This window comes from Anabaena sp. WA102, assembly GCF_001277295.1.
GTDB classification, from domain to species: domain Bacteria; phylum Cyanobacteriota; class Cyanobacteriia; order Cyanobacteriales; family Nostocaceae; genus Dolichospermum; species Dolichospermum heterosporum.
The window spans coordinates 3,946,030-4,003,700 of record NZ_CP011456.1 but is presented as its reverse complement, the minus strand read 5'-3'; the positions used below and the strand labels follow the sequence as shown (position 1 = coordinate 4,003,700).

Below are 57,671 nucleotides of genomic sequence, written 5' to 3'. Positions count from 1 at the left end.
ATTTACTACCAGATGTCTCATCCATTTATGATTACTCTAGTTTAGAGTGTAAATAAATATAGAGGCAATATAGCGAAATATTACGTAATATATTGTTCTTGCAAATATTCTCACAATCCCCCCATCCTTGAGAGTTAAAATTCAGGAATGTACATAAGAAGTTTTATTTTATCTCAATTCATTACATGACTACATTTAGCCAACCGCTTGCAAAGAAGGACTTAAAACTATTATGCCTCAATGCCCTTGTTGTTCCGATTCACTCTTACACCATATTCGTGGTACTGAATCTTATTGGTTTTGCCGCAGTTGTTGGCAAGAAATGCCTGTATTAACCCAACGTCATACCGCTGAAGTCCCAAGACCCATTTTAGCAAAGTTAACTAAAAAAATCGCCCCCCCAGAATATCGTCTTGGTTCTTATTGTTTAATTCAACCAAATTCTTTTCAATCAAGATTAGAGGGAAAATTCTCTCGCTAAAGCTGGAATATAATTTATTTATTACCAAATAAAATTTCAAGAATGATTGTAGCTTGCTTCCCGAAGGGTACGCAGATGAACGCAGATGAATTAATGGATTTATTAGTTTTTACAATATCTATGTTCTACTGTTATTTATTACCAAATCTGACTTAAATCTAAAACAAATCCGGGTAATAAATTCTCACCAGTTAATGTTTGGGGATTGTCTAATTCTTCAACTACACAATTGGGACGATAAATAAATACTTTCCGTTGTTTTCTATCAATTAACCATCTTAATTGTGTACCATTATCTATATATTCTTGCATCTTTTCTTGCAGAATCTTTAAATTATCAGTTTCTGAACGCAATTCAATAATAAACTCAGGACAAATAGGAGCAAATTTTTTCCTTTGTTCTGCTGGTATTGCTTCCCATTTTGTGCGGTTTATCCAAGCTGCGTCAGGAGAACGCACTGCACCATTAGGTAAGGTAAAACCACCACTAGAACCAAATCCTACTCCTGTACCATTTTGCTTTGTCCAAACACCTAATTCACCGATTAAATTAAAATTACGTCCACCTGTTTCTGAATCTGTAGGAGACATAAGAGACTTCCAAATAAAAAAATGTCCCAAAACTAACGCAAAAACCCTCCCTATTTCTTCTCTCTCTGTGTTCTCTGTGCCTCTGTGGTTCGTTTGTTCATTTATTTATTGGGATAATTTATTTCCTGGAAGTCCCTAATTAATAAATCTCCAAGATGGTTACGTTCGATTCTCAAATCACGGTTTAACTGACAGAAATCAAAAAATTGATCATCATTCATGATGATATTGGGTTGCATTTTTAAAACCATTGGTAAGAAAAACATTGTTGCGTATCGTATAAGGGTTTAGCAATGCTAAACCCCTACATGATTTTAAAATTCTCCAGCTAATGCGGGAATACAACGTTCACACAGTAAAGGATGTTCTGCTGATTCACCCACATGGGGAGAATAGTTCCAACAGCGATCGCATTTGTGATAAGATTTCCCTTCATCCTCATAGTCTGCGGCATTAACTACCCCAATATCCCAATTATCTTCACCTTGAACTCGCAGGGTTTTCAATCCTTTTAATGTCTCAGGAGTATCTAATAATTGGACTTCAGAAGTGAGGAATAAATATCTTAATTCATCAATTCCATTCCCGCTAACATTTAAAGGTTCAATAGCAGCGCGTAATTTTTCATCACTAAGATAAATCAATGCAATAGCTTCTAAAGAAGAACCAATTAACTTTTCTGTCCGCGCTTGTTCTAAAACCTTATTTACATCACCACGAATTCGTCGCAGTGTTTTCCAAAATTCCGCTAATTCGGGATTATCCCATTTATCATCCACTTGCACCCAACCAGCTTGGAAAACTGATTTATATTGGGTTTCGTAGGGGATAAATTGCCAGATATCTTCCGCAGTATGACATAGAACAGGGGCGATCGCTCTGGCTAAATTCTCCAAAGCAACTTGCAACACCGTTTGACAACTACGACGACGGAAAGCATCAGCAGAACTGATATATAATCTATCCTTCGCAACGTCTAAATAAAAGTTCGACAAATCCACAACGCAGAAATTCTGCACAGTTTGGAAAAAGCGGAAAAACTGGAAACTATCAAAAGCGTCCGTCACCTCATTAAACACCTCACGAATGCGGTGTAACATATACTTATCCAAATCTGGCAAATCATCAAAAGCTACAGCATCTTTGAGAGGATCAAAATCATGCAAACTACCCAATAAAAACCGTGCTGTGTTGCGAATCTTATTTCTGACATCCGCTAATTGCTTGATGATGTTACCACCCAACCGCACATCACCAGAATAATCAACCGAAGAAACCCACAACCGCAAAACATCCGCACCATAAGCAGGTTGTTGTTTTTGGTTAGTCCCACCTTGAATCATCAACTGAGGGTCTACCACATTCCCCACCGATTTGCTCATTTTTCGTCCATTTTCATCCAAGACGAAACCATGAGTTAACACAGTTTTATAAGGTGCAATGCCATTAACCGCCACACTGGTTAACAAAGAAGATTGAAACCAACCCCGATGTTGGTCAGAACCTTCCAAATACATATCAGCAGGATAGCATAACTCCGGTCTTTGCTTGGCCACAGCCGCCCAAGATGAACCAGAATCAAACCAGACATCCATTGTATCTGTACCCCGGCGGTAACTCTTGCCATTATTGCAGTATTGTTCCGGTAACAACTCCTCAACCGACAACTCCCACCAAGCATCAGAACCCTTTTCGGCAATAATAGCTTGAACGTGGTTAATCGTGTCCGCATTCAGCAAAACTTCCCCAGTTGCTTCATCATAAAACACCGGAATCGGCACGCCCCAAGAACGCTGACGAGAAATACACCAATCGGATCTTTCTGCTATCATCGGCGTGATGCGGTTCTCACCTTGTGCCGGAATCCACCGCACAGATGAAATAGCCTTTAAAGCCTCATCCCGAAAACCAGCCACAGAAGCAAACCATTGTTCAGTAGCGCGGAAAATCGTCGGTTTCTTCGTTCTCCAATCATAAGGATACTTGTGAGGATAAGCCTCCTCCTTCAACAGAGAACCAGCCTCGCTTAAAGCGTCAATAATCGCTTGATTCCCCTCACCCAAAACATTCAAGCCAGAAAACTTACCAGCCTCATCCGTAAAATTCCCACTATCATCAACAGGGGCAAGAATCGGCAAACCGTAACGCTGACCAACAATATAGTCCTCTTGACCATGACCAGGAGCAGTATGCACCAAGCCAGTCCCCGACTCAGTAGTGATATAATCACCACCAACCACCACCGGACTTTCACGGTCAAACAAAGGATGACGGTAAATAGTCCCTTCCAAATCCTGACCAGAGAATTTAGCCTTTACAGTCAACTCACAATCTAAAACCTCTCCCAACCGTTCCACCAACTCAGCCGCAACAATCAGATATCTGCATTCCCTTTGCGCCTTTGCGCCTTTGCGTGAGACCTCCACAACCACATATTCCAACGCAGCATTCACAGCCACAGCCAAATTACCGGGGATAGTCCAGGGTGTAGTAGTCCACACAGCCACGCCCAAATCAGGCAAGAAGCCATCCAAACTAGCCTTTAACCCTTCAGCAACCTTCACCACCGAAAAAGCGGCGTAAATACTGCGAGAAACGTGACCTTCAGGATATTCTAACTCAGCTTCTGCTAAAGCTGTTTTAGAACTAGGACTCCAATGCACAGGCTTTAGACCGCGATAAATATAACCTTTGAGGAACATTTCCCCAAAAACGCCAATTTGCGCGGCTTCGTATTCTGGTTTGAGGGTTAAATAAGGATTTTCCCAATCACCCCAAATCCCATAGCGTTTAAAGCTTTCCCGTTGTTCGTCCACCGTCTTCAGTGCGAACTCTTTCGCTTTTTGACGCAATTGCAAAGGAGTGAGATTTTGCCGTTCTGCCTGTTTCATATTTTGCAGAACTTTCAACTCAATGGGCAATCCGTGACAATCCCAGCCAGGAACGTAGCGAATTTTACGACCTTGGAGCAAATGGTAGCGGTTAATAATATCTTTGAGAATCTTATTTAAAGCATGACCAATATGCAACTGGCCGTTAGCATAGGGAGGACCATCGTGCAGTATAAATAATTCACCGGGGTTGTTTTCAGCCAGTTGAGAATAAATGTGGTTTTCTTCCCAGAATTTTTGGATTTCGGGTTCGCGCTTGATTGCGTTTGCCCGCATATCGAAGTTAGTCTTGGGTAAGTTGACGGTATCTTTGTATTTTCCAGTTTCGGTCACAATCTCATGCCTAAATGTAGGTGTGCAGGTTATCCGATCAATTATAAGTCGTCGGTTGGGTTGAGAAAACCCAACAACGCTTATTGGTATTTTGGAGTTAATGTTGGGTTTCACTTTATTCAACCCAACCTACAGGACTGAACAAGTATAATGAGGTACTTTTTATTATAAATTAAATATATTATTACTCCTATCACCACAATGAAAAACAACGTAGCATTACAGAAAACTGATCAAGGCTGGAAATTTATTGATGAGTCTGAATTAGAAACCTTTGTTTGGGAGAATTTAGAAGAAATATTTCAACTAAAACCCTTAACACGCCAATTATATATAAAAGGAGAGATTTGTGATATTGTGGCAATTAGCAAAAATAATCAACTGACTATTATTGAATTAAAAAATACAGAAGATCGTTATGTTATTAATCAACTCACACGCTATTATGAAAATTTCTTAACGGGTGACAAGGCGGTTGAAGATGAGATGTGGCAATAATTTGAGAAAATAAGGGAGTAAAAAAATAGGGACAAAGAAGCCCCCGAAGCAAAAAATGTTACCACAATCATATCAAACAATTTTCCGAAAGCATTTGAGTGAACAGCAGTATTTGACACTAGAGATATTGTTGTTATTAATACAGGCTCATCGCCAAGTAAAACTGTCAAAATTGGCCAGCTTGTTTCCCCAACCAATTAAATATGAAAGCAGGAAACGTAATCTACAAAGATTTTTAGGAATAGGTAAACTCTGCGTAAAATTATTATGGTTTCCATTGATAAAATATTGGATTAGACAATCGTTAACACCAAAACAACTGAATCGAGAACAGCGCCGTTATTTTCATAAAAAACAGTATCAAAAATATGGTTATTGGATGGTAGCACTGGATAGAACACAGTGGAAGGGGCGAAATATATTTATGGTGACATTGGTATGGGGTACTCATGCCCTACCACTATATTGGGAAACATTAAATCATGTCGGAAATAGTAATTTACAAACACAGAAAAGATTAATAAAGACAGCAATAAAGTTGTTAAAAAAATGTCGAATTGTGGTGTTAGCAGACAGAGAATTTCATAGTCCAAAACTGGCTAAATGGCTTGATGAGCAAGGAGTTTACTTCGCTTTACGCCAGAAGAAAAACCTTTATTTTCAAGAAAAACCTGAACAAGAATATCAAGTTCTTAAAAATCAAGGATTTAAGCCAGGAATGTCGAGATTTTATGAAAAAGTTAAATGTGGTAAAGGGGATGAATTAGGCTTATTTAATATCGCTGTTTATTGGAAGAGAAAATATCGGAACTCTGGACCAAAAGAACCTTGGTATATCTTGACGAATCTACCAACTCTCCAACAAACTTTATGCCTCTATAGATGTCGATGGGGAATTGAGCAATTCTTTAAGGATTGTAAAACTGGTGGTTATAATTTAGAGGATACTAAAGTAAATGAAACTCGCTTTTTAGCTTTAGTATTATTGATTGTCATTGCTTATAGTTTAGCCACTATGCACGGTCAACGGATGAAAAAATTAGGTATAGAGACTTATGCCGGACGTATTCAACAACATCAGGACAAGTACCCACGTCAAAGTGATTTTAGCTTTGCTCTCTACGGACAACTATGGATTTATGGTATGGAATTATGGGCTGATTTAGCTCTGAATTTAATCAATCTCAAGCCTCATAAACGCCTCTTTTTTCAACGGGGCTTTCAGGCTCTATCCCTTATGAAACAAGCTCTTTAGCCGCCTTGTCACCCGTTAAGACTGTAACCACACTGATACAAATGAAAATGTGTCCAGAACTGGATAATCTTTTTTGGGCAATGGTTTCAATATTGTTTTGACCACTTCTGGAAAATTCTTTAAGCGCATAATTTGATAATTCTTTATCTAGATTTTTTTAGATTGTATCAAATTATGGTACTTTTTTTTAATCTTTTCCTAACATTCAACACTTCTGTCTTACTTTAAAATAGAAACTACTTACAATTGCCACAAATTATGATCAACCCCCAAATTTTAGAAGCTATTAAACAAATGCCTAATGTCGAAAGACTAGAGATAATAGAATTTGCCTTAAAACTCATGCGTGAAGAAATGCAAAATCCTCAAAAACTGAGCTTAACTGCTGCTGCGGAAATGATGCGTTCTTATTATGAAACAGAAAGCAGTTTAACAGAATTTGTTGATACTTATAATGAAGATTTTTATGAGTACCAAGATTATGCGTAGAGGTGAAATCTGGCTGTATAATGCTGATCCCACAGTAGGGGATGAAATTAGCAAAACCCGACCTTGTATCATTGTTAATAATGATGATATAGGTACTTTACGCTTAAAGGTTATTGTACCTATTACCGGATGGAACGAAGTTTTTGCACAAGTACCTTGGATGATACGTATTGAAACAACAGCAGAGAATAATTTAAGCAAATTATCCACAGCAGATACTTTTCAAATTCGTTCAGTTTCTCAACAACGACTAATTAAAAAAGTGGGAATAGTTGCGGAAGAAATTATGCAGGAAATTAGTAATGCTTTAGCTATTGTTTTGAATATTAAATGACTAAAAATACACCCAATTTACTAGACGTAGTAGCACTCACAATTGATTTACCTGAATATAATTTATTGCGTGGTCAAGTTGGTACAATAGTTGAATTATTAGCTGATGGTGCTGCGTTTGAAGTAGAATTTAGCGATTCCCTTCGGGATAGCTTCGCTTCACGCAATGGACAAACTTATGAATCTATTGGTTTACGTCCAGAGCAAATAATGGTGTTACATTTTTAGGATAAGGGAGGTGTTATCCAATTTTCATATTCTAAATTAGGGATATTTTGAAAGTGCTTAATATTGGCAGTGATTAAAACGCATTTATGATGAATTGCTGATGCTCCAGTCAGTAAGTCGAGGGGAGTAATTAATAAACCTCTCTGACGTAAATCTTGATAAATAATACTGGCAACATTAGCTGTATCTATATCAAGGGGTAAAATCTCGCTGCTATTGGCAAGAATTTCAAATTGCTGCAAAAGATTTCTAGCATCTTTATACAGCAATCCACTTTTGATTTCGTAATAGGTAAGAACAGAAAAAGTTAGATAACTATGAAATTGTTGATATTCACGGAATTTTTTGACAACTTGTGTTTCACCTCGCAGAAAATATGAGAGGATATTAGTATCTAGTAAAGCTTTTTTCACAGTTCAATTTGCCTTTTCAAGTCTAGTAATCTTTGTTCTGCAATCTCATGTTCGAGGTTTTGTAAAAGTATAGTTTCTTCAGCATTCGCAATACCAGCAAATTGCATAAAATCTATAGTTTTTGGATGCAGTAGTTGTTGACGCTGTGCTAATTGTTGGAAAATCAGTTGAGCAATTTCATTCTGTTCATCTTCAGGTAGCCGGGAGACGACAGCATAAGCTTGTTGTAAGAGATTAGTCATAGTTTTTTGTCGCCATTATCAAAAATTTTGGTAAGTTGATAAAACTAGATTAATTTTATCACAAACATTTTATCTTTCATAAGAAAACTTTATTTTTTGTAAATTTATTTTAAATAAAATTGTGTTTTGTACTACATAACCACCTGTTAATGAACGAAGAAAAAATACCTTTGGAGATTCTGTTAAAGTCACATTTCCACCTAAGCCGTAAGTTGCAAACTTTCTTTTTTTAATGCTAATTTTCGTGGAGATTGACCCCATTTTTTCTGATGTTCTTGCCAAGCTTCTGGCATTTCATCCCATATTCTACCATCTAATAACTTACCTCCAGCTTTAGAAGTTCTACCACCGATTTGCTTAAAGAAAAATGCAACCTCTGCTTTTTGGCATTGGTCACGAATGTCTTCAGCCCATTCAATATTCATTGGACGATGTTTTTGACCAGATTCTCCACCAACAATGACCCAATCAATATTTGTGAGGTCAAGATTTAATGAACCTAACAATGGTTCACAGGAAAGAAAACGCACATTTGCAGGAACTTGACGAAGTAAATCAATACGAGAAACATAACTTTGATTTTCCACTGATACACCTAACCAGATATTTTTATGAAAGTCTAGATGTGGTGCTAATTCAACTAATCTTTCAGGTCTTTTTGTTAATATTTGATATATGTGATGAGGCGTAGCATGAATCACTTTAAAGACCTTTTGAATAAAATCTAAAGGTACTTCTTCATGAAAAAGATCACTCATTGAATTAACAAAAATTCTACTAGGAGTACGCCATTTTAAAGGTTCTGTCAATCTTTCTGGATGTAGAGTTAAATCAAATCCATTTTTAAAATTATTAGGAAAGCGTTTAGTAATAGCTTCTGCGTAGCAATGCACACAACCTGGACTAACTTTGTTACAACCAGTTGTGGGATTCCAAGTTTTATCTGTCCACTCAATACCTGTGTTTATACTAGACATGATGATTTAACCTCAGTCAGTTATGAATTTTGTAAGTTATCTGGATTTGATGTTTTTAATTCGTATGTACTATAATATAACAGATTTTATGAGTATCGAAAATAATTTTCTCCTAACTTACAATTTTTTATTTTTGCAGGTTTACAATATATAAAGTCATCCACAATAGACTTATGACACTAACCCTCAGCTTACCACCAGAATTAGAACAGTATTTAATACAAGAAGCACAACAGCAAGGACTTTCTGTGGAAACATACACATTGGAACTTATCCAAAAATCTATTTTCCAATTAGAGAAAAATTCATCTCTTGAAGAAACACCCACAGAAATTGTCATTGAAGGTATTCATCAGGGAATAAAAGAAGCATTAAGTGGACAAACTATACCCCTTTCACAAATGTGGGAAGGAATAGATGCAGAATAATAATGAACCACTACTAATTGAAATTGCTCTTACTCCTCGTTTTCAAAGGGATTTAAGAGAACTGGCTAAACGCTATCGTTCAATTCGTAGTGATGTTCAACCTTTAATTGATCAACTACAAGCAGGTGAAATTCCTGGAGATAGAATTGCGGGAATTAAATATCAAGTTTTCAAAGTTCGTATTAAAAATAGTAACATTCAAAAAGGAAAAAGTGGAGGATATAGGGTGATTTATTATCTGAAAAATGCTCAAGGAATTATACTCACTACAATTTATTCTAAATCTGATCTGACAGATGTGAGTAATGAAATAATTGAACAAGCAATAGCTCAATATGAAGAAGGAAAGACAATTCTAGATGACTAAAAGTATGCCCCAATTACTAGACGTAGTAGCACTCACAGTTGATTTACCTGAATATAACTTGTTACGTGGTCAAGTTGGTACAATAGTTGAATTATTAGCCGATGGTGCTGCGTTTGAAGTAGAATTTAGCGATTCCCTTCGGGATAGCTTCGCTTCACGCAATGGACAAACATATCAATCTGTTAGTTTACGTCCAGAGCAAATAATGGTTTTACATTTTGAGCCAAAATCCCCTAATTTAGTACCGGAAATGGTTACAGCGTAAGTAATTGTGGGTTGGGTTTAACTTTGTTCTACCCAACCTTCCGGACTTTGTTCCCATTCCTCTTGACGACGCTTAATAACTGAATGACCAAAAATAGAGTTGAATTGTTTGAAGATTGCTTGAACTGTTGTAGTCATGGCTTGAAACCTTTTTAAACTTAATTAATTTGGTGGTTGTGATTATTAAAATGTTATTGTTTAGTAATAGATTAGGTTGAGAAAACCCGACACTACTCATCAGTAGTATACCATAAATGTTGGGTTTCATTTCATTCAATCCAACCTACTCGTTGCCAATATCATCATCAAAAATAATTTCCTCACCCGCACCCCACATCATGTCATACATACCTTGACGCACAGCGCGATAAAAACTTGAATATTCCCAATCTTTTGGTGCTGTTACCAAATCATGTTTCACCGGATTATAATGAATATATTCAACATGATATTGAAAATCTATTTCATCTCTAATTAAATGTTCCCAAAACCGATATTGCCATATAGCCCGTTGTTTTTTCTTTTTTCTAGATACGGATATTTCTTCTGGTGAAATAGTTTCACATTTACGACTAAAATAACTTTTAATTAACCGCCAACGGGTAGAAAAATCATGATAATTTTCTGGTAAAGTCCAAATACAGTGGACATGATCAGGTAAAATAACAACAGCATCTATAATAAATGGATGTTTCTGTATTACATAACCAAAAGCATATCTTAATAAAGAAACATTTTTTGGTAAACATAATATTTTTCGTCTTTTCTCTGTCACCACTGTAAAAAAGTATGTTCCTCCTGCCACTTTAGCGCGGCGATATTCCATACTATAAATATCCTGTGATTAAAGTTGTGTTTTATAATCTTGATTTTACCCCGTAGGTTGGGTTGACGTAAGGAAACCCAACATTAATTATAATAAGTAATGGGACAGAATTAATTGCACAACTTATTTTTCTGTCACTTGTCACCTGTTCCCTCTCTCAACAAGTGAATTTAATTTTGTCCGACTACTTATTCTGGTGGGTGGTTTTGGGTAAGTTGACGGTATCTTTGTATTTTCCAGTTTCGGTCACAGTTTCAATGTAGGTGTGCAGGTTATCCGATCAATTATAGGAGATGGTATGATTGATTGTAGGGTGCGGTGAGCGATCGCTTGTTGCTGAACTGAGGAAAGATTAGTCAGTAACCCAGCCCTAAATGGACTGGGCCTGTAAGAGAAATCAAGCAAGCCGTACTGACCAGGCCACCCTGAGCGGGCTTGCCCTGAGCGAAGTCGAAGGGAGTCGAAGGGTAGCCGTTATTTGAGTCACGACACCCACCGAATGCGTTCGCGCCAGCCTGCCGTAGGCATAGCTAGTTCCCTGCGCTGTCATTTGCAACTAAACAGTTTTAAGGTCAGTGAAACAGTGTTGCAAGTCTAAAAAGCTCTTATAACAGGTCGTTCGCGCAGCGTGCCGTAGGCATCAGCTAACATTACCCCAGAAATGGGAGGCTATGAGTGAGCAAAACATTATGCGTACAGAGTTGGGAAATTTGAATCGGTAATTGTCCCGTTGAAGTGAATTACAAAAGCACCCCAAATTTCCCAACTCCAAGGCGGTAATGAAAAAATATTCAAAGCGGTTAAAACCTGAGTTTCCCAGTTACCGAGTATTCTTATGGTGAAACTCGAGTCCTTTCTGCTCTAGGATCTTTTATTCCCGTAAAGTGGTGCAGAAACTTACTGGTAATCTCTTTGCTGTCTACACTGGGTATAACAGATGTTTTGGTTTTGCACTTCTTCTTAAATCCCGTTGACATTACTTAGATACAGTGGTTAGATGGGTTATCTCTTAAACTACCTTGAGTTGTGTCAATTGAACATCCTCCCACATATCGAGTAAATCCCTTTGTCAATAGGGGTTGAGATGCGCTAACCCTGCTGCGCCCCTACCTCCTAATTCCTAAATTCTTCCATAAGATGGTGTTTGAAAAGTCATGATTGCTGTATCAAATATTTTACCCCTCCCTAACCCTCCCCTTATAAAGGGGAGGGAACTAGATTTTTATTGTTACTGATGATTGTTGGGTTAATCCTGAAATTGATAAAACCTTATAAAGGGGAGGGAACTAGATTTTTATTGTTACCCCCCTTTAGGAGAACGGGGGGTAACAATGTGATGAAAATTACGGGATACCACTTTTCAAACATTCTCCAAGACCATCTTTGTCAATTTTGCAAGCTGCGTAAGTCCTAAATTATTTAAAAAAATGGCAAAATGTGATAGTTCTATGATTCTAGTTGACAAGTACAGCCGAAATTCCCCCATACAACCTTGCTGTTAAATCCCACCGCCCATGAAAACAGTATTACTTGATGATCGTCAAAATTCCTTAGTGCAATGGGTAAGCCAAGCAACGGGTATAAATACTTTCGGGGTAAAAGTCCGATTGCTAGGTAATGACCTACATATTCTCTGTGAAAACGCTGAATGTCCACAACGCTGGCAAACCTTATCGGAGTTATTGCAGGCACTACAGCAAACTGATGTAGATACCCTCACCAATGACGAACAACCGTCAATATACCAAGTATTAATTTATGGTCGAAAAAAAGGGGAACACCGTCCTGAATGGTGCCATCGGGTATATTTAAATCAACTGGAACGACATTTAGAACAGGCACTATTGGCACAGACAGAAACGCCTATAAGCCCTGGAGGCTCGCTGATTATCTCTAATGAAAGTTTGGCACGTCAAGGGGATGGGGATGCCATTGCTCGCTATTTGAGCGAACATCTCAGCCATTTAGGTATAGCAATACAGGTAAAAATTAAACCCTCTGCGGCGAAAAATAACTCTCAGATTGTCGCTAATCGTCTTTGGGTATTTTGTCAGTCTAGCTATAGCCCTGATTCATCATTATTGGCAGAAACGGTAGCCCAAAAGCTCAGACATTTGCAGCTTGTCGGTTATCAGGATGCCATTATTGTTGCCCAAGTTCGAGGGGAAACAGAGCCAGATTGGCGGGTAAGAGTAGATTTGACACCTCCAGAGGTGATGTTAAAAGAATGGGCGCGATGGGGAGATGTGCAAGCGATCGCTAGAATATTAACTGAAGAATTATTAGGCTTCGAAATAGCATTGCAAACTTCCCTCAAAGAATCTACCTTGCACATCTTCTGTACCCCAGCTTTTGACCCCTTAGAAACCGCACCCGCACCGGATAAAACGACCGCACTACAAGCCATTGTCCCCCTACTCGAAAGTATTGCTCCTCAAGCCATTATCTCAGCCGCCATATACGGACAAAAAACCACAGACAAACAACCAACTTGGATAGATTGGGTATCTTTACCAGCATCTGAGCATCCATTCCTACTCACATCTGCATTGGAGCTTGCCCGTGCAGGTGATCAACCAGCCATGATTTTTTTACTAGAGCGACTACTCAATCCCAACCTAGATTGGCGATTGAAAACAGGTGGTATCCGGGTACTACTAGTTCGCAAAGAAGATTTATTACACATAATGTGTGATGCTCCCGTTTGTCCTACACGCTATCAAGTTTCTAGTAAAGTGACTCAATTTATCCGCCAACTGAAAATTTCTGGTATTACTGGTGTCCGTGTTTATGGTCGTCGTGCTGGTGATAAAGAACCCGTATGGCATCATGGGGCTGATCTAGAAGAACGTTCTCGATTAGTTCCTGAAGCAACACCAGAATTTGCCGCTACATCAGAATATGTAAATTCCCTAATGATAGATGAAAACAGTGAAGAAATTTTGCGTCCCGATTTAACCAATGAAAAAGTAAAAATTTTTCTCAAAGAAGCATCAAAGAATTGGGTACTAAACACCAATAAATTAATCAGAAATTTACTTTTAAACAGTCAAATATTTACACCATCTAATCAGGAAATAGACGAAAATCCCGATAATCAAGGAATTGGCAGCGGGATGATTTGGTTAGCATTAGGATTACTTCTCGCCTTACAAAGTGATTTTATGTTAGGCTACGTCGTCGCACATACTGTTAAAAATTCACCAAAAGCTAGTAATAATATTGTTTCACCATTATCCTCACAAGCACAAGCATCCTCACTATCACCAAATAATCAGAAAACATCATTTTCAAATCAACCAGGGACAACAGAATTACTTAATAATGATCCCTCCGCCTTTAATGCTTCTGGATTTATTAATGATAATAATGCTCAATCAGGAAATTTGCCAGCCGGACCATTAAAAGAAAAAGCCACTTCTACAGCTATTTTATTAGCAGCCAGATCGCAAATACCCACTTTTAATGCTAGGCAATTAGATGAACAATTAGCTCTATATAAACAGCGGTTATCTACAAAAAAACGTCCACCAGATGTCTTAATTGTTGGTTCTTCTCGCGCACTGAGAGGAGTTGATCCTGTCGCCCTTTCTAAAGCTTTATCCTCCCAGAATCATAGCAATATTGATATATTTAACTTTGGCATTAATGGAGCAACAGCCCAAGTCGTTGATGTTCTCATCCGTCAGGTTTTAGAACCCCAAGAACTACCAAAAATAATTTTATGGGCAGATGGTTCTCGTGCCTTTAACAATGGGAGAGAAGATATTACTTTCAATGCAATTGAATCTTCACCAGGATACAAACAAATATTGCAGAAATCTCCAACAAAAGTCAAAGCTAATGAAGGTAATAAAAATCTAAAAGATCCCACAGAAAAAGTTAGTAATAAACCTAAAACAGCAGATACTAATATCTATCAAACCACTAACGATTGGTTAAATCAGTCTGTAGCTAATTTATCTGCTAGTTATAAAAGCCGTGATCAAATTAAAATTCTTCTCCAAAAACAACTTCAATATCTACCTTTTAGCTATCAACATTCCCCAGTTAAATCAAAAGTCCACATCACTCATGATTCAGAAATAGACAATAATTCTTCTCTCCAAGGAGTTGATTTTGATGGATTCTTACCTTTATCTATTCGCTATAATCCCACCACATACTATCAAAAACATCCCAAAGTTTCTGGAGATTACGATAATGATTATAAATCTTTCCAATTAGCAGGTAAACAAGATCAGGCATTCCATTCCATGTTAGAGTTTACCAAAAATAATAATATCTCTCTCGTCTTTGTGAATATGCCTCTCACTTCAGATTATTTAGATCCCGTACGCATGAAATATGAGCAACAGTTTCAAGAGTATTTATTAACCTTTACCAATCATCCTCAATTTATCTATCGTGATTTAAGTCAGCTATGGACAAAAGCAAATGATTACTTTTCAGATCCTAGTCACCTCAATCGTTATGGTGCTTATGAAGTATCCAATAAACTAGCTATAGATCCAATGATTAGCTGGCCAACAAAATGATTAAATAGGAAATAGAGAATAGATGAGAAAATATTCTTCATCCTCATTCCTAACTTACGAAAAATAACAAAATACTTGTATTCTTTCTTCCTCATCACAAATTCAGAATTATCAATTAACAAACAATGAAATTTATATCAATTTTTTATGGGTTGTTTCTATTGAGTGTTTTAGGCATCTACTGGACTGTTAATTTAGCAAATATAAGATTATGGATACTGTTAATAGCTAGTCTTTTATTTTACGCATCTTTGAATATTCAATATTTACCATTGCTTTTAACACTAACTTTTATCAACTTCCATCTAGGTTTAGAAATTGGCAGTAATACTTCACCAGGAAAACATTCTCAAAACTGGAATTTATCTAATGAGGAATGGCAATTTGCTCAAGCTGACTGGAATCAACGCCGTCTTAAAGTATTGTGGATTGGCATAGGTTTTAATGTTTTTATTCTTTTAGGCTTTAAATACATAAATCATTTTCTAAATTTAGTTTTTAATCAGCCAACAAGTTCACCAGAATCATTGATTAAGTTAGTTGCACCTCTAGGAATTTCTTTCTTTACCTTTGAATGTATTGCTTATTTAATAGATATTTATCGTGGCGCTCAGGCTGCTACTAAATTTATCCAATTTGCCACATATAAATTATTTTTTGCTAAACTAATTTCTGGACCCATTACTCGTTACCATAATTTAGCGATTCAATTTGATACCCTCAGATTTCCCAGCATTGATAGAGTTGCTGAAGGAATGTGGTTAATTGCTAGAGGTGCAGTTAAAAAAGGTATCCTCGCTGATAATTTGGGTATATTTGTAGATTTATGTTTTGGTAACTTACAAAGGGCAGGTAGTACAGATTTGTGGTTAGCTACCTTTGCTTATGGCTTACAGTTATATTTAGATTTCAATGGTTATGTTGATATTGCTCGTGGTAGTGCTTTACTATTTGGGTTGGTTTTACCGGAAAACTTTGATTTTCCTTACTTCAGTACAAGTATTGCTGATTTTTGGCGACGCTGGCACATTACATTAGGTGATTGGCTACGTAATTATCTTTACTTTCCTTTAGGCGGTTCTCGGCGCGGATTAATGCGTACCTGCGGAAATTTATTGATAGTCATGTTAGTGGCTGGTATTTGGCACGGTTCAGCTTGGGGTTTTATTATTTGGGGTCTATTGCATGGTGTCGCTTTAGTAGTTCATCGTCTCACAGTTCTACTAAGCGATCGCTTGACAATTCTTAATTCATTTTGGCAAAATCCGCTAGGAGTTATTTTTGCTTGGCTTTTAACACAAATCATGGTTTTCACATCCTGGATTTGGTTTCGTCTCCCCAACCTCCAAGACTCCGCTTTAGTGATCAAAAACTTTTGGGGTCATGCCGGTGATCAACAATTTTCAGAAAAAATCTATGTAGAAGCCTTAAATATAAGTCAGTACCAACTTTCTTATTTGTTAATAGGCATAGCTTTAATAATGTTCATAGCATATACTTTTAAGCGAGGCATGAAATTAGAATTTAGCTGGCCAATTAAAATTGTTTTTGTTCCCCTATGTTTTTATGCAGTTTGGTTACTAGCGCCTGAGGGTAGTTTACCTTATATATACTTTGATTTTTAGAGGTGAATTTTCTGCTGCAATTCCTGTAAATCTCATCACATTAGGAAAACATATAACTGATATAACTAATACTAATTTTAATTATCTTTACAAATTTAAACTTATCCTCTAATGTTGTATTCAGGTAGGCAAAACAACCTACCAACATCATAAGAAAATAAAGCAATCATAAAATGACAACTACCTTACAACAGCGCGAAAGTGCTAATGTGTGGGATCGCTTCTGCGGTTGGATCACCAGCACAGACAATCGTTTATATATCGGTTGGTTCGGTGTATTAATGATCCCCACCCTCCTATCTGCGATCGCTTGCTTCGTAATTGCATTCATCGCCGCTCCTCCAGTTGACATTGACGGTATCCGCGAACCAGTTGCAGGTTCTTTACTCTACGGAAACAACATCATTTCCGGCGCAGTAGTTCCTTCCTCCAACGCTATCGGTTTACACTTCTACCCAATTTGGGAAGCTGCTTCCTTAGACGAGTGGTTGTATAACGGTGGTCCTTACCAGTTGGTAGTATTCCACTTCTTGATCGGCGTATTCTGCTACCTCGGTCGTGAATGGGAACTTTCTTACCGCTTAGGTATGCGTCCTTGGATTTGCCTAGCATTCTCTGCTCCTGTAGCAGCAGCAACCGCAGTATTCTTGATCTACCCAATCGGTCAAGGTTCATTCTCTGACGGTATGCCTTTAGGTATCTCTGGAACATTCAACTTCATGATCGTGTTCCAAGCTGAACACAACATCTTGATGCACCCCTTCCATATGTTGGGTGTAGCTGGTGTCTTCGGTGGTTCTTTGTTCTCCGCAATGCACGGTTCTTTGGTTACTTCTTCCTTAGTTAAAGAAACAACCGAAAACGAATCACAAAACTACGGTTACAAATTCGGTCAAGAAGAAGAAACCTATAACATCGTAGCTGCTCACGGTTACTTTGGTCGCTTGATTTTCCAATACGCTTCCTTCAACAACAGCCGTCAACTACACTTCTTACTCGCTGCATGGCCTGTAATTGGTATCTGGTTCACAGCTTTGGGTATCAGCACCATGGCGTTCAACTTGAACGGTTTCAACTTCAACCAATCCATCATGGATTCTCAAGGTCGTGTTATCGCTACCTGGGCTGACGTAATCAACCGCGCTAACTTAGGTATGGAAGTAATGCACGAGCGCAACGCTCACAACTTCCCCCTAGACTTGGCTGCTGCTGATGTTGCTCCTGTTGCTTTGAGCGCTCCTGCAATCAACGGTTAATCGGTTTAGTTAAATAGAAAACGCTCTCCAATTATGGGTAGCGTTTTTTTGTTCATTTTTCACATTCGCGTTTAGTCACATAATGCCGATAGCGAAACATGGCTTCTAGCTGTGCTTGCACTAACCAACCACTCATAAATTCTATGCCATCACCACCGGGCATAGCATAAGTAATATTATCGGTTAATTTAGTTTTGCCGTTTTCTTCTGTAAATTCATGACGATGTACCCAGGACTCAAAAGGTCCAGATATCTGTTCATCGGTAAATAGGCGATATTTTTCATAGTCTGTGTGCCGTGCTAACCAAGTTAAAGGTAAAATACCGAGAAAAAGCCGAAATTCTGTAATTGCCCCGGCTTCTAGCCCACCTTCACGTCTAACGATTTGTACAGGTTGCCAAGGTGGAGTGAGTATTTGGACTATATCTGGTCTTTCGTGGAATTTCCAAACTACTTCAACTGGTGCGTTAATGATTGAGGAATGTTTAAAGTGCAACATGAACAAAAAACCTAAAATTGAGCCTTTAGATTCATTATTGACAATTGTATGAGGAAATAGGCTGAAAACCTCGGAATTGTCATCTAAAAATAGTTAAATTTAGTATAACGAGAGAATGCACTAAAAAGCTGATGCGGCGATAGGGAAGTGCTGCTGCAAGCAGTTCGCTAATTGAGGTATAAAAAAATATTTTATCAAGTTTTTGGAATTTACCCGTTGATATATCATTTATTATGCAATAATGGGAGTCGAGAAGTAATTCGGTGGACCTCGTTTGTTTTTAGTATTGATAGGCTTTTTCCCTTTGGTATTTACAGACTTTTCTCCGAAATCTAAATCTCTACACTCTTATGATTTTGGAGAAAATCTATGTCAATTTATGTAGGCAACCTCTCTTATGAAGTTACCCAAGACGGCTTAAGCGAAATTTTCAAGGAGTATGGCACTGTAAAGCGTGTTCAGCTACCTACCGACCGAGAAACTGGTAAAGTTCGCGGTTTCGGTTTCGTAGAAATGGAATCAGAAGCAGAAGAAGAAAAAGCCATTGAAGCACTTGATGGTGCTGAATGGATGGGACGTGATTTAAAAGTGAACAAAGCTAAACCAAGAGAAGAACGTACTCCTTTTGGTGGTGGAAACCGGGGTGGTGGGAACTTCGGCGGTGGAAGCCGTAACCGTTACTAATATCCATAGATTTAAGGCCGATAAATATCCGCCTTGAGGATAATTAGGTTTAACAAAAGCTCAGGAGTGAATTCCTGGGCTTTTTCATGGCAAATTTTCTGCACAGGATCAATATTGACTTAACCCGTATTTCTCACGAACAATGTAATCGCAATTTCTATAACCCGTATAGAGAATCGGTTTCCGGCATTTTTTACTGGGTTGATTTTTGATGCAGTGTGAAACTCCAGAATCCAGATTTTACAGGGTTTGAGAATTTTGGTGAAAAATCCAGGGTAAAATGGCATCAAAAGAGATATTTTGGCAAATTGGCACAAGTTATGGACAAATATTATCATAATTAGGGGTCAGCACTTGTCAGCATGATTAGTCATAAAATGTTACTTTAGAAAACTATAACTAAGTCATATTTTCCGACATCTACCCATGCCTTATCTTATCACTGCTGGGGAAATTCGTTCCCTAATTACTGAACATAGCAAAGCTAAAACTCTGTGGATAGATACAGAAGTTGCTGATTATAAAACTCGTAATCCTAGATTATCACTAATTCAGGTGTTGGATAATCCTGAGGATATGACTGGTAATAGTGTTTATTTGTTAGATGTTCTCGATAAATCAGATGTAATTGCTGATTTTGTGGAAAGGATTATGACTAATGATGCTATTGAAAAAGTTTTTCATAATGCTGGTTATGATGTGCAATATTTGGGAGGTAAAAGAGCTAAAAATATTACCTGTACTTTGGCAATGGCTAAGAAAATTCCTATTTATTTACTACCGTTACCTAATTATCAACTGAAAACTCTAGCAACTGAACTTTGTAATTTTCATGATATTGATAAACAAGAACAAAGGAGTGATTGGGGAAAAAGACCATTAACTGAAGCGCAACTAGAATATGCTTATCTTGATTGTATTTATTTGGCTCAAGTACATTTAAGATTATTAGAATTAGAGGCTAATTTTCAGGTAGATCCAATTAAGGAAGATTTAAACTTATTGACTGCTAGATATAGAGAAATTGAACAGCAACAAAAAATACTTAAGTCAGAATTTGAGCATTTACAAGAACGGGTAAAAAAAGCGATGTTAGTCCAAAATATTGCCGAAACATCGCATTGTAAACTAACAAGTTATGAGCGAAAAACTTTTAAAACTCAGTTTCAGGAATTGGTAAATTTAGTAGAAAATCAAGGTGTTGATTTAGATTTTACTATTACTTTAACTGAAGATATTCGCAAAAATTTGGGGGTAAATCTGGAAAAGTTAACTGTAAATGTTGATACAAATACTTATTGGAAAGTCACTCCTAAAAATCAGGAAGATCAGGAAGATTAAGAGCAAATATTGAAAAACTCTGTGAACTAACTTTAATCATACTTCCGAATACTGGTATGAAAATTTTCATGAAAGTGCTAACAAAATTAACAGAATTATCAGCGGGAATCTAGTAATAATCTAAATCTAGATAGTAAGGATTTTATTTTTAATATTTACTAATATGCGGTGATTGGCTGGATAAATTTATTCATTAATTCTCAATAACTTCAGGGAATTTTATAATTTGACTTGAATATTAATCAAAAAGCAAACATATTGCAGAAGTAAGTAATTTAGTGAATGATTTACTCCCAGTAAGATGGCAATTTTTGGTAAATTATGAAATGGCAGTTATTGACACAAAAACAGCGAGGAGTAAACAGGGCATTCACTATAGCAATGTTTACAATTTTCAGTGGTATTATTTGCGTTTCTTGCAGTAATAATCAAGATGTTTTAGTAACGGAAAGGGGAGCAAGTACCCCCAATCCACAGATAGGGAGAGCATCTAAAGCTGGGGAATTTTATGTTCAGGGACAAACTCAACATCTTAAAGGTAATTCCCAAGCGGCTATTGCTGCCTATAGTAAATCTATTAGTCTTAATCCTGAGTATGCACCAGCATTTAAGGGGCGGGGATTAGTTTATTTTGATACTGGTAATAAAGAGGGAGCGATCGCGGATTATAATCAGGCATTGCGTCTCAATCCCAAGGATGCGGAAGCATACAATAATCGTGCTAATGCTTTTGCTTCTATCGGAGATTATAGAAGAGCGCTTGCGGATTATAATCAAGCAATTAGCATTGCACCAAAATCTGCCGAGGTTTACAATAATCGAGGTAATGCCCGTGCTAACCAAGGTGATAAGAATGGGGCGTTAGAGGACTATACTCAAGCGATTCGGATTGATCAGGAATATGCTGTAGCCTATAATAATCGGGGTAATGCTTATGCTGCAAGAGGAGAACAGCAAAAAGCAATCTCCGATTATAATGAAGCCGTTCGCATTAATCCTAATTTTGGTGCTGTTTTTAATAATCGCGGTAACGCCTATGCCGCAATTGGCGATAAACGGGGTGCATTAAAAGATTTACAGCGGGCAGCAGCTATTTTTGACAAACAAGGAAATAAGGACTTATATCAACAAGCAATGAAGAATATTGAGGAATTGGGTAAGTAATTTATACATTACCGATATGAATCCAATCTTCAACTTCCGCAAATTTTTCCTGTGCCTGTCTTTACGTGCGTAGCTGTTTGTCAATCTCAAATTTAGAAATGCCCCAGGCTTTCAACGACCCGAACTCATTCCACAGGTCAGAGCGCAGTTTACCCAAGCTCAAAGCGATTAAATCAAGTTCGTTAGATTTCCAGTTATTTAGTTTTTCAGTCCCTAAAATAGCGATTCTCGTAACGGTTAACTGATTTTTTACTTTGAGTTTCATGGACTTGGTTTGCTACGTCTTTTACCATTATACCCCCATTGACTCATATTGACTACTATTTGTTTCATGAATATTTTGCTCTTCGGCTATTTTTTCCTTGTAAGCCCGAAGAAAGTAAAGTTTGGAGGAAAAGCAGTGCATGATAGCCATAAAATCCTGCATCAACTCTTCGTGCGGCGATAGCTTGGCATTGTTCACCACAACAATTTTGCAGCCGTGAAGGTTGCAAAACCACTCAACGAACTCAAAACCAAATCTGCATAACCTGTCCTTATGTCCCACGACAATTTCAGAGATTTGATTCTGGGCAACTTGAGTCATTAATTTAAGAAAGTTTTTCCGCTTCCAGTTCATGCCACTAGCAACATCCTTGACGACTCGACATCCTGGGTAAGTTTTGCCTAAAAATTCTATTTGTGTGTCAAGGTCTAACAACTGGGTTTTTGTGCTGACACGGGCGTAAAGAACCCGCTCTTTATCCGTTGGAACTGTTTTGATAAAGGCTGACTCTGGATATCTCCGGTGTCCCCCAGGGAAATACATTCTATTTTCCCTAAGTCAGCCCATTCTGCCGTCGTCTTAGGGTGATAGCCAAATTGTTTGTAAACTTGTTCTGGGGTTAGGTATTTCATCTTTCGGTTAAATACGATTAACCCCAGTATACTACGTTATTTTGAGATTAGAGAGTATGGCTGGGAAGAATAGGTCAGATTCTCTCATTGTTGTTTGAGCAATTTTATTAATAGGCGTTGCTGAATCGAGGTATGAAATTCCCAAATTGAATCTTTAAAACTCTTACCTCAGTGCGTCTTTGCGCCTTTACGTGAGACTAAAATTCATACCCTTAATCAGCAACGCCTATTAATAAATATTAAGTAGATCAGTAAGAGGGTTAAAAGAATTAAAATAAAAAGAGAAAAAAAGCACAACAGCGACCCAAAAAGCTAACGCAAAACCCCAGTAAAACAGGGAACAATCCCAGGAATGGCATAACATTTCCCTGTTTCTTGATAATTTCAGCTAAACTGTTCCTCAGCGTCCAAATTAAATAACATTTGCAGAGTTTGCATACATCGTCTTCTAGCTTCCACATCTTGCTGGGCGCGTAATTGCACCATCGGATCATGCAAAATCTTATTGACTATTCCTCTTGTCAAAGCCTCAATTACCTCTTGATGCTTTTCGCCAAATTCTGAACCCAAACGAGATAAAGCCTTTTCTAATTCCTGTTCGCGGATAGTTTCTATTTTATTGCGTAAAGAACTAATAGTAGATACAGTTTCTAAACTCCGCCACCAAATATCAAAAGCTTCAACTTCTTCATCTAAAATCTTCTCAGCTTCCTGTGCCATTTGGCGGCGGCTTTCATAATTTTGCGCCACAACTGCTTTCAAATCATCAACATTAAAAGCCTTGACATTGCCCAAATCATTGACATCTGCATCCACATTCCGGGGGACAGAAATATCAAATATCATCAATTTTTGACTGGGTTCTAACACTGTTTCTAACTTCACCCGATCTAAAATGGGTTCAGTTGAAGACGTGCTAGTAAATACCATGTCACTAGCGGCAATAACTGACATCATTTCTGGCAGGAGATGGATTTGAATAGGTTGTGCTGGGAACAACTTCGCCAACTCTTCAGCCCTGCTGCGGGAACGATTAACAATACTAATTTGAGTTGCACCTTTAGAAATTAGGTGTTGTACAAGTAACCGGGACATTTTCCCAGCGCCGAGAATAGACACACGATTTGTAGATAAATTTTCTACTTTCATCTGTGCCAATTCCACAGCAGCCGAACTGATAGAAACTGCACCAGTCCCAATACTGGTTTCGGTGCGAACCCGTTTACCCGCCGTTAAAGCTTGTTTAAATAAGCGATTTAAAATGGTTTTGATGCCATTAAATTGTTGTCCCAGTTTGTGGGTATTTTTAACTTGAGCGAGAATTTGACCTTCACCCAAAACCAGACTATCCAAACCACCGGCAACCCGTAAAATATGGGTGACAGCATCAACATGGAGCAACATAAATAGATGATGCCGTAAAGACATAATCGGCAGCTTGCTATGTTCTGAAAGGAACTGAGTCACTTCATGAATACCCTGAGTAGTTTCCTGACTAACAATATAAATTTCTAAGCGGTTACAAGTGCTGAGAATAGCAACTTCATCAACATGAGGATAACTGAGAAGTTGGGCGATCGCTCTTTCGATTTGAGGTTCAGGAATACTTAATTTTTCTCTAACTTCGACTGGGGCCGTTTTATGGCTTAACCCCACCACTGCAATATTCATTTCTTAAATAGATAATTGGTTAGGTGTCAGTTGTTCGTTGTCAGTTGTCAGTTGTCAGTTGTCAGTTGTTAGTAGACTATCAATAACTGATTGACGGATATAAATTGACCAAAAACTATAAAACACAAAGTTTTTAGATTTTCACAACCTGTCAACAGATTTTGGATTAACTCCACCAAACAAGTGTGGACATTGAGGATTTTAGATTGGTGTTAGGGAAGCGTACGCAGCGAGTATTTTTGATTAATTCCGCCCTGGAGGGGCGGGTAACCTGTACCGAAAATTCCCAATCCAAAATCTAAAATCCAAAATCTCAGATTTTTCGGTCAAATTTACTTTGACAGACCACTAATAACAAGGGACTAATGACCACTGACTACTGACTTAATTACTAACGCAGTTGGATATTCTTAGGTTCGTCCCACAAGTGAACTGTATCCACAAACCGAGCGGTTTTGGATTGACTAGAAATAACCAAGCTTTGGGTTCTAGCACCACCGTGGAAGAAGCGCACACCATCCATCAAAGTTCCAGGAGTAATACCGCAACCAGCAAATAGCACTGTTTCACCAGAAGCTAATTCATTAGCGTTATAAACTCTGTCTCCGTCAGTAATACCCATTTCATTTAAACGGGCTAGATTACCTTCTCTGCTTTCACCAATTAAGCCAGTTTGGACAACTTCTGGATCATAGATTAATTGTCCTTGGAAGTGTCCACCCAAGCAGCGTAAAGCCGCAGCAGAAATTACACCTTCGGGTGCAGCACCAATACCCATCAAAGCATGAATATTAGTACCAGAGAAAGCGCAACAGATAGCAGCAGAAACGTCACCATCACTAATCAGTCTAACTCTTGCGCCAGCGGTGCGGATTTCTTGAATGAGTTCTTTGTGACGGGGACGATCCATCACTACTACTACCAATTCTTCCACAGCCCGGTTTAAGCACTCAGAAAGAATTTTCAGGTTTTCTGTAGCAGACTTATTGATATCAACATGACCTCTAGCGGCTGCTGGTGCTGCGAGTTTCTTCATGTAGAAGTCAGGAGCAGCAAATAAACCGCCCTTTTCAGAAATTGCCAAAACTGCCATTGAGCCATTTTGACCATAAGCAACTAGGTTAGTACCTTCGCAAGGGTCAACAGCAATATCAATTTCTACAAGCTCATTAACATTACAGAAATTTGCCGCATCAGGTCTGGTGCAAATACCAACTTCTTCGCCAATGTAAAGCATAGGAGCTTCGTCCCGTTCACCTTCACCGATAACGATGCGACCACGCATATGGATTTTGTTCATCCGTTCACGCATCGCTTCCACTGCTACTTGGTCAGCAATGTTCTTTTCGCCCTTACCCATCCACTTAGAAGAAGCGATCGCCGCTTGCTCAACTACTTCTATAATCTCTAACCCAAGTGTATTTTCCACGAGTATCCCCTTTAAATTACTTTTCTTAGCGTCGTTTTGTTAGCTATTTCAGTTTTTAAGTTTACCAAAGTGCGGATACATATTAGAAAAAAGTCTGGAATAGCAACTATGTTAAGTTTTGCATCTAAGGCAACTCCGACTGTATCAATACAAATGTATTAATGCAGTTGGGGCAGAAATTACAGCAATAATTGAGTAAATGCGCCTAGCGAGTTAAAATAGATTTGGTGACAGCCTCTTGTACTGTTCCTTACGAGGCTTTTATGGCAGCAAATCTCAAACAAATAGCCAAGTATCTAGATAATCTTGGTTGGGACTACCGTATTGATGAAAAAGAAGACCGGATTATTACAGGTGTTGAAGCGGAAAATATCGAAGATTTTCTGATAGTTGTCCAACTGGACGAGGAAGGAAAATTTTTTCGGCTGTTTGCACCCCAAGTTTTAGCGGAAGTAAAAGACCATCCCCATAAAGATGCTATCCTCCAGACGATGCTGGCTATTTCCTGGGAAACCAAAATGCTGCAATGGGAATATGATCCATCCGATGGTGAAATCCGCGCTATCATCGAATTTCCCCTGGAAGACTCCATGCTCACCGAGAGACAATTTAACCGTTGTCTGAGCGGATTAATCCAAATTGTGGATACCATTGCCCTACCGCGTTTGCAAGAGGTAATGGAAACAGGAGAAGATCCGGGCAATCTAGACTTAGGAGAAAGATTATTGTTGAGTATTCAAGAACAAGCTCCTGGATTATTAGAACTCCTAGAAAAAGCTATGGAAGCGCGGAAAAAACGCGGTAGTTTTGCCGATGATTAAGGCGAATAACTACTGAAATCGCTAGACTGCAAAGTGATAACCTGATCATATACTGAAATTTTGTAAGGCGGGATTTTTATGACATCCTATGCAACCTCCTCTGCTAAAGCAGAAATGAGTGAACTCCGGCGGTTAAAAAGCTTGTTACCCCCAGAATTGCAAAGTTGGGTAACAGTTGAAGGCACAATAGAGGTTAATCCATCCCTGATTCGTTGTGAAGAAATTGGCAAAGACCAAGTAGAAATTCAAATTGACTTGGTAAAGTGGGATGCTCTCGCAATGGATCAGCGCAATTTGCTGTTTTGGCACGAAGTTGCTCGCATTCAAAATGACACAATTCCCAAAGATGGTTGGGAAATGGCAGCACTAGCTATTGGTTTGGGTGGTGCTGTAGGTGAGTTGTGGGTACAAGATGGATTATTGCTAGTATTAGCTATGGCGCTCTGTGGCGTGTCCGGTTGGCGATTATATCAAAAAAATAATGGTGGTAAACAAGTTAAAGAATTGCTGGATGCGGACGAAAAAGCGATCGCTCTAGCAACCCGCTTTGGTTATAGTTTACCTAACGCCTATAAAAGTCTTGGTAGTGCCTTAAAAACTTTGGTGGAAAACACTCCTAGTAAACGTCAGCGTTCTCGATATGAAGCCAGACTTTCTGCTCTCAAACGGAGCGCCAACAAAGCTAAAACTAAATCGAGGAATGAGGATTCTGGTCTGTAAAATCTTCATAGCTAGTAGACAACGGCGTAAATAAACCAACCATTCTCAATCACCCAAAAGCCTATCTCGTACTCGTTTTGACTTTTGACTTTTGACTTTTGACTTCCGCTCTGCGGTACCAGTGGGTTGGGTGTTGCCCACCCCACAAGGATATAGATTTATGTTCCTGACTTCTTCACGCCATATTAAAACTTTATCAAACTTTCTTATTTCGCTCATCAAAAATTTTTAAATAATCTAATCGCTGCAATATTTTATAATTTAGAAAGTCACAGATTACAAAAATACCGGAATCCCATCATTCACCTTCGCAACTAATAAAACTGCCCATTCTAACTTTTTAACAACTGTACTTTGGAAGACAATTATTTTTACAAATACCTCTAATTTAGTGTTAGAGACAAGTTATATAGCGATATGGACTTTTTGTAAAATACATTGAGGAAATCAAAAATCTCTAGACACAGGGTTTTCATGCTCTTGATTGTATCACATCCGATTTCTTTTCCCTTTGGGGAAATTCTAAATACATACCTACGGAGTTTAAATAGATCCGACATATTCACAACAGCAAAAACTTTATAAATTGCTGTTATTGTGAAGCTTTATTGGTGATATTTTTCTAATCTTTAAAAATCTACCAACTTGTGCTTCATCAGACAGATTAAAGGTAAGGTTAATTGTTTTTCTAAAGCAAAATAACGTTGAGAAAATTAGATTATATATGGCAACTAAAGTCCAGAGTTTTATGAGTAGCCAACCCATATCAGTAGATTTTTCAGTGACTTATTTAGAAGATGCAGCAATCTTGCAAGTTCCAGTGAGGTTAACTGTACTTGAAGCTGTCAATTTTAAACAAACTTGCCAAAACTTAATTCAAGCGGATGTACCACCTGGACAAATTTTCATTGATTTTCAAAATACTACTTTTATGGACAGTAGTGGTTTAGGTTCTTTAGTCAGTAACTTTAAAAATTCTCAAGAAAAGGGAATTCAAGTCACATTGCGTCATGTGACACCCCAAGTCATGGCCGTTTTAAATCTGACGGGACTAGATCAGGTGTTTCCCATTGAGTCTCTTTACAATCTCACATTAATAGCAACAGATAATTTAACAGATGCCGGAAAAAATAATTATCGCAAAGTAGATCCACTTCCCCAAACTCATCACTCCGTAGCATCTTGGATGAAACGGGCTATTGATATTGTAGGATCATTGGTGGGATTAGTAATTACATCTGTTTTATTTATTCCCATAGCGATCGCCATTCAAATTGATGATCCCGGTCCGATTTTATTTCAGCAAACCCGTTGTGGCTGGATGGGTAAGCGGTTTGCAATTTGGAAATTTCGCTCTATGTGTGTAGATGCCGAAGCCAGAAAATCCCAAATCAAAAACCAAGCCGAAGGTGCTTTCTTTAAAAACGACAATGATCCCCGAATTACTAAAGTAGGTAAATTTTTACGCCGTACCAGTCTCGATGAACTACCTCAATTTTGGAATGTTCTCAAAGGGGAAATGAGTTTAGTCGGGACTCGACCACCTACACCTGATGAAGTAGAACGCTACGAAGTCCCAGAATGGCAACGTTTGGACGTTAAACCGGGCATGACTGGTGAATGGCAAGTTAACGGTCGCTCTAAAGTGCGGAGTTTTGAAGATGTGATTCGTTTAGATTTACAGTATCAGCAAAATTGGACTTTAGTTTACGATTTAAAGTTAATTTTCAAAACCATTGCCATTTTGTTTAATAAAAACAGTGGGGCTGTTTAGATTATCTACTCCTAAACTAAATTTACAAATTTATCTATGTAATTTACCCAAGTCATCAATCGGCTTGGGCTTATTTTTATGAAAGGGAACAGGAAGCAACAGAGAACAGGAAAACTCAGCCGCTTCCAAGGGGCAGTGTTGCCACCAATCCAGAAAAATATGGCTTTGCAGCTAATTTGTCTCTTTTTTTCCGCCTTCCCCGTTCCCCTTGTTCAGGAAGTAATCAACTGTAGAATATGTTACTATTTAGAGAAAACCTATTCATACAATTGCAGTTCAGATATTTGTAAGCAAGTTGAATAAGTATTTGCTTCCATGAAAACATACATGAGGTTTAATGACTGAATCTTTAAGAGGGAATTTCCCATTGACAAAAAACGCTGTGAGCAAACCTAAAACTGACACAGAAGCTACAAGCAAAAATTTAGCTTTAACCATTGCTGAGGCGGCTTTAGACCGCAAGGCTGTAGAAATCGTCCTGCTTGATGTGGCAGAAATTTCTTACCTGTCCGATTACTTTGTGATGATGACTGGTTACTCTAAAGTACAAGTAAGAGCGATCGCTGACGCAATTGCCGGACAAGTAGAAATTGACTGGCAACGACGACCCCTCAGAACCGAAGGAAAAGCCGAGGGAACTTGGGTACTCCAAGATTATGGTGATGTTATCGTCCATATCATGATGCCAAGGGAACGGGAGTTTTATAATTTAGAAGCGTTCTGGGGACACGCGGAACGTATTCCACTACCAAACTCCGATAATGTTGGGGGTTAACCAATATGATGCGATCCTCTCTAGCGAATTGCCCAGTTCCTACGGAACAACAACCGCTGAATGAGTACGAAGAGCTAAAAAATGCTTGGCTATTTCGAGATAGTACCCTAAGTTGGGGTAACTACACCAAAAAATGTTTTGGATTTGGGCTTGGTCTTGGTTAATAGCCGGACCTGTGGCAGCAGCCAGCTTTCCTCCCCAAAAGCAGATTTTTAATTTTCTTCTTTGTGGATCTGGTGCTGCTAGTGTAACTGTAGTGCTAGTATTGGTACGGTTATATTTAGGTTGGTTCTATGTGCGCGATCGCCTTTACAGTCCCACCGTATTTTATGAAGAATCTGGTTGGTACGACGGACAAACCTGGACAAAACCCCAAGAAGTCATGAGCCGCGATCGCCTAATTGTTACCTACGAAATCAAACCCATTTTCCAACGCTTGCAAATTACCCTTGCCGCCTTGGCTCTAATGTATCTTATTGGTACTATAGTTTGGCATTTCTTGTAAATACTTATTAGTCATTGGTCATTAAGTAATTGGACAAAAATATTTACAGTCATTGCGAGCGAAGGGAAGCAATCACAACCCTGGCAATTGCTTCATTTCACTTCGTTCCATATGGCTAACGCCACGGAGCGCTAACGCAATGACATTGTGTAATTAATTCTGTCTCACTACTTAGTCATTGGTAAAACAACTGACAACTGACAACCGACAACCGACAACTGACAACTGACAATTCACAAAATAGATATAAACCCATGACAATGGGAAAACGAACTCAAGCCGCAGCACTGGAAGTCCGGTTGCTGCGTGAAGGTATTATCGAATCTCGGCATATAGTCCAGGCTGTAGTTAGTGATGACCGGGGACGGGTACTTTCCGTTGCTGGTAACGCTGAAACCGCCGCATTTGTCCGTTCTGCCCTCAAACCATTTCAAGCCCTGGCTGTCACCAGCACAGGCACAATGGAACGCTATGGTTTGAGCGATCGAGACTTAGCAATCATCACCAGTTCCCACAAAGGCAGCATGGAACAGGTGAGACAGGTATTTAACATTCTGTGGCGGGCAGATATTGACATCAACTCCCTGCACTGCCCAATCCCTAAAGACAAGCGTAGCTCTCTAGAATATAACTGCTCTGGTAAACACGCGGGAATGTTAGCTGTTTGTCAGCAACGCCATTGGCCATTAACTAACTATTTGGATCGTAAACACCCAGTCCAACAGTTAATTATTACTAAAATAGCCGAATTGTTGCGAATGCCAGCGGAAGAATTTCTCACCGCCCATGATGACTGCGGCGCACCTACCTATCTCATGCAACTCAGTCAAATGGCATCACTATATGCTGTTTTATCTTCCAGCAATAGCGTAGACATGGAACGCATTGTCCGCGCCATGAACCATCACCCCACAATGATAGCAGGTGAAGGGGAATTTGATACAGAATTAATGCGTCTCACTCCTGGTGAACTGGTTAGTAAGTCTGGGGCAGAAGGAGTACAGTGTATAGGCAGACTTGGTGAAGGCATGGGATTAGCTATTAAAGTTATGGATGGCTCAAAACGCGCCAAATATGCCGTAGCTATTCACATCCTCCAACAAATGGGTTGGATTACTCCCAGCGTTGCCCAAAGCCTGTCTGAGAAATTTATGAACCTGGGGAAATACAAGCGTTTGGAAGTAATTGGAGAATTATCGCTTTTGTAGTTGACAAACTTTTGACTTCGCGCTATATTAAAGGAGTCGAGAGAAAAGCGACACAAGCGACGCGGGATAGAGCAGCCTGGTAGCTCGTCGGGCTCATAACCCGAAGGTCAGTGGTTCAAATCCACTTCCCGCCACCAAATTGAAAAACGAATCCCTGTAATCTTCCAAGGTTGCAGGGATTTGTTTTATAAGGGAAATGCCGAAAACCCTTGAAGATGTAGCTTCCTAAGTCAGCTACATCTGTGCTTTAGACAAGAGATGAAGGCTAGAGGCAGAATTTATCCTGCATTGACATTAATTTAAAAATTTGAAATAATTTCAAATTTTAATCCATATTCGTGAGACAATCAGATTGTCAGCAAAGACATTAAAAACCTACCAGGGGACTCTCGGAAAGTTACGCCTGTCAGAGATGATTCTGCCAGTAATGGCAAACAGGATCAGGGCAAGAACCCAAATATTTATTTAAGGAACCCTGCCTGAAGCTGGGATAACTGAGAGATATAGACTGAAACTCTCTAATGATATTAGAGGCAGAGCCTCATCAACTGCATTCCTAGTCAGAGACTAGGAACGAGATGTGGTAGGGATTTGAGCTTAAGTTGACACTAATGAAGCTCTTGCTCTACCCCTACAAATCTAATTTTGTCGTGATTTTATATAGGGTTTGCTGAAAAAGTTGTCTGTGAGGGCAGGGAACAGGGAACAGTTTTAACTGTCTGGATATCCTCAATTTTCCAAATCTGAGAAAGAAAAATGCACCTATTTTGAGACACCATTAGCCAAAACCTTGCACTTTTTTGTGGTAAAAATCCGCGAAACCCTTTGTTAATAAATGGTTTTAGCTTTATTCAGCAAGCCCTATATAAAGTCTATGTCCCAACCATTTTGAGTATATAAGCCAGTACCGCAGGGTGAAATTAAAAATTCAGAAAAGTGTCCCAGATTAGGTGAAGCCTAACTCCTGACTTCTGCTATAGCTTTTCTCCTGTTAGCTATTGAGTGAAAGCGAACTTTATCCTAAAATAATCTAGTAGGAATTTGGTGAAGCGGTTTATTTTACTTGCCTCTTCTCTACTGAAAATGAATCAAAAGCAGTTAAAAGGAAGATAAGTCACCTGTGAGTAGCTCCTAAAGAAAAGCTAACAGCTTGATATTGGATGCTCAAAAAGGTAGGTTAGATGTTTTGAGTATCTTAAGAGTATGATGAAAAGTATGAAAGCTGAACATATTGATTTTCCAGTGCTACACTCAGAATTATTCTTACGTCATCGTCTACAGGTAGTAGAGGAATTGTGGGAGTCGGTGCTGCGTCAAGAATGCGGTCAAGAAATGGTGGATCTTTTGCGCCAATTGCGGGACTTATGTTCTCCAGAGGGACAAGCCACGAATGACTTAGCTGCCTCGGCTGTAGAATTAATTGAACAATTGAATATCAATGAAGCGATTCGTGCGGCGCGTGCCTTTGCGTTGTATTTTCAGTTGATTAATATTATTGAGCAGGAATATGAGCAAAAGCAGCAATTAAACCGCTATAGTGGAGAAACTGATGAGGAGGTTTTTCCCAGTATAATTTATTCTACGAACCAAAGAGAAGAAGAATTGCCTATTACTAAGGAAATAGGTAGTGATTTAATGACATCGGAAACTCCGCAAAAAGGGACTTTCGCGGCTTTATTTCCCCTGTTATTTAAGTTGAATGTTCCACCCCAACAAATTCAACGTCTAATTTCTCAACTGGATATCCGCTTAGTTTTCACTGCACACCCGACGGAAATTGTCCGTCATACTATCCGGGATAAACAGCGTCAGGTGGTTCATCTTTTGCAAAAATTAGATGAAGCCCAAAATCGCGCTGGTAGCTATCCTTGGGAAACTTTGGAAGTCAAGGAAAGATTACTGGAAGAAATTCGCCTGTGGTGGCGGACTGATGAGTTACATCAGTTTAAACCGACGGTTTTGGATGAAGTAGATTATGCTCTTCACTACTTTCAAGAAGTGTTGTTTGATGGTATTACGCAACTATACAAACGCTTCAAATATTCTTTGGGCGAAACTTTTCCCTGGTTACAACCACCAACGACAAATTTTTGCTCTTTTGGTTCTTGGGTAGGTTCAGACCGAGATGGTAATCCTTCGGTGACACCGGAAGTAACTTGGAAAACCGCTTGTTATCAACGAAAAATGGTGTTAGAGCGGTATATTAAGTCAGTTAAAGAGTTAGTGTCTTTATTGAGTGTATCTATGCACTGGAGTGATGTACTACCAGATTTGCTAGAGTCTTTGGAGTTGGATCAATCACAGTTAAGTGGGGTGTATGATGATTTAGCATTGCGTTTCCGCCAAGAACCTTATCGTCTGAAGTTATCTTACATTCTCAAGCGGTTGGAAAATACCCGCGATCGCAATTTGGCTTTATATAATCGGGAAACGCCAAACAATGAAGATGCACCAATGTACCGTTCTGGTACAGAATTTTTAACAGAATTGTTGTTAATTCAACGCAATTTAACAGAAACAGGTTTAAGTTGTCGAGAGTTGGAAAACTTGATTTGTCAAGTGGAAATATTTGACTTTAATCTGACTCAATTAGATATTCGTCAAGAATCATCCCGTCATGCTGACGCTATCAATGAGATTCTGGAATACTTACAACTCTTACCCCAGTCCTACAACGAATTATCAGAAGAACAAAGAATAGCTTGGTTAACTTCAGAATTGCAAACTCGTCGTCCCTTGATTCCCGCTGAGTTACCATTTTCAGAAAAAACCAATGATGTAATTGAAACTTTCCGAATTTTGCGATCGCTACAACAAGAATTTGGCATTAAAATCTGTCAAACTTATATTATTAGTATGTGCCGCGAAGTAAGCGACGTACTAGAAGTTTTACTCTTAGCCAAAGAATCGAGTTTATTTGATCCTGTAGTTGCAGTGGGGACAATTCGCATCGTTCCTCTGTTTGAAACAGTAGAAGATTTACAACGTTCTAGAGGCGTAATGCGACAACTGTTTGAATTGCCTTTATATCGGGCAATGCTGGCTGGAGGTTACGCCGCAATTAACACTTCGACTCCGCTCAGTGCAAAAGCTTCGACTTCGCTCAGTGCAGAAGCACCTCCATCTATTTCTACTTTGAATCCTAACTTACAAGAAGTAATGTTGGGGTATTCCGATAGTAATAAAGATTCTGGTTTTTTAAGCAGTAACTGGGAAATTCATAAGGCTCAAAAATCACTTCAGAAAATCGCCGAAAGTTACGGTGTAAATCTGCGGATTTTCCACGGACGAGGCGGTTCTGTGGGACGTGGTGGCGGTCCTGCTCATGAAGCGATTTTAGCCCAACCAGGTCACAGTATTAGTGGCCGGATTAAAATTACCGAACAAGGGGAAGTCTTAGCTTCTAAATATTCCTTGTTAGATTTGGCTTTGTATCACCTAGAGACTATCACCACAGCCGTAATCCAAGCCAGTTTACTAGGAACAGGGTTTGATGACATCGAACCTTGGAATGAGATCATGGAAGAGTTATCTCATGCGTCGCGTCAGCACTATCGTAACCTAATTTATGAGCAACCTGATTTTATTGACTTCTTCCACCAAGTCACCCCCATTGAAGAAATCAGCCAATTGCAAATTAGTTCTCGTCCAGCCCGTCGTCCATCTGGTAAAAAAGATTTAAGTAGTCTGCGAGCGATTCCTTGGGTATTTAGTTGGACACAAACCCGCTTTTTATTACCTTCCTGGTATGGAATTGGTACAGCTTTACAAGAATTTTTGGATGCAGAACCAGAACAACATTTGAAATTACTGCGTTATTTCTACCTCAAATGGCCATTCTTTAAAATGGTGATTTCTAAAGCCGAAATGACTTTAGCAAAAGTAGACATGGAAATGGCACGTCACTATGTTGATGAATTGTCAAACCCGGAAGACAAACCGCGATTTGAGAAAGTTTTTGAACAAATTTCTAGCGAATTCTTTCTTACCAGAGATTTAGTTTTAAAAATCACTGGACACCAAAAACTATTAGATGGTGATCCAGTATTGCAACGTTCTGTACAATTAAGAAATGGAACAATTGTGCCTTTAGGATTTATCCAAGTTTCCCTATTAAAACGCCTTCGTCAATCAAAAAACGCCCCCACAACCGGAGTAATTCACTCTCGTTACAGCAAAGGAGAATTACTCCGAGGAGCATTATTAACCATCAACGGAATTGCTGCCGGCATGAGAAATACGGGTTGATAAAAAGCAAAAGGCGTAATTTCTTCACTTTGCGCCTTTGCGCCTTTGCGTGAGACAAAAATATGATCAAAAAACGCATTCTTATTTGTACCTTTTTGGCACTTTCTTCCGGTTTTTTTACTGCTTTAATAGCTGGACAAATCACCGTAATGCAACATAGCCAAAAATGTCAAAACCAGGCTTGGGGATTTAAACAAATGTGTAGTGCTTTAGTGACTCCGGGTGCAAGTTGGCAAGGAAGCACTGCGGGACTGTGGACAGGGACAATTTTAGGGGCATTTATGGGTGGGTTGATTACACGCAAATCTAGCGATTGGTAGTTGGAGATATGGGTTTTTTTACAGTTCTGGTTCTACTCCTAAAGCGCGTAATTGGGCAATTAGGCGATCGCTTTTTTCCTTTTCATATTCAGCCCGTTGGCGTTCATATTCGGCTGTTTCATGACCATCAAGTAATAAATTACCGTCTAAATCCCACCACCGTAGCCAAGGTAACTCCATATTTTGATATGTTCCTTGCCAAATACCTAATTCTACGCCCATAGGTGTAATCGGATAATGACCTCGTTGATTTGGTGGCAATAAATGATATTGTCCTTCCATGAGATGATATACTTCCACGCTGGCTTTACTAACTTCGTAAATGCCATAAAAAGCAGGTTTGATCACTTGTTCATAAATCCAAAGTTTCCCCTGCCAAGGTGTTTTATCTCTTTCTTCTATGCCATTTCCTGATACAAATTCTAAAGCAATTAATGGGGCAATAAATTCTTGCCAAAGCACATAAGAACGTCGGACTTTACCATCTAATAATGGTGGCACATGAGGAACATAAAACCAATCTGGGGCTTCTGCACCTCGTTCTGGTGGTTCAGTTATTCGCCAATAAATACCGCTATCTTGACCTATAGCATATTGTCCATCAGCGTGGAGTTTTTGTAATACTGGAATGATAGATTGAGTTAGTAGAATGCTTTGAGGATGTTCCTGAAAATTCTTCACAAATAGTCCGTTAGATTCTGGTAGTTGAGTATGATCTGGAAGGCTGGTTTGTGTATAGGGAGGATCTGCGGTAAAGGTCATGATGTCCTCGTGTTTTATAAGGTTTATTGTAGGATGACAATGAACAAATTATAACAATAATTTAGAGGGTGTTTGAATTTACCTGAATTTACCTGAATTATCAGCGATAAAAGTCCTGAATTTACCTGAATTCTTGAATTACCAAAGTAGGTATCATCCAAGGGTGTGGGACAAACAACTTCACTGAAAGAACTTCAGAAACAGAGAACATTCAGGATAATTTATGAGAAAGTTAACTTCCTTTTTGGCTGCTATCCTTAGCTTTGTTGTGTGTCTAGGTGGAGTAAGTCCTGCTTTAGCTCAACAAGCTCCTCAGCCCGCATCTCGTGGGATAACCACCCTTTACATCACTCCAGAACAACAGGCACAAGGAGTGAACGTATATGGGGATATCTTGAAATATGATGTAGCTATACCTAATCCTGACCTAAGTGCGATGTTGCCTGAAAATTTAAGCGATTTTCCAGCAGCTTATCAACAAGTCCTCGAACAAGGTCGAAAGAACAACGGAATTAATGGCTCATTTACTGAAGGTTGGTTTGATTTCCAAGGTGCAACTGCTGTAACTCCTGGGACTAACACACTTTTCACTATTGATGCTAGTCGTGATGGCAGAATATACACTGTGGTAGCTGGAAGGCCTTCCAGTCAATGCCCTCTGAACATTAAAGAAACTGCAATTGCTTTCTTTGATAATGTAGGAGCAGCAGAATCAAAGGCTAATGAATTAGATGCAAACGGATACTTGGTCTATGTTTCTCCTTCAGATAATTTGACCATCAAGGCATTTTCACAACTTTTCTATGACCAAGCTACTGGCAAGAAAAAAACCAACTCAGCTTGTTTCTTAGTTTCAGGTGCTACTGAAAAAGTTACAACTGATTTCACTAGAATATTCCCTTTACTTCCCCCTCAATTACAACAATATGCACGTCAAGCACCATTTGAATTCTCCCCTAGAGTTGGAAAATTCATCTATCTTGTCAATGCCAGAAAGACTCTCACTCCTCGACGTTAGTGTGAAGTAAAACAATTTATCATCTAGCAGATTTTAATTAAGGAGGGGTTTAAGCCCCTTCTTATAACCACAAAACAGCATATAGGATATGGGATACTGTTTTTTAAAACAATCAAATCGTATAAATTAAACCCATGAAATTTCAACCTGTTTCCCATAGCTGGGTAGCTCTACACCCAAAACCCCAAGGAGTAATTCAATTTGTTGGTGGGGCTTTTTTTGGCACATTTTGGCCAATGCTTTTTTATCGTTCTCTACTTCAACGATTATTTAATGATGGTTATACAATTGTAATTTTACCATTCAATTTTACCTTTGACCATTATGCTGAGGCTGGCTTTTTAATCAGAGAACAATATGAAATCATGCCAGAACTGGTCAGAAGAGCAATATTTGCTGGCTATGAATATGAACCCTATTTGAGTGACCAAAACTTTTCCTGGCTAGGTCATAGTATTGGTTGTAAATATATTGCGCTTTTGGAAGCATTTAGTGCCTTACCTGTTGTTGGTGAACCTAGTGATCCTCAATATCCTCATAATATTGAAAAATTGAGGAAATTTATTGATTCAACAGTTAGATCAGCGAATACAAAAGGTTCTCAAGAAAATATTAATGGTAAGGTCGAAAGTATATTTACAGACCTCTTAATTCTGATTAATGATTTAGAAATAAAGCGTAAAGAGGCTGAACGATTAATTAAATATTACATTAAGCGAGAAGCCAATTTCGACCAATTGCAAGATAACATTAAAATCACTAGCATCTTTATTAAGAATCAACCCTCTTTACTATTAGCTCCTGTAAATACAGGTCTTGAGAGTGCTATCCCCCAACCTTTAGCAGGTATAGTTATTAGCTTAGGTGTGAATGTCAAACCAACCCCAGATGAAACCTATGCCTTAATTAAAGAAGGTGATTTATTTAATCTCATGGGGTTAACTGCGTTCAAAAAGGATAAACTTGCTGCAACAACTTGTGAATGGTTTGAAGATAAGTTTAAAAAACCACCTGAAGGTTTTAGAGAAAATTTAAAAGGTGGACATTTAAGACCATTGGGTATGCAATTGGGCAATTTTGTGATCAATTTTCCAATTCCCACTATTGGGTCTATGAAAAAACGAAATATAGAGTTTGAATCTCCTGTAAGTCAATTATTCCAACGTTTAGAAAATAAGCAAGGTAATACTCAAAAATAGCAAATAAGAGTTTATTTGCCTAACTCCTCATTACATCCCCAAAATAATTCCGATATAGTTGACAACGCGGCTCAACTTCATTACCCGTAAGCTTTACCAAACCCATATTTTTCAAATGATAAGCTGATATTATTTCCAATCGCACTGGTTGAGGAGAATTAATCACTGTTTGAAATGCTGTGATCAGTTTTGGTTGCTGTTGCAACTTCAACCAGTGTTCGCGTAAATAATGACGATAAATACCTGCATTCGTAGAGGCTTCTGATAACAACTTGTGTAGGGTGATATCTGGATAATTTTTGAGGTGAGAAAATGCCAATTTTAACAAATAAGGATGACCACCTACTAATTGTATTAAGGGGTCTACTAAAAATGAATCTTGTACTAATCCATATTGTTGGGGCAAATATCTGAACCTCCTCTTTAGTTAATTCTGGTAATTCTATGATTAATCCTATACTTAAAGGCAATTGATTAGTATTTGCGTGCATATAAATGTCCGTAGAATAGGCGATCGCTAACCGGAGTTTTTTCCAGTGGGAACGGTTTCTAGCTTTCTCATACCAAGAACGCAACAATCCAAAAAATTCTTCATAAAGTTCAGGATAGGAAAAAAGCACATCTACATCATCTATATATAGAACTAAAGGACTATCATTTGCTGCTAATAAATATGTTTCTAAATAAGTTGTACAACTTATTTTAGCACCCATCCCTTCTTCATCCCAATAGTCATCTAAGCGATTGGGTAGGTTGAGTTCTCGACTGAGATTCAGACAAAACCAGCGTAGAAATTTATTCAAGTTTCCAAAGTGAGTTTTCTTATCTGCCATATCTAAGCTTAAACTAACTATGCGATAGTCTTCCTTGGATACCTTCAGTAATACCCGCTCCATTAAGGAAGTTTTGCCCATTAATCTAGGTGCTTTTAACCAAATTAAAGAACCAGGTTGCAAGAGATTTTCATAGCAAATAAATTCGAGAAAATAGCGATCTATATATAATTTTGTATTTAGTAAGCTGTGTTTAGCTTGGCTGAGTAAGTAATATTCATCTGTAAATTGCTTGTGCCAACATTGCTTTTCCCAATATCGTTTTAGGGCTTCTTTAAAATTACTTTTTTTAACTTTCTCTCCTATAGCTTCTGTCAATAATTTCCAAAATTTGGGTGCAATATCTTGACTAAGATAACTGGTTGTGTAATTGTATTTGCTCGCTATTTGACTATATTCTTGTCGTTCCCAAGCTCCCTTAATGACAATTATTTCTACATCAGTTAATGATCTATAAAATTTTGTCAAAACAGCTTGGTTAGCAATTTCAATTGCCTGATATAATTTTAAATCCATGTTAAGTAAGTTGGCGTTAAAAATTGTCTTTATGACAAGGGAATAGGGAATAGGGAATAGGTTTTGATAATTTTTACTTTTTGTTACATATTTTGTTTTTTTGTGCTTTTCTACTTATTTTATTAATTAGCACCCCTTTGAAAAGCTTGGTTGTGGATTAAGTAGGTAAACAAAATAAAAATGAGGGGTATTGCGTTTTGTAAAATGGCTGAAACTCAATCAGAATATTGCATTGAGACAACTTTACATACCGTTACATACCTTTAAATTTTCCTGTTTACCTACTTACTTCAATTTTAATAGTATCATATAGTGCGATCGCCTGATCTTGTAGGGTGCGTTAATGAAATGTAACGCACCTTATGTATGTTTATTTACTGATTTTCGGTGGGTTACGCTGTTGCTAACCCACCCTACGTTTTTTGCCGTGGTTGATAGCCTTTCCCTTGTTTCCTCACCAATCAATCAACTTAATATTGTAATATTACTTACTCCAATCTCGAATTTCTAAGTTTTCTATTTTTCCAAAATCTCTGATATTATTTGTGATAATAATCAAATTGTTGGCTATGGCAATTCCTGCTATCAGAATATCAATATCATCAATTGGCGTTCCTTTATTTCTTAAATTGGCATAAATATCAGCAGAAATTGTGGCAGAGCTTGTACTTAGAGGTAAAACCGTATTGTATGAAATAAATTCCTGAAAAGAGGTGAGTTGTTTTTGCGCGTCACGATGTTTTAACCCACTGACAATTTCATAATAAGTGATAATGCTAATGTTAATTTTGTCATGGTCGTTAAGATAGGCTTGAAAACGCTCAACAACCAGACTGTGATTACGGAAGAAAAACGATAAGATATTAGTATCAATCAAGGCTGGCTTCATCACTTCTTCTCCCTAAAAATGCTTGCTGTCGGCGTGTATTTATTTCTGCATTGAAATCAGCAAACATTTCATCTGACATATTATGCCAACAACCAGCAAACTGCATAGTTGGGTTGGGGGAAACTTGGGAAATTTCTACACCTAATCGAAAATAATGAATAAAGTGATATAATTCTGCCAATTTATCTTCTGGGAAAAGATTTATTTCTGTAATAACTTTTGTGCGTAGGTTTGAAGAATCCATAGCAAATTAATGTAAATTAATCAAGCAATAAGTTAATTATATAGCAGAACTAGCGGAAAAATTGATTCTGGCTGAACCGATGATTTTTGACATACTCACCGACCTGAAGGTGCGGGGAAACACTTGACGCTTCACCGACTGACGCTACCGAAGATCCTGTAGGGTGCGTTAACGGAGTGTAACGCACCGACCTTATGATTAAATTCGGTGGGTTAGGGGTAGCGTAACCCAACAAATAAAGTTTTCTACCACTAAAATAGAAGTATTATAGATGCGATCGCTCAGTTACACTAATTTTAGTATTAAGACAATATGCTAAAATGTGGTGAGGTGAAAGCAAATGCCAACAGTTCTATATATAAGGGGATGGCGATTTTTCTTTTATTCAGACGAGGGAAATGAGCCGATTCATATTCATGTGCAGAAAGGAGACAGTGAATGTAAATATTGGCTAGACATCGATCTGTACGAGATTCGTGAGGCTTATTCATATCAAATGTCATCACGAGACACGCGGGAAGTCAAGAAGATCATCTTGCAAAACTTTGATGAAATAGTAGATGAATGGCAAACATTTAGGAATTGGCAAAATGGATAAGCAATACAACATATCAAATATTGACTTTAATGGAGAGTTGATGATTCTATCAGTAGATGGAAAAACTTATCAAATCCCAATTATTCAAGCATCTAAGCGACTTGCTCAAGCAACAGATATGGAGCGCAAAATGTATCGTATTTCGACCTCTGGTTATGGTATTCATTGGTACGCCATTGATGAAGATTTGACAACTAAAGGACTAATCAAACTAGCAGAGATCGCCAAGACAGCTTAAAGTGCGATAGTGAAGCACTGCTGCAAGCAGATCGACCCTCATCCTGAATCTATGAAATCAAGGGTGGGATTTGTTCTAACGAAACTAAACCATTCTCTTCAAAATCAATCTCCAGATGATATCCTGCCATCAAAGCCGTTCCCAATAAAGGTTTAAAACCAGATGCTAAAATAGGAACTACTTTTTCTCGATTGTCCCAAACAATTGTTGCTAAATGTATAGATAACAACGTCTCCCTACCATCGGCTAATCTAGCAAGCGTAGTGGAATATAACGGCAGATTCATCGCGCTGACGGCTTGTGGTGGTAAGGTAAGATGGTCGTTGAATCCAGTATCAATAATAAAATTAATAGAAAAATCTCGTTGTGTCGGTAAACGAAAAATTACTGGCACAATCGCTTTGCTATCGATCAATCTCCCGTAAATCATTTGACAGTACGCTCAATCGCTCCCCCAAAGCTGACAGCAACATCATAACCAATCCGCATCGTAAATAATCTGGCATTTGGTTTCTTTTGCTTTAACTTTAGTGCAGTTTCTACACCAGTTTTATCAATTCCGTATTCTCCGGTTTCCGCATCAATTACAATCATTTTGCCAATGTGATCATCACATTCCACTTGTTGACGAATGCCATTTTCGTAAAATTGTTTAGCCCTTTGAGCAACTTCTTCTATGGTCCAAAAAATAGCCTGCATGATCATTAAACCTCCTTTATGCTGTTTAATTATTTTAAATGTAAATTAATCAAGCGATAAGTTAATTATATAGCAGAAATAGCGGAAAAATTTATTCTAGCTGAACCGTCCCTGTTCCCTATTCCCTGGTAAAATATTTCAACATCTCTGAAAATACGTTACCATGACCACTGAAAATACCACGGGTGCTGATGCTATTGATAGAGCGATATCAAGGGGAATTGATTTTGATGGTTCTCCTATTCCCATAGTTAAATTAGACCTATATGAACAAGTTATGGGTTTAGAATCAGGCAGACAACGCAGCGGTGTATCCAATACCATGCGTTCTCGCATTGTTCGGATTGGTGCTAAACATATCCCCCAAGCTGAACTTGATCAAAAGCTGGTTGAAGCTGGTTTTGCACCTTTAAAAGAAAAGGAAATTGCTTTTTTCTACGGTGGTAAATAAAAGACAAAGAATTCCGTGCAAAAGTCAGATCCCCGACTTCTTAGAGAAGTCGGGGATCTGGTGGTTTATAGTAAACCTAAAGATATCTAGAATAAATTTCAGTTCTAGCCAGAAATTCTGCTAATTTATAAATAATTGGTTAAGCTACGAAGATTTTTGGATCAAGAAACCAAGTCAACCAGGTAATTTATCGTCATATCAACATTCACGTTTCAGGGGTTCTGGTAATGGATATTACGACGCTGCTAATTGTTTGGTTAGTAACGGCTGTTAGTTTGTGGATTATTAGTAAATTACCTTTAGGAGTGGAAATTGATTCTCCTGAAAAGGCAATTTTTTCTGCCGCAGTTTTAGGTATTATTACAGCATTAGTGAAGCCAGTTCTCAAATTTTTGTTTGTGATACCAAATTTAGCCACCTTTGACTTATTATCTGGTATCTTCACTTTCATGATTGCTGTTGCTTGTTTTAGTATTGCTGCTTGGTTAGTAGATGGTTTCCGGTTACGTTTTGGCATTTGGAGTGCAATTTTAGGTGCTTTTGCGCTTACTCTTGTCAATAACATTATCTACAAATTATTAGGTGTTTAATTGGTAATTGGTAATTGGTAATTGGTGATTGGTAATTGGTGATTGCTTACTATCACCTATTCGTTATATTATCAATACGAATCCCAAAAATCAATCTGGGATTAATCTCTGCAAAATCTGTTTCACAACTATCCCAGTCCAATCAATATCCGCTGCTGTTGTCTGTTTTCCTAAAGTTAATCTAATTCCTCCTAAAGCCGCTTTTTGAGAATATCCCATTGCTAGTAAAATGGGACTAGGGCTTAATTTTCCACTATTGCAAGCCGCACCAGCACTAATACCAATTCCGGCTAAATTTAACTGTCTTACTAATGTTTTACCGCTGATTTTTTCCCCGTCGGCTGCTTCTAAATAAAAACTGAGATGATGGGGTAAACGATGAATTTTGTCACCTGTGGGTATTAAACCGGGAACATCTGCTAGAATGGCAAAGAGGCGATCGCGCAATAGGATTAATCTCCCTGTTTCCGTCTCCAATTCCTGGGCTGCTAACTCCGCAGCTACTCCAAATCCAGCAATAGCGGGCGTTGCTTGCGTCCCTGAACGCAGTCCGTTCTCCTGTCCACCCCCACCCAGTAGCGGCATTAATTCCACTCCAGGACGCAGATATAACGCCCCTGCACCTAAACCGCCATATAATTTATGACTAGATAAACTCAATAAATCTACAGGTAATGTCTGCACATCTAGCGGTAAACGTCCAGCAACTTGCACTGCATCTGTGTGAAATAAAGCGCCGTGTGTTTTCGTGATTTTCCCCAATTCAGCAATTGGTTGAACTGTTCCTATTTCACTTTGTCCATAAATCACAGATACCAAAACAGTGTTATGTCGTAAAGCTGCTTTTAAGTCTTCGGGGTTGACTCTTCCTTGATGATTTACACCTAAACGGGTAATTTCCCAACCCCAATTTTCTAACATTTTCGCCGGTTCAGAAATGGCGGAATGTTCTACACTGGAAATGATCATATGTTGGGGAGTAGTGTAACATCGCGCCACTCCCATAATTGCTAAATTATCTGCTTCTGTTCCCCCAGACGTGAAAATAATAGATTCGGGAACTGCGTTAATTAATCCTGCAACTTGCATTCTGGCTGTTTCTAAAATCAAGGCGGCACGGTTGCCCCATTCATGTAAACTGGAAGGATTACCCCACTGTTGTGTTAGGATTGTTTGGATAATTGCGATCGCTTCTGGACGAGTTGGAGTAGTTGCACTGTAATCTAGATATACTTGCATAAAAATTAATAAATAATAATTACGTATTGCTATTTTTAGGTAAGAGTTTCACGCAAAGGCGCAAAGGCGCAAAGGAAGAAATTAATTCAGGGTGTGATATAAATACATTAAAATCCCTGTAATTTACTTTTATCAGATTACTGTGTTTATTTTCCCACAAATACGCTATTTTTCTTATATCTTTTTATTGCTATTCACTTTAGGTGGTTGTCAACAGGTTCAATCATCAAATCAGCGTTTAGCACCTTTACCTCAAGATCCTTTAATTCAAGTTTACTTTAATAATTCCCAATCTTCAGAATATCAAGAAACCTATCGTCAGCAAACCCGGTTAGGGGATGATTTAGAAAAGCAGATTGTTGACACTATTTCCCAAGCTAAATCTACTGTAGATGTAGCTGTACAAGAATTGCGTTTACCAAGAGTTGCCCAAATATTAGCACAAAAACAAAAATCTGGCGTAAAGATTAGGTTAATTTTAGAAAGTAATTATTCTCGTCCGTGGAGTAGTTTCACTTCCGCAGAAATAGCGAAGTTAGGAAAAAGAGAACAAGAACGATATCAAGAATTTCGGAAATTTGTGGATATCAATCAAGATAATCAAATCACACCAGAGGAAATTAGTCAACGGGATGGTTTAGCTATTGTTCAAAATGCCCAGATTCCCTGGATAGATGATACTGCTGATGGTTCAAAGGGTAGTAGTTTAATGCACCATAAATTTGTCATTGTTGATCATCGTTTTGTAATTATTACTTCTGCCAATTTTACCTTTAGTGATACGTCAGGTGATATTAGTAATCTTAGTAGTTTAGGGAATACCAATAATTTATTAAAAATTGATAGTTCTGAATTAGCAACCCTACTCACAGAAGAGTTTAATATTATCTGGGGTGACGGAGTAGGAGGAAAACCAGATAGTAAATTTGGAGTTACAAAACCTGTTCGTAACCCACAAACAATTACATTAGGGAATAGCAAAATTACAATTCATTTTTCTCCAACATCTCCTACTGAACCTTGGAGTAATTCCAGTAATGGGTTAATTGCTAAAACTTTATCTACAAGCACGAAAACCGTAGATTTAGCATTATTTGTATTTTCAGATCAACAACTTGCCAATATTCTCGAAGAACGTCATCATCAAAATGTCCAAATTCGGGCTTTAATTGAACCACAATTTGCTTATCGTCCCTACAGTGAAGCGTTAGATATGATGGGATTTGCTTTAAGTGATAACTGTAAATATGAAGTTGATAACCGTCCTTGGAAAAATCCCATTTCTACCGTTGGAGTCCCAATTTTAGCCAAGGGAGATTTATTACACGATAAATTTGCAGTCATTGATAACCAAACCGTAATTACAGGTTCACATAATTGGTCAGAAGCTGCTAATCATGGTAATGATGAAACATTAATAGTGATTGAAAATCCCACAGTAGCAGTACATTATCAACGGGAATTTGACCGCCTTTATGGTAAAATAAAACCCGGTTTACCAGCAAATATTAAATCTAAAATTGATGCGGAAGTTAAAAAATGTCCCCAAATCAAACAACCATCATCTTTTGTAAATTCGATTAACACTAAAATTAATCTCAATACCGCAACTCAAGCAGAATTGGAAACTCTTCCTGGTGTGGGTGAAAAGTTAGCCAAAAGGATAATTATAGCCCGTCAACAGCAAAGGTTTACTTCTTTACAAGATGTAGATAAAGTACCGGGAATTAGTGATAAGATTTTAGCAAAATGGGAGGGAATGATAATATTAACCTCAGATTAACGCATATACAGATAATTATGTTACCATTAATGATATGATGGTAGAGAAAACGGGTTAGTATTTTAGTAAATGCCTTAAAGTTAAAATATTGCTAGGATAACTTATGAAATTTTACGATAAATTGAATGGGGCGATCGCTCAAAATCAGAGTTTACTATTTGTAGGACTAGATCCTAATCCAGAAATGCTCCCTGAGCGATATTGCCAGAAATCACATCCCAAAAGTATGATTGATGGTCTGTGGAATTGGTTAGAATTTACTATTTCCCAAACCAGTGATTTAGTATGTGCCTATAAACCAACTCTGGGATTTTACGCAGCTTTAGGTATTCCAGGATGGGAATTATTAGAAAAAACTTTAAAAGCTATTCCTGCCCACATTCCGATTATATTAGATGCTAAACATAGCGATCTTAATACTAGCACAATTTTCGCTAAAACTGTTTTTGAAGAATGGCAGATTGATGCGATTACATTGAGTCCTTATGCAGGACAAGATCACGTAGCCCCCTTTTTAGTTTATCCCGATAAAGCCGTTTTTATTTTGTGTACAACTTCTAATCCAGGTGCAGTAATTTTGCAGCAATACCCTACAGCGGAATCCCCTTTTTATTTACAAGTAGTTAAAGAAGCAAAAAATTGGGGAACACCTGAACAACTGGGTTTAGAAGTAGGAACTATTCAACCAGATATTTTAGCGAAAATTCGCAAAGAAGCACCAGAAAGAGTAATTTTAGCCCGCAGCATTTGGTCTGAAGGTGGTAATCTTAAAAATTTGCTATCAGCGGGATTAAATTATAATGGTGATGGGTTACTTCTTCCCGTTTCTCAAGATATGTTAGGAAGTGAAAATCTATCTACACAACTGCAATCTTTAAGGGCGGAAATTAATCATCTCAGAACTGAAATTTCCCAAGAAAACTCCACTTGTTCCGTCTGGTTTCCTGATGTTTGTTTGTTAAATAAACACCCGCTTTTAGATTTAATTCTACAACTTTATGACATTGGTTGTATCATGTTTGGTGAATTTGTCCAAGCTTCTGGTGCTACCTTTCCCTATTATATAGACCTCCGCAAAATCATTTCTAATCCCCAAATATTTCATCAGATAGTAATTGCTTATGCAGAGATTCTTAAAGACCTAACTTATGATAGAATAGCCGGTATTCCTTATGGTTCTTTACCTACTGCTACTGGATTATCATTACATCTAAATTCCCCGATGATTTTTCCCCGCAAAGAAGTAAAAGCACACGGAACCCGCAAGGTAATAGAAGGTAATTTTAATCCTGGAGAAGTTGTTGTCGTTGTTGATGATATTTTGATCAGTGGTAAAAGCGTAATGGAAGGAGCAGAAAAGTTAAAATATGCAGGATTAAATGTCAATGATATTGTAGTATTTATGGACCATGAGCAAGGTGTAAAAGACAGATTGCGAGAAAATGGTTATCAAGCACACGCAGTTTTAACAATTTCTGAAATTACAGAAACTTTATATGCAGCAGGACGTATTAGTGAGGAACAATTTAAAACCTTATCTGAAATAAATTAGACATTTTAGATATTTATTTTCAAGATAGTGATACAAAACTAATTCAATAATTAGGATTTTGTGGTAAACTGTAGTTAGAATGGTTAGATATGGGAATCTTCAATAATTTCCCAACAACAAAACACCCGACTTCTCTAAGCAGTCGGTTATCTGAGAGGTTGTTTGAAAAGTATTATATCAAACCGGTAATCTCCAAAAACCTAACCCCCCTACCCCCCTTCCCTGCAAGGGAATGGGGGTTTTAAAGCCTCTCCCCTTGCAGGGGAGAGGTTTGGAGAGGGGTCAGTCTATACATTCAAAACTTTTCAAACACCCTCTGAAACTCTGGATGTTTAAAAATAAAGCTTAGTAATTTTTATCACCAATCAAAACAGGAACAAATTTCTCAATGAATGCCATACGTTTTCATCATTCCTTAGTTAATAAAAAAATTCCTATCCTTGTTGATAGCACTGATCTTGATTATTATTTTCAGGAGCAAGGATATCAAACTATTTTATTTGATGATTACGATTTTGCTAGTCAACAATTAGCATTTGCTGTAATTTCAGATTATAGTTATCATGATCGACTTATGCAACTATCTCGTACCTCCAAAAGTACGATTATCCACCTACTAGCAGTTAGATATGATATAAATCCTCAAATTATCGCTTATTCATTCGAGCAACTTCTCTCTTGTAATTTAACAGAAGTATTAGAGTTAAGAGCTAAAACTTATGAGCAAATTGCTGAAGTGGAAGATGAATTATATTTATCTGATCATAGAGGGACTAAATTAACGTGCTTATTGTCAGAAAGTTTAGAAGTTATAAATACTCAAGATGATTTAGAACCAGGATGGTTTTACTCAATTTCGGAAATGCTAGAAAGCGGAATAGTCAATATTAAAAGTGATAAATCAAGTTTTTCACTAGATGGAACTTTCTTTTTTGATGGCATAATTCACGCTTGTGCAAACCCAGAAGTGAGAGAACGTCACCAGGATGCTTTAACATATTTACTTGAGAAGGTCAATTCAAGTCAAGAAAAATATATTCATATCAAAGATAATACTATAACTCATCTCATTTTGGATGGTAGGGATGAAACTTCCATATTACTGGAAATGGATTATGGTTTAGAACGTAACTTGAGTTTTACTGAGATAGGATTTGGCTGTAACAAAAATATTGAAAAAAATCTGAATTGGCAGATAAACTCCATTATGAATCAAGGAGTATATGGAACGCACATAGGCATAGGTATGGCACAGAAGTCTCCTTATATTGATTTTATTTCTCAAAGCATCAAGATTATTTAATGCCGATATAGCGGTTCTTGGTTGAGTGAAATACAAGAACCCCACCCCCAACCCCCTCCCCGCAAGCGAGGAGGGGACTTATGATGTATCTCATTCAAGTGCATACCGCTATAAATTGCCATCCTATATAACCTGTCAAATAACTCCTCTTCTGTCACTTTCCCTAAATGAAATGATGTAACCCTTGCCATACAATAGTTTTAGTTTAAAGCAATGATTACATCTATCGGATTGGAAAATAAAGCCAGAAACCCAGATCCAGTAAAAGTTGTGTCAATTTTTATGCTTTTGATCTCTCAAACATTGGATCGAATAGGACAACACCATGAAGATAAGGAAACATAGCCTGAGTTGGAAGACGGTCTTGGTTTTTCGCAAAAACATACCAAGTTTGTCTGGGACGAAACCAGGGGATTGAGATTCCTACCAGTCCGGCATCTTGTGCTAACTTTTTAATTGTGGCTGGTCGAATTGTTACACACAAAGGGTATTCCCAACCATCTCCCTCCATGTCGGTATCTCCCTCCATAAAAGTAGCAACGATAAGACCATCAGGTTTCAAATGTTTAGCAAAGTTCTGAAAACAAAGATCTACTAAATTAGTCCTAGTATGAGTTAATACGGACTGTGCGAGGATAAAATCAAAATCGGTTTCAAATTCAGCTAAAGAGAACTTATCGTTATAACTAAAACACGGTTTTTTAATGCGAAGGAGATCCTCTCCAACTTGGAACTTTATAGCATCCTCGATTAACCACTTGTTGGGTTCTACTCCGTAATAACAACCTTCATCAAGGTAAGGTAGAAAAAGCCGACCTGCACGGAGCGAACCACAGCCAAAATCGAGCAATTTATGCTGAGATCGGAGACCTAGTGTACAAAGCAACCGAAATTGAGACGCTCCCATGAAATCGTACTCTTTTGCTGGTCCCACATAATCATTGTAGTTTTCTCCAGCCGTTATTTTTAAATCCGCCATTGGTATTCTCACATTAATAAAGGTACTTTGCTAGGATAGCAGGCTACGAGTTGATCATATCCAAGTAATTTCACGAATAAAACCGGATATTTATATTATGATTAATACGCTTTTTGTCATCAGCCTATTCTATTAATAATTCACCAGTAATAGTCATACCCAAACAGTGAAGATAATTGATAAATAAACCATAAAATTCAATGCTTATAGGCTGAATGTTAGTCACAAAAATGCAGAGCTAGTTAGAATAATGGGATAATACAAGGTATATTCATTGGCATAGTTGTATTGTGCAAGCGGACTGTAATATAAAGGGTTTTTTTGACTTAAAAACTGCAAATTAAACCTTAATTACCTGATCCATCTTTAATTATTAAAAAATGTAAACATTTTGGAAATTGATCTTGTTAAATCAAATTGATGCTGATACAGTGATATCAACGAGTTAAAAAACAACTCGCAAATTAGTAGCTAAAATTGCAAATTTTCAGGAGAAACTAAAATGAACGCTAAGAAAACACAAAAACGTAAACTTGAACAAGTTAACAAAGAAACCCGCAGCAATCTGGGTAATATTTACTGGTAAGGATTTGCTGAACATTACTTAGTAATGTAAGTATTTACAGGTTCTAAGACTAGTCTAAGCAGTTGGACAACAATTCTCATAATTGTTGTCCAAAATTGTTAATTTTTTCACACTTAATTAAGATATCTTGAAGACAATAAAGTTTTGTAATTCGTTAAATAAATATGCACATCTTAGAGTTTTATCAAGCTTTTCTTCAAAGAGAGATGCCAATTATTGTTGATAGTAATGAAATTCATGCTTACTCTCAGGAGCAAGGATATAAAACTATTTTTTTTGATGATTATGACTTTAAGAGTAAACAAACAGCCTTTTTAATCTTTTCAGATTATAGCTACTATTACAAACTTAAACAACTCTGGCATGATTCTCAAAGTACCATAGTACATTTACCAGCAGTAAAATTTGATGGGAGGTTACCTGTAATTGAATATTCTTTTAATCAGCTATTATCAGGTGATATTGAACAAGCATTAGCAATTAGAGATATTTTATATGATAAAATAGCTGAAAGTGAAAGTGAGCTATATTTATCAGACTCAAGAGGAAGCAAGCTCAAATGCTCTTTAGGTGAGAATATAGAAATAGCTAATGCTGATGTGGAACTGGAGTCAGGATGGTTTTACTCTGTGGCTGAGTTCTGGGAAAGTTCAGTAGTGAATACAAAAGCAAATAAATCCAGCTTTTCTGTAGATGGAACTTTCTATTTTGATGGCATATTAACCCAAACTACAACTCAAGAAACAAAAGATTATAATTGCCAGCCTTTGCAATATATTACAGATAGGGTGAAATTAAGTCAAGAAAAATATCTAGAAATAGAAGATAATGCCATAACTCATCTGATCATAGATGGTAAAGATGAGACTGCTGTATTATTAGATATGACTTACAACTTAGAAAGAGGTTTAAATCTCACAGAAATAGCCTTTGGTGCTAATAAAAAGATTGAGGAAACAATTGATTGGTCAATAAATTCAGTTGTTAACGAAGGTATATATGGAACTCATGTAGGGATAGGAATGGCACAAAAAGCTCCCCATATTGACTTTATTTCTCAGGCTTTGAAGTGGGTTTAATTACTGAGGATTTACTATTATGGCAGATATTGCTTTCTTTGATCTTCCTAGTTATACCCGGATTGATACAACTCTAGGTTTAATTCAAGAACTCGCTGATAGAGGAGAAAAAATAGATTATTATTACTTCGATGAATTTCGAGATAAAATTGAATCAGCAGGTGCTAGATTTCAACCACTGCCTAGCATGAAACCACAAGATTCAGATCCAACACTGCAATCGCGGTTGATAGAATATTGCTTAGATGCTGTACCAATTTTATTAGAAAATTTAAAAATCAACCGCCCCAAATTAATTGTTTTTCATGCTAAATGCTTATGGGCTGCTATCTGTGCGGATTTACTGAATATATCCAGCGTTTGCTTCCATACAAATTTTCTTCTACCACCTCATTTTTTGCCCCCGTTACCATTGTTATTAGCAGCCTACCCGATTAATGATATTGTTAAACATTTACAAAGATTTTACCGACATCAACGACTTTGGCAGCAATTAACCCAAAAATATACACTAAAGGCGATTAGCAAAAAAGATGTATTTCAACTACAACCAAATTCTATGAATTTGCGAGGAGATTTAAATATTGTTTATACATCGGAAATGTTTCAGATCCAGCGTTCATATTTTGATGCCAGTTATATTTTTACAGGACCTTGCTACAGTGAGAGAGCAGTTGATTCTCAATTTCCTTTACTAAAGAGTGCAGAAAAACCAATTATTTATATTTCACTAGGATCAGTGACATCATATAATTCTAAAACCTTTTTTTATCAACAATGTTTACAAGCTTTTGCAAATAGTGAGTATACGGTGGTAATGTCTGTGGGGAAATTTATAGATATTGCTGAATTGGGAAAAATTCCCCCTAATTTTATTGTCAGCAACTATGTACCTCAAATGCAAGTGCTTCAACAAGCTAGTGTTTTTATTACTCATGGGGGAACTAATAGCACTTGGGAGGCATTAATTCACAAAGTACCACTGGTTGTATTTCCCCAAGGAGGCGATCAATACTTAGTAGCTAATCGTGTAGAAGAATTAAATATCGGAGTATGGGTAAAACAGAAAAATATTGCTCCATTGAAATTGCGATCGCTTGTTGAACAGATTATCAAAGATGAAAAAATTCGTAGTAACATTGATCTATTAAGTGATTCTTTGATAACATCAGGTGGCACTCAAAAAGCAGTAGATAAAATTTTAGAATTTAAACAGAGGAATAGCATTTCTCATGTTTTGCAATAGCACAAATTTTATTATCTGCATTAACTCAGTAAATTCTAATTAAGAGCAAAATGAAACTGACAACAGAAGCACTAAAAAGTTATGAAGAACAAGGATTTTTGTTCATTCCAGAGTGTTTTAGCCGTGAGGAAATATCAGTAATTTGTGATCAAATTCCCAATGTCATGGACGATGAAGCAGTTGGTCGTGTTTTGGAAGATGATCAAAAAACCTTACGCACTCTCTATGGAGTTCATCTCAATAACAGAATTTTCCGAGATTTAGTCCGTCACCCTCGTCTATTGGCAGTTGCACAACAACTTTTTGCCAGTGAATTGTACGTTTTTCGCAGCAAAATCGTCATGAAACCAGCTTTTACCGGAGGAATGTGGGGATGGCATCAAGACTCTGCATTTGCACAATATTACGAACGAATTCCCTCACCACAAGGAGGAAATGCCATCCTTTTCTTAGATGAAGTCAATGAATTTAATGGACCAGTATATTACATACCTGGTTCTCATCAACAGGGAATACTCGAAGCGGCAAATTCTGCTTCGACTACTAATTCATCATTAGCGATCGCTCCAGAAACAATTGCCAAATTTGCATCTGTGCAAGGAATAGTCGCACCAAAAGGTCTCGCGGGGTCGGTTTTGTTCGTACACTATGATACATTACATGGTTCTGTTGCCAACATTTCTCCCTGGGACCGCCGAAACTTTGTCATCACCTATAGCAGTATTGAAAACAGCGCCCTTCCCAACAAAGAAAGACCAGCTTTTTTATCAAATCCCGATCTCACGCCATTAATAGCTCTGAGTGAGGACGAACTTGATCGCATATTTACTCAAAAATAAAATTAAATTATCAAGAATTTATACAAGAAATACAATTATGGGGATCACTTGGAGTCGAGTTGTAATGAACCGGGAAACGGCGAAGCTACTAGAGAATTTGCCGTTTTCAAAATGGCGAGTATTAGAAGTTTCAGGCAAGACTTGGGAAACTTTTGGGTTTCAAGAGTATGAAAATATCAACTATCCAGAATATGATATTTGTTCTGCACCCCTACCAAGAAAGTTTGATTTAATTATCGCAGAACAAGTTTTTGAGCATTTATTATATCCCTATCGAGCCGGTCGCAATACTATTTCTATGCTTCACCCAGGAGGGTATTTTCTCATCTCTGTCCCTTTTTTGGTGAAACTTCATAATTACCCAATAGATTGCACACGCTGGACAGAAACTGGACTCAAACACTTTCTCCATGAATGCGGATTTCCTCTAAATAACATTCAAACTGGTTCTTGGGGAAATCGCCAATGCATCATTGCTAATTTCTCTCAATGGGTCGAATATGATCCTGTTTCTCATTCCCTAGATAACGAACCAGAATTTCTCTACCACGTCTGGGCATTGGCGCATTTATAACATCAAGCTAGGGTCAATATAGCAGTTGCTAGATAGATAAGAATTTAGGCGTTGCTGATTTGAGGTATGAAAATGATTTTTGATGATTTCAAAACCCTTGTAGAGACGTTCCATGGAACGTCTCTACACCTAAATTCATACCTGGTTTCATCAACGCCAGAATTTACTGAAAATATTGCCAAGAAATTAACAATTCAGAACGATGAATTTTACAATCCCTGAAGAATATAACTTCCTATCTCGCTTTTACCGACTGGCATTTACAAATATTCTCTCTAGTATTGTTGTGCCATTGTCGGGTTTAATAGACCTAGCCTACTTGGGACATTTACCTGATATCCGTTACCTAGCAGGAGTTTCTTTAGCCACAATTCTTTTTAGCTACTTGTATCGAGTTTTGAATTTTTTACGTTCTTCTAGCAATGGTATGACGGCACAAGCTGTAGGAACAGATGATCCAGAAGCCATACTATTAGTATTACTCCGAAATGGTCTGATTGCCTTCGGGATAGGTATACTCATCCTGATTCTTCAGTACCCTTTACAAACAGTAGGGTTTACCTTTTTAGTCGGTGCAACAGAGGTAAAAGATGCCGGTCTTGACTATTTTCAGGCTCGTATTTGGGGCGCACCTGCGGTTTTACTCAACTTTGTCCTAGTTGGTTGGTTTTTTGGCCGAGAACTTAATATTTTTGTGGTGCTGATATCTGTAATAGAAAGCCTGACTAATGTAGTGCTGGACTACTTATTTATTATTCGCTGGGGTTGGGCTAGCACAGGGGCTGGTTTAACTACAGCTATTAGCCAGTATGTAGCATTATTTATAGGTTTAATTATAGTTTGCTTCCACATTGATTGGTCAATTCTATCAGGTGTAATCCCAAAAGTCTTGAATTGGTCAGCTATTAAAGCTACCTTCAAACTAAATAGAGATATGTTAATAAGAAGTTTGGCAGTAGTCTCTACCTTTGCCATTTTTACTGAACTCAGTTCGGCAATGGGAACAGAGATATTAGCGGAAAATACTGTTCTTATTCAAGCAGCAGCTTTGAATATGTTTGTTGTTCAAGGAGTAGGATTTGCCACCCAAAGCCTCACAGGAAACTTTAAGGGACAAGGTACATTACAGCAGTTACAACCATTACTAATTGTTAGTTTACTCACTAGCTTATTGCTTTCAATTCCCATTGCTATTTTATATATTCTTTTTCCAGAAACTATATTTGGACTATTAACCAACCACACTGAAGTAACTGAAAACATTTCTGACTATGTCAGATGGTTGTTACCATTCCAGGGGTTGTTTGCAGTTACCGTAATCTTGGAAGGATTCTTCGGAGGTTTAACCGAAGGGCGAACATTACGTAATTCTGCCCTCATTTCCTTTGGTGGAGGTTTCATACCTATGGCTATAGCTAGTTGGTATTTTCACAGTAACCATCTTTTATGGTTAGCGATGACATTATTTTCAATAACGGCTATTGTGGTATTTTCATTTAAACTATTAGATACATTTACAAGTGAAATAAAAATTCCTATCGTTTCCTCTACAACTACTGAAAGTTAAGATAACTTTGCTATTACTTGAAAACCTTCGCAGGAGGGTAATTATTAACTTAACTTACATAATAGAATAAGATACAGTCATAAGAGGATGTTTGAAAAGTTTTTAATGTATAAATAAACCCCTCTCCAAACCTCTCCCCGACGCGGGGAGAGGCTTTGAAACACCCCTTCCCTGGTAGGGAAGGGGGCTGGGGGGTTAGGTTCTTGGAAATTATTGGTTTCATCTAATACTTTTCAAACAACCTCTAAGCCCCCTCCTCGCTTGCGGTGAACCAGCGCTGTAGGCGGGTTTCCCACCGTAGGCGACTGGTGAACCCGAAGGGGGAGGGGGTTGGGGGTGGGGTTCTTGTATTTCACTCAACCAATAACCGCTATAACACCGATTCAATCATCAAAATTAAGTAGTAAACTGTTCAATAGTTTTACGAAGATCAGGATTTGATTGATGATTCCTACTATTTCCACTATTCCCCTTTTTCAACTTGCTTCTGGGGAGTTTCTTTCTCTCCAGGTATATAAATTTATTGGTGCTAAATCTGGTAAAAAAGTATATATCCAATCTAACTTACACGGTGCGGAAATTGTTGGTAATGCTGTCATTTACCAAATCATTGATTTCTTAACGACATTAAATAATACTCAGATAATAGGAGAAGTTTGGCTTGTACCTGTTTGTAATCCCTTAGCTGTTAACCAGCGAACTCATAATTTTTCTACGGGTAGATTCAATATTTATGATAGTCAAAATTGGAATAGAATTTTTTGGGATTATGAAAAACAACATGATGACATAGAAG

At 37.9% G+C, this 57,671-nt stretch carries 54 protein-coding genes, 1 tRNA gene and 4 pseudogenes (1 of these 59 running past the window's edge); 39 read left to right on the top strand and 20 right to left on the bottom strand.

The window, feature by feature from the left end; genetic code table 11:
* Positions 1-232: 232 nt before the first annotated feature.
* Positions 233-481: a hypothetical protein gene (locus AA650_RS17430; RefSeq protein ID WP_039204343.1), complete on the top strand. Its 249-nt coding sequence runs from the start codon at positions 233-235 to the stop codon at positions 479-481.
* A gap of 138 nt (positions 482-619) precedes the next feature.
* On the opposite strand, the pseudogene AA650_RS29495 reads toward AA650_RS17430, so the two are convergent.
* Together AA650_RS29495 and ileS are read right to left on the bottom strand one after the other, a co-directional pair.
* Positions 620-1,338: pseudogene (locus AA650_RS29495) on the bottom strand (Uma2 family endonuclease).
* 48 nt (positions 1,339-1,386) lie between these two features.
* Positions 1,387-4,296, bottom strand: a complete 2,910-nt coding sequence (gene ileS, locus AA650_RS17420; protein ID WP_053539972.1) for an isoleucine--tRNA ligase — start codon at positions 4,294-4,296, stop codon at positions 1,387-1,389.
* A gap of 201 nt (positions 4,297-4,497) precedes the next feature.
* Between ileS and AA650_RS17415 the strand changes: the two genes are divergently transcribed.
* Together AA650_RS17415 and AA650_RS17410 are read left to right on the top strand one after the other, a co-directional pair.
* A complete protein-coding gene (locus AA650_RS17415; protein WP_053539971.1) occupies positions 4,498-4,794 on the top strand; it encodes an endonuclease NucS domain-containing protein in 297 nt (98 codons plus the stop codon).
* 55 nt (positions 4,795-4,849) lie between these two features.
* Positions 4,850-6,049, top strand: a complete 1,200-nt coding sequence (locus AA650_RS17410) for an IS4 family transposase (RefSeq protein WP_053537530.1) — start codon at positions 4,850-4,852, stop codon at positions 6,047-6,049.
* 24 nt (positions 6,050-6,073) lie between these two features.
* On the opposite strand, the pseudogene AA650_RS29490 reads toward AA650_RS17410, so the two are convergent.
* Positions 6,074-6,178: pseudogene (locus AA650_RS29490) on the bottom strand (IS4 family transposase); the annotation flags it as partial.
* Between the two features lie 129 nt (positions 6,179-6,307).
* Between AA650_RS29490 and AA650_RS17405 the strand changes: the two are divergent.
* From AA650_RS17405 to AA650_RS17395, 3 genes are read left to right on the top strand one after another with little or no spacing between them, the layout of a single operon-like run.
* Positions 6,308-6,538, top strand: coding sequence for a hypothetical protein (locus AA650_RS17405; protein ID WP_053539970.1), 231 nt, complete (start codon positions 6,308-6,310; stop codon positions 6,536-6,538).
* On the top strand, positions 6,531-6,872 hold the full coding sequence (locus tag AA650_RS17400; protein WP_053539969.1) for a type II toxin-antitoxin system PemK/MazF family toxin: 342 nt from the start codon (positions 6,531-6,533) through the stop codon (positions 6,870-6,872). Before AA650_RS17405 ends, AA650_RS17400 begins: the two co-directional genes overlap by 8 nt.
* Complete coding sequence (locus AA650_RS17395) at positions 6,869-7,099, top strand: DUF4926 domain-containing protein (RefSeq protein WP_053539968.1); 231 nt, start codon at positions 6,869-6,871, stop codon at positions 7,097-7,099. The genes AA650_RS17400 and AA650_RS17395 overlap by 4 nt, the downstream gene beginning before the upstream one ends.
* Here AA650_RS17395 and AA650_RS17390 read toward each other — a convergent pair.
* The 3 genes from AA650_RS17390 to AA650_RS17380 form a co-directional block, all read right to left on the bottom strand.
* The gene (locus AA650_RS17390; RefSeq protein ID WP_053539967.1) at positions 7,096-7,512 is read right to left on the bottom strand and encodes a type II toxin-antitoxin system VapC family toxin; all 417 of its coding nucleotides are present in this window, start codon (positions 7,510-7,512) and stop codon (positions 7,096-7,098) included. The two genes, AA650_RS17395 and AA650_RS17390, sit on opposite strands and share 4 nt — an antisense overlap.
* Complete coding sequence (locus AA650_RS17385) at positions 7,509-7,754, bottom strand: hypothetical protein (RefSeq protein WP_053539966.1); 246 nt, start codon at positions 7,752-7,754, stop codon at positions 7,509-7,511. Before AA650_RS17385 ends, AA650_RS17390 begins: the two co-directional genes overlap by 4 nt.
* A 200-nt stretch (positions 7,755-7,954) precedes the next feature.
* On the bottom strand, positions 7,955-8,731 hold the full coding sequence (locus tag AA650_RS17380; protein ID WP_053539965.1) for a DUF5131 family protein: 777 nt from the start codon (positions 8,729-8,731) through the stop codon (positions 7,955-7,957).
* Positions 8,732-8,904: 173 nt separating this feature from the next.
* Here AA650_RS17380 and AA650_RS17375 point away from each other — a divergent pair, with 173 nt between their 5' ends.
* From AA650_RS17375 to AA650_RS17365, 3 genes are read left to right on the top strand one after another with little or no spacing between them, the layout of a single operon-like run.
* Positions 8,905-9,159 carry a hypothetical protein gene (locus tag AA650_RS17375; protein WP_193964919.1) on the top strand — a complete coding sequence of 85 codons (255 nt, stop codon included), beginning with the start codon at positions 8,905-8,907 and terminating at the stop codon, positions 9,157-9,159.
* A complete protein-coding gene (locus tag AA650_RS17370) occupies positions 9,149-9,526 on the top strand; it encodes a type II toxin-antitoxin system RelE family toxin (RefSeq protein ID WP_039202178.1) in 378 nt (125 codons plus the stop codon). Before AA650_RS17375 ends, AA650_RS17370 begins: the two co-directional genes overlap by 11 nt.
* Entirely contained in the window at positions 9,519-9,791 is a 273-nt protein-coding gene (locus AA650_RS17365; protein WP_053539964.1) for a DUF4926 domain-containing protein, read from the top strand. Before AA650_RS17370 ends, AA650_RS17365 begins: the two co-directional genes overlap by 8 nt.
* A gap of 282 nt (positions 9,792-10,073) precedes the next feature.
* On the opposite strand, the gene AA650_RS17360 is transcribed toward AA650_RS17365, so the two are convergent.
* Positions 10,074-10,616: an REP-associated tyrosine transposase gene (locus AA650_RS17360; protein WP_053539963.1), complete on the bottom strand. Its 543-nt coding sequence runs from the start codon at positions 10,614-10,616 to the stop codon at positions 10,074-10,076.
* Positions 10,617-12,130: 1,514 nt separating this feature from the next.
* Here AA650_RS17360 and AA650_RS17355 point away from each other — a divergent pair.
* From AA650_RS17355 to psbA, 3 genes are all read left to right on the top strand, one after another.
* Entirely contained in the window at positions 12,131-15,154 is a 3,024-nt protein-coding gene (locus AA650_RS17355) for a hypothetical protein (protein ID WP_053539962.1), read from the top strand.
* 125 nt (positions 15,155-15,279) lie between these two features.
* The gene (locus AA650_RS17350) at positions 15,280-16,779 is read left to right on the top strand and encodes an MBOAT family O-acyltransferase (RefSeq protein WP_053539961.1); all 1,500 of its coding nucleotides are present in this window, start codon (positions 15,280-15,282) and stop codon (positions 16,777-16,779) included.
* 173 nt (positions 16,780-16,952) lie between these two features.
* Entirely contained in the window at positions 16,953-18,035 is a 1,083-nt protein-coding gene (gene psbA / locus AA650_RS17345) for a photosystem II q(b) protein (RefSeq protein WP_039201305.1), read from the top strand.
* Between the two features lie 52 nt (positions 18,036-18,087).
* Here the strand turns inward: psbA and AA650_RS17340 are convergent, their stop codons facing one another.
* Positions 18,088-18,534, bottom strand: a complete 447-nt coding sequence (locus AA650_RS17340; protein WP_053539960.1) for an SRPBCC family protein — start codon at positions 18,532-18,534, stop codon at positions 18,088-18,090.
* Positions 18,535-18,903: 369 nt separating this feature from the next.
* Between AA650_RS17340 and AA650_RS17335 the strand changes: the two genes are divergently transcribed.
* The 3 genes from AA650_RS17335 (at position 18,904) to AA650_RS17325 (ending at position 21,723) form a co-directional block, all read left to right on the top strand.
* Positions 18,904-19,218 (top strand): RNA recognition motif domain-containing protein, encoded by a 315-nt coding sequence (locus tag AA650_RS17335; protein ID WP_053539959.1) that lies wholly within the window; start codon positions 18,904-18,906, stop codon positions 19,216-19,218.
* A 426-nt stretch (positions 19,219-19,644) separates the two neighbouring features.
* Entirely contained in the window at positions 19,645-20,559 is a 915-nt protein-coding gene (locus AA650_RS17330; RefSeq protein ID WP_053539958.1) for a 3'-5' exonuclease, read from the top strand.
* A 321-nt stretch (positions 20,560-20,880) separates the two neighbouring features.
* Entirely contained in the window at positions 20,881-21,723 is an 843-nt protein-coding gene (locus tag AA650_RS17325; RefSeq protein WP_039200631.1) for a tetratricopeptide repeat protein, read from the top strand.
* Between the two features lie 61 nt (positions 21,724-21,784).
* On the opposite strand, the gene AA650_RS17320 is transcribed toward AA650_RS17325, so the two are convergent.
* The 4 genes from AA650_RS17320 to glpX all read right to left on the bottom strand — a co-directional run bounded on the left by AA650_RS17320 (position 21,785) and on the right by glpX (position 25,720).
* The gene (locus tag AA650_RS17320) at positions 21,785-21,988 is read right to left on the bottom strand and encodes a hypothetical protein (protein WP_053539957.1); all 204 of its coding nucleotides are present in this window, start codon (positions 21,986-21,988) and stop codon (positions 21,785-21,787) included.
* Positions 21,989-22,015: 27 nt separating this feature from the next.
* Positions 22,016-22,531, bottom strand: a complete 516-nt coding sequence (locus tag AA650_RS17315; RefSeq protein ID WP_234413217.1) for an IS607 family transposase — start codon at positions 22,529-22,531, stop codon at positions 22,016-22,018.
* A 473-nt stretch (positions 22,532-23,004) separates the two neighbouring features.
* Positions 23,005-24,291: a glutamyl-tRNA reductase gene (locus tag AA650_RS17310; protein ID WP_053539956.1), complete on the bottom strand. Its 1,287-nt coding sequence runs from the start codon at positions 24,289-24,291 to the stop codon at positions 23,005-23,007.
* Between the two features lie 391 nt (positions 24,292-24,682).
* A complete protein-coding gene (gene glpX, locus AA650_RS17305; protein ID WP_027404080.1) occupies positions 24,683-25,720 on the bottom strand; it encodes a class II fructose-bisphosphatase in 1,038 nt (345 codons plus the stop codon).
* A gap of 263 nt (positions 25,721-25,983) precedes the next feature.
* Here glpX and AA650_RS17300 point away from each other — a divergent pair, with 263 nt between their 5' ends.
* The 9 genes and pseudogenes from AA650_RS17300 to AA650_RS17260 all read left to right on the top strand — a co-directional run bounded on the left by AA650_RS17300 (position 25,984) and on the right by AA650_RS17260 (position 36,091).
* Positions 25,984-26,541, top strand: a complete 558-nt coding sequence (locus AA650_RS17300) for a hypothetical protein (protein WP_027404079.1) — start codon at positions 25,984-25,986, stop codon at positions 26,539-26,541.
* 78 nt (positions 26,542-26,619) lie between these two features.
* On the top strand, positions 26,620-27,261 hold the full coding sequence (locus AA650_RS17295) for a DUF3318 domain-containing protein (protein WP_039200635.1): 642 nt from the start codon (positions 26,620-26,622) through the stop codon (positions 27,259-27,261).
* Between the two features lie 724 nt (positions 27,262-27,985).
* On the top strand, positions 27,986-29,035 hold the full coding sequence (locus AA650_RS17290) for a sugar transferase (protein WP_053539955.1): 1,050 nt from the start codon (positions 27,986-27,988) through the stop codon (positions 29,033-29,035).
* Between the two features lie 337 nt (positions 29,036-29,372).
* Positions 29,373-29,810, top strand: coding sequence for a ribosome silencing factor (gene rsfS / locus AA650_RS17285; RefSeq protein ID WP_027404076.1), 438 nt, complete (start codon positions 29,373-29,375; stop codon positions 29,808-29,810).
* Between the two features lie 5 nt (positions 29,811-29,815).
* Positions 29,816-30,315, top strand: a pseudogene (locus AA650_RS17280) (CGLD27 family protein).
* Between the two features lie 254 nt (positions 30,316-30,569).
* Positions 30,570-31,523, top strand: coding sequence for an asparaginase (locus AA650_RS17275; RefSeq protein WP_027404074.1), 954 nt, complete (start codon positions 30,570-30,572; stop codon positions 31,521-31,523).
* A 60-nt stretch (positions 31,524-31,583) separates the two neighbouring features.
* A tRNA-Met gene (locus AA650_RS17270) sits at positions 31,584-31,660 on the top strand.
* 1,069 nt (positions 31,661-32,729) lie between these two features.
* Positions 32,730-35,771, top strand: a complete 3,042-nt coding sequence (locus tag AA650_RS17265; protein ID WP_053539954.1) for a phosphoenolpyruvate carboxylase — start codon at positions 32,730-32,732, stop codon at positions 35,769-35,771.
* Positions 35,772-35,833: 62 nt separating this feature from the next.
* Positions 35,834-36,091 (top strand): hypothetical protein, encoded by a 258-nt coding sequence (locus tag AA650_RS17260; RefSeq protein WP_053539953.1) that lies wholly within the window; start codon positions 35,834-35,836, stop codon positions 36,089-36,091.
* A gap of 18 nt (positions 36,092-36,109) precedes the next feature.
* On the opposite strand, the gene AA650_RS17255 is transcribed toward AA650_RS17260, so the two are convergent.
* Complete coding sequence (locus AA650_RS17255) at positions 36,110-36,853, bottom strand: Uma2 family endonuclease (protein WP_053539952.1); 744 nt, start codon at positions 36,851-36,853, stop codon at positions 36,110-36,112.
* A gap of 223 nt (positions 36,854-37,076) precedes the next feature.
* On the opposite strand from AA650_RS17255, the gene AA650_RS17250 reads away from it, so the two are divergent.
* On the top strand, positions 37,077-37,871 hold the full coding sequence (locus AA650_RS17250) for a hypothetical protein (RefSeq protein ID WP_053539951.1): 795 nt from the start codon (positions 37,077-37,079) through the stop codon (positions 37,869-37,871).
* Positions 37,872-38,005: 134 nt separating this feature from the next.
* On the top strand, positions 38,006-39,070 hold the full coding sequence (locus tag AA650_RS17245; protein ID WP_053539950.1) for a DUF1350 family protein: 1,065 nt from the start codon (positions 38,006-38,008) through the stop codon (positions 39,068-39,070).
* Positions 39,071-39,089: 19 nt separating this feature from the next.
* On the opposite strand, the pseudogene AA650_RS17240 reads toward AA650_RS17245, so the two are convergent.
* The 3 genes and pseudogenes from AA650_RS17240 to AA650_RS17230 form a co-directional block, all read right to left on the bottom strand.
* Positions 39,090-40,419: pseudogene (locus AA650_RS17240) on the bottom strand (AAA-like domain-containing protein).
* A 484-nt stretch (positions 40,420-40,903) separates the two neighbouring features.
* Positions 40,904-41,308 (bottom strand): type II toxin-antitoxin system VapC family toxin, encoded by a 405-nt coding sequence (locus tag AA650_RS17235; protein WP_053539949.1) that lies wholly within the window; start codon positions 41,306-41,308, stop codon positions 40,904-40,906.
* Positions 41,289-41,552, bottom strand: a complete 264-nt coding sequence (locus AA650_RS17230) for a hypothetical protein (protein ID WP_039200648.1) — start codon at positions 41,550-41,552, stop codon at positions 41,289-41,291. The genes AA650_RS17235 and AA650_RS17230 overlap by 20 nt, the downstream gene beginning before the upstream one ends.
* Positions 41,553-41,892: 340 nt before the next feature.
* Between AA650_RS17230 and AA650_RS29485 the strand changes: the two genes are divergently transcribed.
* A complete protein-coding gene (locus AA650_RS29485; protein ID WP_053539948.1) occupies positions 41,893-42,150 on the top strand; it encodes a DUF4160 domain-containing protein in 258 nt (85 codons plus the stop codon).
* A complete protein-coding gene (locus tag AA650_RS17220; RefSeq protein ID WP_213799028.1) occupies positions 42,113-42,388 on the top strand; it encodes a DUF2442 domain-containing protein in 276 nt (91 codons plus the stop codon). The genes AA650_RS29485 and AA650_RS17220 overlap by 38 nt, the downstream gene beginning before the upstream one ends.
* 49 nt (positions 42,389-42,437) lie before the next feature.
* On the opposite strand, the gene AA650_RS17215 is transcribed toward AA650_RS17220, so the two are convergent.
* Both AA650_RS17215 and AA650_RS17210 read right to left on the bottom strand, forming a co-directional pair.
* Positions 42,438-42,818, bottom strand: a complete 381-nt coding sequence (locus tag AA650_RS17215) for a clan AA aspartic protease (protein ID WP_053539946.1) — start codon at positions 42,816-42,818, stop codon at positions 42,438-42,440.
* On the bottom strand, positions 42,815-43,087 hold the full coding sequence (locus AA650_RS17210; protein WP_027404065.1) for a hypothetical protein: 273 nt from the start codon (positions 43,085-43,087) through the stop codon (positions 42,815-42,817). The genes AA650_RS17215 and AA650_RS17210 overlap by 4 nt, the downstream gene beginning before the upstream one ends.
* Before the next feature lie 163 nt (positions 43,088-43,250).
* On the opposite strand from AA650_RS17210, the gene AA650_RS17205 reads away from it, so the two are divergent.
* Positions 43,251-43,538 (top strand): small RNA NsiR4-regulated ssr1528 family protein, encoded by a 288-nt coding sequence (locus tag AA650_RS17205; protein ID WP_039200652.1) that lies wholly within the window; start codon positions 43,251-43,253, stop codon positions 43,536-43,538.
* A 227-nt stretch (positions 43,539-43,765) separates the two neighbouring features.
* Complete coding sequence (locus AA650_RS17200) at positions 43,766-44,128, top strand: phage holin family protein (RefSeq protein ID WP_027404063.1); 363 nt, start codon at positions 43,766-43,768, stop codon at positions 44,126-44,128.
* Positions 44,129-44,218: 90 nt separating this feature from the next.
* Here AA650_RS17200 and AA650_RS17195 read toward each other — a convergent pair whose 3' ends face one another.
* Positions 44,219-45,367, bottom strand: a complete 1,149-nt coding sequence (locus tag AA650_RS17195) for a cysteine desulfurase family protein (protein WP_053539945.1) — start codon at positions 45,365-45,367, stop codon at positions 44,219-44,221.
* Positions 45,368-45,509: 142 nt separating this feature from the next.
* On the opposite strand from AA650_RS17195, the gene AA650_RS17190 reads away from it, so the two are divergent.
* From AA650_RS17190 to AA650_RS17180, 3 genes are all read left to right on the top strand, one after another.
* The gene (locus AA650_RS17190) at positions 45,510-47,150 is read left to right on the top strand and encodes a DUF655 domain-containing protein (RefSeq protein WP_053539944.1); all 1,641 of its coding nucleotides are present in this window, start codon (positions 45,510-45,512) and stop codon (positions 47,148-47,150) included.
* A gap of 103 nt (positions 47,151-47,253) precedes the next feature.
* Positions 47,254-48,702, top strand: coding sequence for a bifunctional orotidine-5'-phosphate decarboxylase/orotate phosphoribosyltransferase (locus tag AA650_RS17185; protein ID WP_053539943.1), 1,449 nt, complete (start codon positions 47,254-47,256; stop codon positions 48,700-48,702).
* 388 nt (positions 48,703-49,090) lie between these two features.
* Complete coding sequence (locus AA650_RS17180) at positions 49,091-50,005, top strand: hypothetical protein (RefSeq protein ID WP_053539942.1); 915 nt, start codon at positions 49,091-49,093, stop codon at positions 50,003-50,005.
* A 280-nt stretch (positions 50,006-50,285) separates the two neighbouring features.
* Here the strand turns inward: AA650_RS17180 and AA650_RS17175 are convergent, their stop codons facing one another.
* Positions 50,286-50,984 (bottom strand): methyltransferase, encoded by a 699-nt coding sequence (locus AA650_RS17175; RefSeq protein WP_053539941.1) that lies wholly within the window; start codon positions 50,982-50,984, stop codon positions 50,286-50,288.
* A 750-nt stretch (positions 50,985-51,734) separates the two neighbouring features.
* Here AA650_RS17175 and AA650_RS17170 point away from each other — a divergent pair.
* The 6 genes from AA650_RS17170 to AA650_RS17145 form a co-directional block, all read left to right on the top strand.
* The gene (locus AA650_RS17170; RefSeq protein WP_053539940.1) at positions 51,735-52,649 is read left to right on the top strand and encodes a hypothetical protein; all 915 of its coding nucleotides are present in this window, start codon (positions 51,735-51,737) and stop codon (positions 52,647-52,649) included.
* Positions 52,650-52,668: 19 nt separating this feature from the next.
* Positions 52,669-53,895: a macrolide family glycosyltransferase gene (locus AA650_RS17165; protein ID WP_053539939.1), complete on the top strand. Its 1,227-nt coding sequence runs from the start codon at positions 52,669-52,671 to the stop codon at positions 53,893-53,895.
* A gap of 50 nt (positions 53,896-53,945) precedes the next feature.
* On the top strand, positions 53,946-54,734 hold the full coding sequence (locus AA650_RS17160; RefSeq protein WP_053539938.1) for a phytanoyl-CoA dioxygenase family protein: 789 nt from the start codon (positions 53,946-53,948) through the stop codon (positions 54,732-54,734).
* A gap of 37 nt (positions 54,735-54,771) precedes the next feature.
* The gene (locus AA650_RS17155; protein ID WP_199924284.1) at positions 54,772-55,308 is read left to right on the top strand and encodes a class I SAM-dependent methyltransferase; all 537 of its coding nucleotides are present in this window, start codon (positions 54,772-54,774) and stop codon (positions 55,306-55,308) included.
* A gap of 202 nt (positions 55,309-55,510) precedes the next feature.
* Positions 55,511-56,875, top strand: coding sequence for a guanitoxin biosynthesis MATE family efflux transporter GntT (gene gntT, locus AA650_RS17150; protein WP_053539936.1), 1,365 nt, complete (start codon positions 55,511-55,513; stop codon positions 56,873-56,875).
* Positions 56,876-57,319: 444 nt separating this feature from the next.
* Positions 57,320-57,671, top strand: partial view of a succinylglutamate desuccinylase/aspartoacylase domain-containing protein gene (locus AA650_RS17145; protein WP_053539935.1) — the beginning only. It continues 779 nt past the right edge of the window; only the first 352 of its 1,131 coding nucleotides appear in the window; the start codon lies at positions 57,320-57,322; the stop codon falls past the right edge of the window.

Excerpts from the sequence above, each read along its gene's own strand:
- AA650_RS17430 (WP_039204343.1), top strand. The coding sequence starts at position 233 with ATGCCTCAATGCCCTTGTTGTTCCGATTCACTCTTACACCATATTCGT.
- AA650_RS17415 (WP_053539971.1), top strand. The coding sequence starts at position 4,498 with ATGAAAAACAACGTAGCATTACAGAAAACTGATCAAGGCTGGAAATTT.
- AA650_RS17410 (WP_053537530.1), top strand. The coding sequence starts at position 4,850 with ATGTTACCACAATCATATCAAACAATTTTCCGAAAGCATTTGAGTGAA.
- AA650_RS17405 (WP_053539970.1), top strand. The coding sequence starts at position 6,308 with ATGATCAACCCCCAAATTTTAGAAGCTATTAAACAAATGCCTAATGTC.
- AA650_RS17400 (WP_053539969.1), top strand. The coding sequence starts at position 6,531 with ATGCGTAGAGGTGAAATCTGGCTGTATAATGCTGATCCCACAGTAGGG.
- AA650_RS17395 (WP_053539968.1), top strand. The coding sequence starts at position 6,869 with ATGACTAAAAATACACCCAATTTACTAGACGTAGTAGCACTCACAATT.
- AA650_RS17385 (WP_053539966.1), bottom strand. The coding sequence starts at position 7,754 with ATGACTAATCTCTTACAACAAGCTTATGCTGTCGTCTCCCGGCTACCT.
- AA650_RS17380 (WP_053539965.1), bottom strand. The coding sequence starts at position 8,731 with ATGTCTAGTATAAACACAGGTATTGAGTGGACAGATAAAACTTGGAAT.
- AA650_RS17375 (WP_193964919.1), top strand. The coding sequence starts at position 8,905 with ATGACACTAACCCTCAGCTTACCACCAGAATTAGAACAGTATTTAATA.
- AA650_RS17370 (WP_039202178.1), top strand. The coding sequence starts at position 9,149 with ATGCAGAATAATAATGAACCACTACTAATTGAAATTGCTCTTACTCCT.
- AA650_RS17365 (WP_053539964.1), top strand. The coding sequence starts at position 9,519 with ATGACTAAAAGTATGCCCCAATTACTAGACGTAGTAGCACTCACAGTT.
- AA650_RS17360 (WP_053539963.1), bottom strand. The coding sequence starts at position 10,616 with ATGGAATATCGCCGCGCTAAAGTGGCAGGAGGAACATACTTTTTTACA.
- AA650_RS17355 (WP_053539962.1), top strand. The coding sequence starts at position 12,131 with ATGAAAACAGTATTACTTGATGATCGTCAAAATTCCTTAGTGCAATGG.
- AA650_RS17350 (WP_053539961.1), top strand. The coding sequence starts at position 15,280 with ATGAAATTTATATCAATTTTTTATGGGTTGTTTCTATTGAGTGTTTTA.
- psbA (WP_039201305.1), top strand. The coding sequence starts at position 16,953 with ATGACAACTACCTTACAACAGCGCGAAAGTGCTAATGTGTGGGATCGC.
- AA650_RS17340 (WP_053539960.1), bottom strand. The coding sequence starts at position 18,534 with ATGTTGCACTTTAAACATTCCTCAATCATTAACGCACCAGTTGAAGTA.
- AA650_RS17335 (WP_053539959.1), top strand. The coding sequence starts at position 18,904 with ATGTCAATTTATGTAGGCAACCTCTCTTATGAAGTTACCCAAGACGGC.
- AA650_RS17330 (WP_053539958.1), top strand. The coding sequence starts at position 19,645 with ATGCCTTATCTTATCACTGCTGGGGAAATTCGTTCCCTAATTACTGAA.
- AA650_RS17325 (WP_039200631.1), top strand. The coding sequence starts at position 20,881 with ATGAAATGGCAGTTATTGACACAAAAACAGCGAGGAGTAAACAGGGCA.
- AA650_RS17320 (WP_053539957.1), bottom strand. The coding sequence starts at position 21,988 with ATGAAACTCAAAGTAAAAAATCAGTTAACCGTTACGAGAATCGCTATT.
- AA650_RS17315 (WP_234413217.1), bottom strand. The coding sequence starts at position 22,531 with ATGTATTTCCCTGGGGGACACCGGAGATATCCAGAGTCAGCCTTTATC.
- AA650_RS17310 (WP_053539956.1), bottom strand. The coding sequence starts at position 24,291 with ATGAATATTGCAGTGGTGGGGTTAAGCCATAAAACGGCCCCAGTCGAA.
- AA650_RS17300 (WP_027404079.1), top strand. The coding sequence starts at position 25,984 with ATGGCAGCAAATCTCAAACAAATAGCCAAGTATCTAGATAATCTTGGT.
- AA650_RS17295 (WP_039200635.1), top strand. The coding sequence starts at position 26,620 with ATGACATCCTATGCAACCTCCTCTGCTAAAGCAGAAATGAGTGAACTC.
- AA650_RS17290 (WP_053539955.1), top strand. The coding sequence starts at position 27,986 with ATGGCAACTAAAGTCCAGAGTTTTATGAGTAGCCAACCCATATCAGTA.
- rsfS (WP_027404076.1), top strand. The coding sequence starts at position 29,373 with ATGACTGAATCTTTAAGAGGGAATTTCCCATTGACAAAAAACGCTGTG.
- AA650_RS17275 (WP_027404074.1), top strand. The coding sequence starts at position 30,570 with ATGACAATGGGAAAACGAACTCAAGCCGCAGCACTGGAAGTCCGGTTG.
- AA650_RS17265 (WP_053539954.1), top strand. The coding sequence starts at position 32,730 with ATGAAAAGTATGAAAGCTGAACATATTGATTTTCCAGTGCTACACTCA.
- AA650_RS17260 (WP_053539953.1), top strand. The coding sequence starts at position 35,834 with ATGATCAAAAAACGCATTCTTATTTGTACCTTTTTGGCACTTTCTTCC.
- AA650_RS17255 (WP_053539952.1), bottom strand. The coding sequence starts at position 36,853 with ATGACCTTTACCGCAGATCCTCCCTATACACAAACCAGCCTTCCAGAT.
- AA650_RS17250 (WP_053539951.1), top strand. The coding sequence starts at position 37,077 with ATGAGAAAGTTAACTTCCTTTTTGGCTGCTATCCTTAGCTTTGTTGTG.
- AA650_RS17245 (WP_053539950.1), top strand. The coding sequence starts at position 38,006 with ATGAAATTTCAACCTGTTTCCCATAGCTGGGTAGCTCTACACCCAAAA.
- AA650_RS17235 (WP_053539949.1), bottom strand. The coding sequence starts at position 41,308 with ATGAAGCCAGCCTTGATTGATACTAATATCTTATCGTTTTTCTTCCGT.
- AA650_RS17230 (WP_039200648.1), bottom strand. The coding sequence starts at position 41,552 with ATGGATTCTTCAAACCTACGCACAAAAGTTATTACAGAAATAAATCTT.
- AA650_RS29485 (WP_053539948.1), top strand. The coding sequence starts at position 41,893 with ATGCCAACAGTTCTATATATAAGGGGATGGCGATTTTTCTTTTATTCA.
- AA650_RS17220 (WP_213799028.1), top strand. The coding sequence starts at position 42,113 with ATGAATGGCAAACATTTAGGAATTGGCAAAATGGATAAGCAATACAAC.
- AA650_RS17215 (WP_053539946.1), bottom strand. The coding sequence starts at position 42,818 with ATGATTTACGGGAGATTGATCGATAGCAAAGCGATTGTGCCAGTAATT.
- AA650_RS17210 (WP_027404065.1), bottom strand. The coding sequence starts at position 43,087 with ATGCAGGCTATTTTTTGGACCATAGAAGAAGTTGCTCAAAGGGCTAAA.
- AA650_RS17205 (WP_039200652.1), top strand. The coding sequence starts at position 43,251 with ATGACCACTGAAAATACCACGGGTGCTGATGCTATTGATAGAGCGATA.
- AA650_RS17200 (WP_027404063.1), top strand. The coding sequence starts at position 43,766 with ATGGATATTACGACGCTGCTAATTGTTTGGTTAGTAACGGCTGTTAGT.
- AA650_RS17195 (WP_053539945.1), bottom strand. The coding sequence starts at position 45,367 with ATGCAAGTATATCTAGATTACAGTGCAACTACTCCAACTCGTCCAGAA.
- AA650_RS17185 (WP_053539943.1), top strand. The coding sequence starts at position 47,254 with ATGAAATTTTACGATAAATTGAATGGGGCGATCGCTCAAAATCAGAGT.
- AA650_RS17180 (WP_053539942.1), top strand. The coding sequence starts at position 49,091 with ATGAATGCCATACGTTTTCATCATTCCTTAGTTAATAAAAAAATTCCT.
- AA650_RS17175 (WP_053539941.1), bottom strand. The coding sequence starts at position 50,984 with ATGGCGGATTTAAAAATAACGGCTGGAGAAAACTACAATGATTATGTG.
- AA650_RS17170 (WP_053539940.1), top strand. The coding sequence starts at position 51,735 with ATGCACATCTTAGAGTTTTATCAAGCTTTTCTTCAAAGAGAGATGCCA.
- AA650_RS17165 (WP_053539939.1), top strand. The coding sequence starts at position 52,669 with ATGGCAGATATTGCTTTCTTTGATCTTCCTAGTTATACCCGGATTGAT.
- AA650_RS17160 (WP_053539938.1), top strand. The coding sequence starts at position 53,946 with ATGAAACTGACAACAGAAGCACTAAAAAGTTATGAAGAACAAGGATTT.
- AA650_RS17155 (WP_199924284.1), top strand. The coding sequence starts at position 54,772 with ATGGGGATCACTTGGAGTCGAGTTGTAATGAACCGGGAAACGGCGAAG.
- gntT (WP_053539936.1), top strand. The coding sequence starts at position 55,511 with ATGAATTTTACAATCCCTGAAGAATATAACTTCCTATCTCGCTTTTAC.